The sequence below is a fragment of the Kribbella pratensis genome (assembly GCF_004366075.1).
Classification (GTDB): domain Bacteria; phylum Actinomycetota; class Actinomycetes; order Propionibacteriales; family Kribbellaceae; genus Kribbella; species Kribbella pratensis.
In genome coordinates, this window is sequence record NZ_SODU01000003.1 from 1,465,839 (window position 1) to 1,521,889 (window position 56,051).

At 68.6% G+C, this 56,051-nt stretch carries 60 protein-coding genes and 1 pseudogene (2 of these 61 cut by a window edge); 19 read left to right on the top strand and 42 right to left on the bottom strand.

What is annotated here, in order from left to right; all coding sequences use genetic code 11:
- From EV137_RS31285 to EV137_RS31300, 4 genes are all read right to left on the bottom strand, one after another.
- A protein-coding gene (locus EV137_RS31285) for an ATP-dependent Clp protease ATP-binding subunit (protein ID WP_133785754.1) crosses the window boundary here: on the bottom strand, positions 1-356 show its 5' end (the start). Its footprint begins 2,191 nt before the window's first position; only the first 356 of its 2,547 coding nucleotides appear in the window; it begins with the start codon at positions 354-356; its stop codon lies beyond the left edge, outside the window.
- Positions 357-696: 340 nt separating this feature from the next.
- A complete protein-coding gene (locus EV137_RS31290) occupies positions 697-1,026 on the bottom strand; it encodes a histone-like nucleoid-structuring protein Lsr2 (protein WP_130384932.1) in 330 nt (109 codons plus the stop codon).
- A 216-nt stretch (positions 1,027-1,242) separates the two neighbouring features.
- Positions 1,243-2,763, bottom strand: a complete 1,521-nt coding sequence (gene lysS / locus EV137_RS31295) for a lysine--tRNA ligase (RefSeq protein WP_134007817.1) — start codon at positions 2,761-2,763, stop codon at positions 1,243-1,245.
- A gap of 10 nt (positions 2,764-2,773) precedes the next feature.
- A complete protein-coding gene (locus EV137_RS31300; RefSeq protein WP_134131759.1) occupies positions 2,774-3,997 on the bottom strand; it encodes an MFS transporter in 1,224 nt (407 codons plus the stop codon).
- Between the two features lie 58 nt (positions 3,998-4,055).
- Here EV137_RS31300 and EV137_RS31305 point away from each other — a divergent pair, with 58 nt between their 5' ends.
- From EV137_RS31305 to EV137_RS31320, 4 genes are all read left to right on the top strand, one after another.
- Positions 4,056-4,622, top strand: coding sequence for an ArsR/SmtB family transcription factor (locus EV137_RS31305; protein WP_166680059.1), 567 nt, complete (start codon positions 4,056-4,058; stop codon positions 4,620-4,622).
- 74 nt (positions 4,623-4,696) lie between these two features.
- On the top strand, positions 4,697-5,143 hold the full coding sequence (locus EV137_RS31310) for an NfeD family protein (RefSeq protein WP_134007811.1): 447 nt from the start codon (positions 4,697-4,699) through the stop codon (positions 5,141-5,143).
- Positions 5,131-6,018, top strand: coding sequence for an SPFH domain-containing protein (locus EV137_RS31315; protein WP_134131760.1), 888 nt, complete (start codon positions 5,131-5,133; stop codon positions 6,016-6,018). Before EV137_RS31310 ends, EV137_RS31315 begins: the two co-directional genes overlap by 13 nt.
- 46 nt (positions 6,019-6,064) lie before the next feature.
- The gene (locus tag EV137_RS31320) at positions 6,065-6,730 is read left to right on the top strand and encodes a DedA family protein (protein ID WP_134007807.1); all 666 of its coding nucleotides are present in this window, start codon (positions 6,065-6,067) and stop codon (positions 6,728-6,730) included.
- Here EV137_RS31320 and EV137_RS31325 read toward each other — a convergent pair.
- Positions 6,716-8,014: a hypothetical protein gene (locus EV137_RS31325; RefSeq protein ID WP_238175713.1), complete on the bottom strand. Its 1,299-nt coding sequence runs from the start codon at positions 8,012-8,014 to the stop codon at positions 6,716-6,718. The two genes, EV137_RS31320 and EV137_RS31325, sit on opposite strands and share 15 nt — an antisense overlap.
- A gap of 132 nt (positions 8,015-8,146) precedes the next feature.
- Between EV137_RS31325 and EV137_RS31330 the strand changes: the two genes are divergently transcribed.
- A complete protein-coding gene (locus EV137_RS31330; protein WP_134131762.1) occupies positions 8,147-8,707 on the top strand; it encodes a carboxymuconolactone decarboxylase family protein in 561 nt (186 codons plus the stop codon).
- On the opposite strand, the gene EV137_RS31335 is transcribed toward EV137_RS31330, so the two are convergent.
- The 7 genes from EV137_RS31335 to EV137_RS31365 form a co-directional block, all read right to left on the bottom strand.
- Entirely contained in the window at positions 8,695-10,119 is a 1,425-nt protein-coding gene (locus EV137_RS31335; protein ID WP_134131763.1) for a multicopper oxidase family protein, read from the bottom strand. The two genes, EV137_RS31330 and EV137_RS31335, sit on opposite strands and share 13 nt — an antisense overlap.
- Before the next feature lie 35 nt (positions 10,120-10,154).
- Entirely contained in the window at positions 10,155-10,592 is a 438-nt protein-coding gene (locus EV137_RS31340; RefSeq protein ID WP_134007803.1) for a DUF6220 domain-containing protein, read from the bottom strand.
- A gap of 77 nt (positions 10,593-10,669) precedes the next feature.
- Positions 10,670-11,434 carry a type III pantothenate kinase gene (locus EV137_RS31345; RefSeq protein ID WP_134131764.1) on the bottom strand — a complete coding sequence of 255 codons (765 nt, stop codon included), beginning with the start codon at positions 11,432-11,434 and terminating at the stop codon, positions 10,670-10,672.
- Positions 11,435-12,289, bottom strand: coding sequence for a carboxylating nicotinate-nucleotide diphosphorylase (nadC, locus tag EV137_RS31350; protein ID WP_134131765.1), 855 nt, complete (start codon positions 12,287-12,289; stop codon positions 11,435-11,437).
- Positions 12,282-13,940 carry an L-aspartate oxidase gene (locus EV137_RS31355; protein WP_134131766.1) on the bottom strand — a complete coding sequence of 553 codons (1,659 nt, stop codon included), beginning with the start codon at positions 13,938-13,940 and terminating at the stop codon, positions 12,282-12,284. The genes nadC and EV137_RS31355 overlap by 8 nt, the downstream gene beginning before the upstream one ends.
- 22 nt (positions 13,941-13,962) lie before the next feature.
- Positions 13,963-14,790: a pantoate--beta-alanine ligase gene (panC, locus tag EV137_RS31360; RefSeq protein ID WP_133785767.1), complete on the bottom strand. Its 828-nt coding sequence runs from the start codon at positions 14,788-14,790 to the stop codon at positions 13,963-13,965.
- Positions 14,787-15,635: a Rossmann-like and DUF2520 domain-containing protein gene (locus EV137_RS31365; protein ID WP_134131767.1), complete on the bottom strand. Its 849-nt coding sequence runs from the start codon at positions 15,633-15,635 to the stop codon at positions 14,787-14,789. The genes panC and EV137_RS31365 overlap by 4 nt, the downstream gene beginning before the upstream one ends.
- 82 nt (positions 15,636-15,717) lie before the next feature.
- Between EV137_RS31365 and EV137_RS31370 the strand changes: the two genes are divergently transcribed.
- Positions 15,718-16,284, top strand: coding sequence for a 2'-5' RNA ligase family protein (locus EV137_RS31370; protein ID WP_166680060.1), 567 nt, complete (start codon positions 15,718-15,720; stop codon positions 16,282-16,284).
- On the opposite strand, the gene EV137_RS31375 is transcribed toward EV137_RS31370, so the two are convergent.
- Positions 16,274-19,051, bottom strand: a complete 2,778-nt coding sequence (locus EV137_RS31375; RefSeq protein WP_134131768.1) for an AAA family ATPase — start codon at positions 19,049-19,051, stop codon at positions 16,274-16,276. The genes EV137_RS31370 and EV137_RS31375 overlap by 11 nt on opposite strands.
- Before the next feature lie 51 nt (positions 19,052-19,102).
- Here EV137_RS31375 and EV137_RS41165 point away from each other — a divergent pair.
- Positions 19,103-19,744, top strand: a pseudogene (locus EV137_RS41165) (SAM-dependent methyltransferase); the annotation flags it as partial.
- Positions 19,745-19,848: 104 nt separating this feature from the next.
- Here EV137_RS41165 and EV137_RS31385 read toward each other — a convergent pair.
- Together EV137_RS31385 and EV137_RS31390 are read right to left on the bottom strand one after the other, a co-directional pair.
- Entirely contained in the window at positions 19,849-21,255 is a 1,407-nt protein-coding gene (locus EV137_RS31385; RefSeq protein ID WP_166680061.1) for a PH domain-containing protein, read from the bottom strand.
- 11 nt (positions 21,256-21,266) lie between these two features.
- Positions 21,267-21,755 (bottom strand): PH domain-containing protein, encoded by a 489-nt coding sequence (locus EV137_RS31390; protein WP_134131771.1) that lies wholly within the window; start codon positions 21,753-21,755, stop codon positions 21,267-21,269.
- 26 nt (positions 21,756-21,781) lie between these two features.
- Here EV137_RS31390 and EV137_RS31395 point away from each other — a divergent pair, with 26 nt between their 5' ends.
- The gene (locus EV137_RS31395; RefSeq protein ID WP_133785773.1) at positions 21,782-22,981 is read left to right on the top strand and encodes an NADH-quinone oxidoreductase subunit D; all 1,200 of its coding nucleotides are present in this window, start codon (positions 21,782-21,784) and stop codon (positions 22,979-22,981) included.
- Positions 22,982-23,035: 54 nt separating this feature from the next.
- Here the strand turns inward: EV137_RS31395 and EV137_RS31400 are convergent, their stop codons facing one another.
- From EV137_RS31400 to dacB, 16 genes are all read right to left on the bottom strand, one after another.
- Positions 23,036-23,992 (bottom strand): putative endonuclease domain-containing protein, encoded by a 957-nt coding sequence (locus tag EV137_RS31400; RefSeq protein ID WP_134131772.1) that lies wholly within the window; start codon positions 23,990-23,992, stop codon positions 23,036-23,038.
- A gap of 125 nt (positions 23,993-24,117) precedes the next feature.
- Positions 24,118-24,888 (bottom strand): inositol monophosphatase family protein, encoded by a 771-nt coding sequence (locus EV137_RS31405; protein ID WP_134007783.1) that lies wholly within the window; start codon positions 24,886-24,888, stop codon positions 24,118-24,120.
- A gap of 24 nt (positions 24,889-24,912) precedes the next feature.
- On the bottom strand, positions 24,913-25,308 hold the full coding sequence (locus EV137_RS31410; RefSeq protein ID WP_133785776.1) for a hypothetical protein: 396 nt from the start codon (positions 25,306-25,308) through the stop codon (positions 24,913-24,915).
- A gap of 21 nt (positions 25,309-25,329) precedes the next feature.
- The gene (locus EV137_RS31415) at positions 25,330-25,770 is read right to left on the bottom strand and encodes a hypothetical protein (protein ID WP_130384954.1); all 441 of its coding nucleotides are present in this window, start codon (positions 25,768-25,770) and stop codon (positions 25,330-25,332) included.
- Positions 25,771-25,780: 10 nt separating this feature from the next.
- Complete coding sequence (locus EV137_RS31420) at positions 25,781-26,233, bottom strand: DUF3180 domain-containing protein (protein ID WP_238175664.1); 453 nt, start codon at positions 26,231-26,233, stop codon at positions 25,781-25,783.
- A 71-nt stretch (positions 26,234-26,304) separates the two neighbouring features.
- Positions 26,305-26,862 (bottom strand): 2-amino-4-hydroxy-6-hydroxymethyldihydropteridine diphosphokinase, encoded by a 558-nt coding sequence (folK, locus tag EV137_RS31425; protein ID WP_134007777.1) that lies wholly within the window; start codon positions 26,860-26,862, stop codon positions 26,305-26,307.
- Entirely contained in the window at positions 26,859-27,248 is a 390-nt protein-coding gene (gene folB / locus EV137_RS31430) for a dihydroneopterin aldolase (protein ID WP_133785780.1), read from the bottom strand. Before folB ends, folK begins: the two co-directional genes overlap by 4 nt.
- Positions 27,245-27,718, bottom strand: a complete 474-nt coding sequence (locus EV137_RS31435; protein WP_238175665.1) for a nuclear transport factor 2 family protein — start codon at positions 27,716-27,718, stop codon at positions 27,245-27,247. Before EV137_RS31435 ends, folB begins: the two co-directional genes overlap by 4 nt.
- Entirely contained in the window at positions 27,715-28,530 is an 816-nt protein-coding gene (gene folP / locus EV137_RS31440) for a dihydropteroate synthase (RefSeq protein WP_238175715.1), read from the bottom strand. The genes EV137_RS31435 and folP overlap by 4 nt, the downstream gene beginning before the upstream one ends.
- A gap of 120 nt (positions 28,531-28,650) precedes the next feature.
- The gene (locus EV137_RS31445) at positions 28,651-29,802 is read right to left on the bottom strand and encodes a S1 family peptidase (protein WP_134131773.1); all 1,152 of its coding nucleotides are present in this window, start codon (positions 29,800-29,802) and stop codon (positions 28,651-28,653) included.
- Between the two features lie 136 nt (positions 29,803-29,938).
- On the bottom strand, positions 29,939-30,511 hold the full coding sequence (folE, locus tag EV137_RS31450; RefSeq protein WP_134007771.1) for a GTP cyclohydrolase I FolE: 573 nt from the start codon (positions 30,509-30,511) through the stop codon (positions 29,939-29,941).
- Positions 30,512-30,613: 102 nt separating this feature from the next.
- Positions 30,614-32,665, bottom strand: coding sequence for an ATP-dependent zinc metalloprotease FtsH (gene ftsH / locus EV137_RS31455; protein WP_134007769.1), 2,052 nt, complete (start codon positions 32,663-32,665; stop codon positions 30,614-30,616).
- A 174-nt stretch (positions 32,666-32,839) separates the two neighbouring features.
- Positions 32,840-33,391, bottom strand: coding sequence for a hypoxanthine phosphoribosyltransferase (gene hpt, locus EV137_RS31460; protein ID WP_130384962.1), 552 nt, complete (start codon positions 33,389-33,391; stop codon positions 32,840-32,842).
- Between the two features lie 5 nt (positions 33,392-33,396).
- On the bottom strand, positions 33,397-34,401 hold the full coding sequence (tilS, locus tag EV137_RS31465; RefSeq protein WP_311136390.1) for a tRNA lysidine(34) synthetase TilS: 1,005 nt from the start codon (positions 34,399-34,401) through the stop codon (positions 33,397-33,399).
- Positions 34,402-34,408: 7 nt separating this feature from the next.
- Positions 34,409-35,503, bottom strand: a complete 1,095-nt coding sequence (locus EV137_RS31470) for an Rv3626c family coenzyme F420 biosynthesis-associated protein (protein WP_238175666.1) — start codon at positions 35,501-35,503, stop codon at positions 34,409-34,411.
- A gap of 29 nt (positions 35,504-35,532) precedes the next feature.
- Entirely contained in the window at positions 35,533-36,882 is a 1,350-nt protein-coding gene (dacB, locus tag EV137_RS31475; protein WP_134131775.1) for a D-alanyl-D-alanine carboxypeptidase/D-alanyl-D-alanine endopeptidase, read from the bottom strand.
- Positions 36,883-36,932: 50 nt separating this feature from the next.
- Between dacB and EV137_RS31480 the strand changes: the two genes are divergently transcribed.
- Positions 36,933-37,421, top strand: coding sequence for an inorganic diphosphatase (locus tag EV137_RS31480; RefSeq protein WP_134007763.1), 489 nt, complete (start codon positions 36,933-36,935; stop codon positions 37,419-37,421).
- On the opposite strand, the gene EV137_RS31485 is transcribed toward EV137_RS31480, so the two are convergent.
- Positions 37,418-37,849 (bottom strand): MarR family winged helix-turn-helix transcriptional regulator, encoded by a 432-nt coding sequence (locus EV137_RS31485; RefSeq protein WP_134007761.1) that lies wholly within the window; start codon positions 37,847-37,849, stop codon positions 37,418-37,420. The genes EV137_RS31480 and EV137_RS31485 overlap by 4 nt on opposite strands.
- A gap of 88 nt (positions 37,850-37,937) precedes the next feature.
- Here EV137_RS31485 and EV137_RS31490 point away from each other — a divergent pair, with 88 nt between their 5' ends.
- Genes EV137_RS31490 through EV137_RS31500 form a run of 3 tightly spaced genes read left to right on the top strand, consistent with a single transcriptional unit; the run spans position 37,938 to position 40,559 of the window.
- Positions 37,938-38,900, top strand: coding sequence for a quinone oxidoreductase family protein (locus tag EV137_RS31490; RefSeq protein ID WP_134131776.1), 963 nt, complete (start codon positions 37,938-37,940; stop codon positions 38,898-38,900).
- A gap of 13 nt (positions 38,901-38,913) precedes the next feature.
- Positions 38,914-39,804 carry a LysR family transcriptional regulator gene (locus EV137_RS31495; protein ID WP_134131777.1) on the top strand — a complete coding sequence of 297 codons (891 nt, stop codon included), beginning with the start codon at positions 38,914-38,916 and terminating at the stop codon, positions 39,802-39,804.
- Between the two features lie 47 nt (positions 39,805-39,851).
- On the top strand, positions 39,852-40,559 hold the full coding sequence (locus EV137_RS31500) for an SDR family oxidoreductase (RefSeq protein ID WP_202871208.1): 708 nt from the start codon (positions 39,852-39,854) through the stop codon (positions 40,557-40,559).
- A 45-nt stretch (positions 40,560-40,604) separates the two neighbouring features.
- Here the strand turns inward: EV137_RS31500 and EV137_RS31505 are convergent, their stop codons facing one another.
- From EV137_RS31505 to EV137_RS31525, 5 genes are all read right to left on the bottom strand, one after another.
- A complete protein-coding gene (locus EV137_RS31505) occupies positions 40,605-42,029 on the bottom strand; it encodes a C40 family peptidase (protein WP_134131778.1) in 1,425 nt (474 codons plus the stop codon).
- 246 nt (positions 42,030-42,275) lie between these two features.
- Positions 42,276-43,088: an endonuclease/exonuclease/phosphatase family protein gene (locus tag EV137_RS31510; protein ID WP_134007753.1), complete on the bottom strand. Its 813-nt coding sequence runs from the start codon at positions 43,086-43,088 to the stop codon at positions 42,276-42,278.
- A gap of 62 nt (positions 43,089-43,150) precedes the next feature.
- Positions 43,151-44,221, bottom strand: a complete 1,071-nt coding sequence (locus tag EV137_RS31515) for a WD40/YVTN/BNR-like repeat-containing protein (RefSeq protein ID WP_134007751.1) — start codon at positions 44,219-44,221, stop codon at positions 43,151-43,153.
- 22 nt (positions 44,222-44,243) lie between these two features.
- Positions 44,244-45,509: a ThuA domain-containing protein gene (locus tag EV137_RS31520; RefSeq protein WP_202871209.1), complete on the bottom strand. Its 1,266-nt coding sequence runs from the start codon at positions 45,507-45,509 to the stop codon at positions 44,244-44,246.
- Positions 45,510-45,552: 43 nt separating this feature from the next.
- Entirely contained in the window at positions 45,553-46,419 is an 867-nt protein-coding gene (locus EV137_RS31525; protein WP_134007749.1) for a helix-turn-helix transcriptional regulator, read from the bottom strand.
- A gap of 99 nt (positions 46,420-46,518) precedes the next feature.
- Between EV137_RS31525 and EV137_RS31530 the strand changes: the two genes are divergently transcribed.
- On the top strand, positions 46,519-47,259 hold the full coding sequence (locus EV137_RS31530; RefSeq protein ID WP_134131779.1) for an SDR family oxidoreductase: 741 nt from the start codon (positions 46,519-46,521) through the stop codon (positions 47,257-47,259).
- On the opposite strand, the gene EV137_RS31535 is transcribed toward EV137_RS31530, so the two are convergent.
- The 4 genes from EV137_RS31535 to EV137_RS31550 form a co-directional block, all read right to left on the bottom strand.
- Positions 47,248-47,547 (bottom strand): thiamine-binding protein, encoded by a 300-nt coding sequence (locus EV137_RS31535; protein ID WP_133785798.1) that lies wholly within the window; start codon positions 47,545-47,547, stop codon positions 47,248-47,250. The two genes, EV137_RS31530 and EV137_RS31535, sit on opposite strands and share 12 nt — an antisense overlap.
- A complete protein-coding gene (locus EV137_RS31540) occupies positions 47,544-49,124 on the bottom strand; it encodes an MDR family MFS transporter (RefSeq protein WP_134131780.1) in 1,581 nt (526 codons plus the stop codon). The genes EV137_RS31535 and EV137_RS31540 overlap by 4 nt, the downstream gene beginning before the upstream one ends.
- Positions 49,121-49,747 (bottom strand): TetR family transcriptional regulator, encoded by a 627-nt coding sequence (locus tag EV137_RS31545; protein WP_238175667.1) that lies wholly within the window; start codon positions 49,745-49,747, stop codon positions 49,121-49,123. The genes EV137_RS31540 and EV137_RS31545 overlap by 4 nt, the downstream gene beginning before the upstream one ends.
- An 84-nt stretch (positions 49,748-49,831) precedes the next feature.
- On the bottom strand, positions 49,832-50,302 hold the full coding sequence (locus EV137_RS31550) for a methyltransferase family protein (RefSeq protein ID WP_134007743.1): 471 nt from the start codon (positions 50,300-50,302) through the stop codon (positions 49,832-49,834).
- Positions 50,303-50,366: 64 nt separating this feature from the next.
- Between EV137_RS31550 and EV137_RS31555 the strand changes: the two genes are divergently transcribed.
- From EV137_RS31555 to EV137_RS31580, 6 genes are all read left to right on the top strand, one after another.
- On the top strand, positions 50,367-50,909 hold the full coding sequence (locus EV137_RS31555; RefSeq protein ID WP_134131781.1) for a hypothetical protein: 543 nt from the start codon (positions 50,367-50,369) through the stop codon (positions 50,907-50,909).
- A gap of 105 nt (positions 50,910-51,014) precedes the next feature.
- Positions 51,015-51,515: a hypothetical protein gene (locus EV137_RS31560; RefSeq protein WP_134007739.1), complete on the top strand. Its 501-nt coding sequence runs from the start codon at positions 51,015-51,017 to the stop codon at positions 51,513-51,515.
- Positions 51,516-51,626: 111 nt separating this feature from the next.
- Positions 51,627-52,073, top strand: a complete 447-nt coding sequence (locus tag EV137_RS31565) for a MarR family winged helix-turn-helix transcriptional regulator (RefSeq protein WP_134131782.1) — start codon at positions 51,627-51,629, stop codon at positions 52,071-52,073.
- On the top strand, positions 52,070-53,284 hold the full coding sequence (locus EV137_RS31570; RefSeq protein WP_238175668.1) for an MFS transporter: 1,215 nt from the start codon (positions 52,070-52,072) through the stop codon (positions 53,282-53,284). Before EV137_RS31565 ends, EV137_RS31570 begins: the two co-directional genes overlap by 4 nt.
- 100 nt (positions 53,285-53,384) lie before the next feature.
- Positions 53,385-53,912: a TetR/AcrR family transcriptional regulator gene (locus tag EV137_RS31575; protein WP_134007735.1), complete on the top strand. Its 528-nt coding sequence runs from the start codon at positions 53,385-53,387 to the stop codon at positions 53,910-53,912.
- A 24-nt stretch (positions 53,913-53,936) separates the two neighbouring features.
- On the top strand, positions 53,937-54,434 hold the full coding sequence (locus EV137_RS31580; RefSeq protein WP_134007733.1) for a DUF2867 domain-containing protein: 498 nt from the start codon (positions 53,937-53,939) through the stop codon (positions 54,432-54,434).
- On the opposite strand, the gene EV137_RS31585 is transcribed toward EV137_RS31580, so the two are convergent.
- Positions 54,382-56,051 carry the 3' portion of an ABC transporter permease gene (locus tag EV137_RS31585; RefSeq protein WP_134131783.1) on the bottom strand. It continues 166 nt past the right edge of the window, so the window shows 1,670 of its 1,836 coding nt (coding positions 167-1,836); the start codon falls outside the window, past its right edge; the stop codon is at positions 54,382-54,384. The genes EV137_RS31580 and EV137_RS31585 overlap by 53 nt on opposite strands.

Genomic DNA, 56,051 nt, shown 5'->3' on the forward strand with positions numbered 1-56,051 from the left:
ACACCCTCACCCTCACGGATGAGGCCGAGCAGGATGTGCTCGGTGCCGATGTAGTTGTGGCCCAGTTGCAGGGCCTCGCGCAGGGAGAGCTCCAGCACCTTCTTGGCGCGGGGGGTGAACGGGATGTGCCCGCTCGGTGCCTGCTGCCCCTGGCCGATGATCTCCTCGACCTGGGAGCGGACGGCTTCGAGCGAGATACCCAGGCTCTCGAGAGCCTTGGCGGCGACCCCTTCACCCTCGTGGATCAGGCCGAGCAGGATGTGCTCGGTCCCGATGTAGTTGTGGCTGAGCATCCTGGCTTCTTCCTGTGCCAGGACGACTACCCGACGGGCGCGGTCCGTAAATCGTTCAAACATCGCCAAAGCGCTCCTTGCCTCAGAGGAGTCGGACGTGCCGTGTTGGCCGACCCCCGTACATGCATGCTAGTCCCCGGTACCGACAGGCTCGCTCTCGGCGAACATCTGATCACGCGTCCATCGGCAGTCCGGGTGGCATCACAAGGGAACAACCGCACTGGTAACCAGCGTGTTCCCGGTTCACCGCGATCCGACAGCGTGTTCGCCACCAGCGAATTCCCAGAACTGCCTGCCCGGTCAGCCATCAGGCCCGACACGCCGTGTCCCACTCTGTGAAACAACCGGAATGCGGACGGCCCCGGCACCCGCATTGGGGTGCCGGGACCGGCGACAGCTGGAATTACTTCGCGTCGTTGTACGCCGCGCGTACCTCGGCGGAGATCCGGCCGCGCTCGCTGACCTCGTAGCCGTTCTCCTTGGCCCAGGCCCGGATGTCCGCGGAGTCCGAGGCCGACCGGCCGCGGCCGCGCGCCCGGCCCGCCGCACCCCGGCGGCCGGCCACCCGGCGGCCCGAGCCGACGTACGCGGCGAGGGCGTCGCGCAGTTTCGCGGCGTTCTTCTTGGACAGGTCGATCTCATAGGTCGTTCCGTCCAGCCCGAAAGTGACGGTCTCGTCGGCCTTACCGCCGTCGAGATCGTCCTCGAGAACCACCTGCACCCTTTGCGCCATCGATGACAACCTTTCCGCGCCCGCCATCGGGCACAATCCCCTGCTGAATTGTTAGCACCTGATTTGTACCGCACAAACCAGGTGCTTGTCATTCATCGACGCTGCGCAGTCACGGTGACCTTGAGTATTCATCCGGTACGAACCGGCCGGGCCGGAATGAATTCGGCCCCGGGATTTGCCAAGGCCGACCGTTGTGCTATGCAACGAACTGGAAAATCACTCCGGACGCAGCAACGGGAACAGAATCGTCTCCCGGATACCGGTCCCGGTGAGCAACATCACCAAGCGGTCCAGGCCCATCCCCATCCCGCCGGCCGGCGGCATCCCGAATTCCATCGCGCGCAGGAAGTCCTCGTCGAGATCCATCGCCTCCGGGTCGCCCGCGGCGGCCTGCAACGACTGCTCCACCAGGCGATCGCGCTGGATCACCGGGTCGTTCAGCTCTGAGTACGCGACCCCGAGTTCGACACCGTTGAAGAACAGGTCCCAGGCCTCGACCAGCCCCGGAATTTCCCGGTGCGGCTTCGCCAGCGGTCGCGCCGACTCCGGATAGTCGCGGACAAAGGTGGGCTGGATCAGGGTGTGCTCGCAGAGCTTCTCGAACAAGTCGACGGCGATCTCGCCGGCATTCCGGCCCGGCTGCAACTCGACGTCGTGCTGCTCGGCCAACTTGGTCAGACCAGCCAGGTCGGTGGTCGCGTCGACACTCTCCCCGACCGCTTCCGAGAGCAGCCCGAAAAGCGTCGCATGCCGGAACGGCTGCTCGATGTCGATGGTGGAACCGTCGCGCCCGGTGACCGTCGTACGACCGATCGCACGGCCCGCGTTCCGGATCAGCTCCTGGATCAGCTCGGCCATCGTGTCGTAATCGCCGTACGCCTGATACGCCTCGATCATCGAGAATTCCGCGGAGTGGGTGGAGTCCAGGCCCTCGTTACGGAACGTCCGGCCGATCTCGTACACCCGGTCGACGCCGCCGATCATCGCCCGCTTGAGGTCGAGCTCGAGCGCGATCCGGAGCTTCATCTCCTGGTCGAACGCGTTCAGGTGGGTCGAGAACGGCCGGGCCGCGGCGCCGCCGTTGGTCAGCTGCAGCACCGGCGTCTCGACCTCGACGAAGCCGTGACCGTCGTACGTCGCGCGCAGCGCCTTCAGGACGGCTGCCTTCGCGCGGACCATCTCGCGCGCCTCGGGGCGGACGATCAGGTCGACGTACCGCATCCGGACGCGGGCCTCTTCGCTGAGCGGCTTGTGCTCGTTCGGCAGCGGGCGGAGGGTCTTCGCGGCCATCTGCCACGCGGTCGCCTGCACGGACAGCTCACCGCGCCGGCTGGTGATCACCTCGCCCTGGACGGCCAGCAGGTCGCCGATGTCGACGAGTTGCTTGAACCGGGCCAGCTCCTCCTCGCCGAGGTCGGCGAGCGAGAACATCACCTGCAGCTCGGTCCCGTCCCCCTCGCGGAGCCGGACGAAGCAGAGCTTGCCGGTGTTGCGCAGGAAGATCACCCGGCCGGCCACCGAGACCTGCTCGCCGGTCCGGGTGTCGGGCTCCAGGTCCTGCGCGTCGTACTTCGCCCGCAGGTCCTTGAGCAGGTGCGTCCGGGCCACCGAGATCGGGTACGGCGGCACTCCTTCCGCCAGCAGGCGGTCACGCTTCTCCCGGCGAACCCGCATCTGCTCGGGCAGGTCGTCCTGCCCGCTGTCGGGGTTCACCGGGTCCACGTGTGCGTCAGTCATGCCCCAAAGGCTAGTGACTGACTGCCTCCAGCTCCGAATCCTTTGATTCGTCCTTGCTCCGGGCGACCAGGGCGCCGACGATCGCGGCGGCCACCACGCACGCCACTCCGCACGTCACGAACGTCCCGCGCGGACCGAGCAGAGCACCGGCCAGCCCGCCCAGCAGCATCGCGAGAATGCTGAACGAGCGGACCGTGCCGTTCAGGGCCGCGATCACTCGGCCACGGACGGCTTCGGCGGACCTGGTCACCACCAGTGCGCTGGTCGCCGCGTTCAGCAACCCGCTGCCGACGCCGATCGTGGTGGCCCCGATCAGCAGCGTCACGAGGTTGCCCGCCAGACCCATCAGTACGCTCGCCCCGCCGATCGCCGCCGTTCCCACGACGACTCCCACCGCCCGGGCCCGGTCGCCGTTCAGCCGGCCGCTGTACCAGGCTCCCACGATCGCCCCGGCTCCGGTCGCCGCGCCCGCCACGCCGTACAGAGCGGGCCCGAGGCCGAGCTCCCCGGTGATCAAGAACACTTCCACGACGTTGACCGCCTCGCCCACGACCACGAACATCCAGAGCGCCGGCACCAGGATCTTCAGGATGTCGTCACCGAAGATGGCGCGCAGTCCCGCCGACACCCCGCCGCGCTCGCGAGCGGCCCCGGGCTCCGGTCGGCGGCGGGTGCGGACCAGCTGCGCGATGACCACCAGGGCGAGGAAGGTCGCGGCGTCGACGAGCAGTGCGCCGCGGCTGCCGACCCAACCGACCAGCACACCACCGGCCGCCGAGCCGGCCAGCGTCGCGACCCCGATCAGCGCCTGGCTGGTGCCGGTGGTGCGACCGACGAGCTCCTCGCCGACGATCCGCGGGATCAGCGCACCCCATGCCGGTCCGGCGACGGCCTGGCCGATCTGAAGCACGCACACCAGCGCCAGCGTGTCGACCAGGTCGTGCACGAACGCCAGCCCGACGCCGGCGCCCACCTGCAGCAGCCCTGACCAGACCAGGACCGTCCGCGAGTCGAACCCGTCCACGATCCGCCCCGCGAACGGGATCATCACCACGGTCGGTACGGCGAACGCGAGCAGCAGTGCCGTGACGGCCGCCGGCCCGTGACCGTCGGAGACCCGCAGCATCAACGCGATCATCGCGATCGAGTCGCCCGCGTACGACAGCGCGCGAGCGGGCAGCACCAGCCGGATGTCCCGGAACGACCAGATCGAGGTCTGAAGTGTTTGCTTCATAGTTGTGAAGTAAACACTTCGGATTTTGCGGCGTCAAGGGGTTCGCTACGCTGACCTCGTGGCGAAGAAGAAGCGGCTGGTGATCACGGACCCGAAGGCGATCCGCGCCCTCGCGCACCCGGCCCGGCAGCGGGTCATCGACGAGCTGTTCAACGGCAAGGTGCTGACCGCCACCGAGTGCGCGGAGCTGGCCGGGCTGACGCCGTCCGCGATGAGCTACCACCTCCGCGCCCTGGAGAAGTGGGGCATCATCCAGCGCGCCGACGAGTCCGCCGACGGCCGCGAGCGGCCCTGGCAGGCGCCGGCCGCCAGCCTGGTGATCTCGTCGCAGTCCACCAGCGCCGGGCGGCTGGCCAGCCAGGCGATGATCAAGACCGCCATGGACGGCGTCCTCGACCAGTTCGTGGACATGGACGCGGACGACCCCTGGGACGATGTCAGTTCGATGAGCAGGTCCCGGCTGTGGCTGACCCATGACGAGGCGAAGAGGTTCAACGAAGAGCTGATCGAGGTCGTCGACCGCTACAAGAAGGGCCGGACGATCACCAGCCATCCGGCCGGCGCACGCGAGGTCACTTCGCTGATCGCCGTCGTACCGACCGGGGATCCGCCGGACAACAGCTGAACCGTTAGCTGCCTGACCGCGTATCCAGGAGTACCGTCGAATGTAGAGGTACTTTCCGCCGTCGGGTGGTCGCTATGCAGTCCTGGATCTTGTGGTTGATCGTCGCCGCCGTCCTCGGCACGGCCGAGTTGATGACAGCGACCTTCGACCTGCTCCTGCTCGCCGTCGCCGCGCTCTCGGCGGCCGCGGTCGGCGGGCTGGGACTCGGTATCGCCTTCCAGGTGCTGGCCTTCGCGGTCACCGCGGCGACCATGGTCACGCTGGTGCGCCCGGTCGCGCGCCGGCATCTGATGGGGCATCCGAAGCTGCGTACCGGTGTCGCCGCGCTGATCGGGCGCGAGGCCGTCGTACTCGCGCCGTGTGACCGGGACGCCGGCCGGGTCCGGATCGGCGGCGAGGAGTGGAGCGCCCGCTCCTACGACCCGCACCTGCAGATCCCCGCGGGCACCCGGGTCGACGTGTTCGCCATCGAGGGCGCTACCGCTCTCGTCCATCCTCAGGAGGAACCATGGCCGAACTGATCATCGGAATCGTCGTCGCGCTGCTCGCCGTCGTACTGGTCCTGCGGACCGTGCGGATCGTGCCGCAGGCGCGGGCCAGCAACGTCGAGCGCCTCGGCCGGTACCTGCGCACGCTCGAGCCCGGCCTGAACGTGGTGATCCCGTTCGTCGACCGGCCGCGGCAGCTGATCGACCTGCGCGAGCAGGTGGTGTCGTTCGAGCCGAACTCGGTGATCACCGAGGACAACCTGGTCGTCCACATCGACACGGTGCTGTACTTCCAGGTCACCGATCCGCGCGCCGCGGCGTACGAGATCCAGAACTACATCCAGGCGATCGAGCAGCTGACCGTGACCACGCTGCGGAACGTGATCGGCGCGCTGGACCTGGAGAAGACGCTGACGTCGCGCGAGCACATCAACTCGATCCTGCGTGGTGTCCTCGACGAGGCGTCCGGCAAGTGGGGGATCCGGGTGAACCGGGTCGAGCTGAAGGCCATCGAGCCGCCGGGATCGATCAAGGAGTCGATGGAGAAGCAGATGCGGGCCGAGCGGGAGAAGCGGGCCGCGATCCTGAACGCCGAGGGCGTGCGGCAGTCCCGGATCCTGACCGCGGAAGGCGACCGGCAGGCGGCGATCCTGCGCGCCGAGGGGCAGGCGAAGGCGATCGACACCGTGTTCGAGGCCATCCACCGCAACGACCCGGACCCCAAACTGCTCGCCTACCAGTACCTGCAGATGCTCCCCGAACTCGCCAAGGGCCCGGGCAACACCTTCTGGGTGATCCCCTCCGAGGTCACCACCGCGTTGCAGAACGTCACCAAGGCGTTCTCCGGCGAGACAGCCCCACAAATCCCCTCGGACAACGGCCACGCCCCTGAGATTCCCCGGAGTTAGTTGCCCTGACACCAAATAGGTTGTCTGGCGATGTCACTATGGGTGCATGGGGGAACCTCTACTCGCCCAGGCGATCGCCATTCCTACCGGGGTGGCCGTGCTGGCGTATCTGGTGGTCGGACTTGTCATCGGCCTGGAGAGCATGGGTGTGCCGCTGCCCGGTGAGACCACGCTCATCGCGGCCTCGCTGCTCGCGTCGCAGCAGCATCATCTGAAGATCGAGTTCGTGATCCTGGCCGCCGCCGCGGGTGCGATCATCGGCGACTCGATCGGGTACTTCATCGGCCGCAAGGCCGGCCGGCGGCTCTTCGAGCGGCTGGGCAAGCGGTTCCATCACTTCTCCGAGGACCGGATCGTCCGGGCCGAGAAGTACTTCCACAAGTACGGCGTCTGGACGGTGTTCTTCGGCCGCTTCGTCGCACTGCTGCGGATCTTCGCGGGCCCGATGGCCGGCATGCTGCGGATGCACTACCCGCGGTTCCTGGCCGCGAACGCGGCCGGCGGCATCGCCTGGGCGACCACGATCGGTGTCGTCGCGTACAAGATCGGCGACAACGCCGACAGGATCTTCGGCCGGGTGTCGGTCTTCGCGCTGATCGCCGTCGCGGTCGTGGCGGTCGCGCTGTACGTCGTACGCAAGGTCCGCAAGCGCCGTCGCGACGAGGCGGAGTCGGTTCCCGAGGCGGCGGCGACCGAGTCAGCGGACGTGTAGCTGCAACTGCGGCGTCGTGGTCCCGTCCATCGGCCGGCCGAACATCATCGCGCCGGGGATGACGAACCGGTAGACGAAGTCGCCCGGCTGCGCGGCCTTGAACGCGAGCGCGGCCTGGCCGTTGCGCATCGGCAGCGCCTTGGAGTCCACCCACCGGCGGGTCTGCCGGTTCCAGGCCTGCAGCATCACGGTCGTGTTCAGGGCCGGCTTCACGGCGACGGACACGGTCACGGTCGAGCCCTTCGCCGTCGCGGTGTTCCCGTTGGCGAATCCGGCCGACGCGACCCGGACGATGCTCTTCGTGTACGCCGGCTTGCTGGTCGAGGTACCTGTGTGTGTCCCGCCCTTGGTGTTCTCCGGCACGGTGATCTTGTACGGGCGGCTGCCGCCGGTCGGCACCGCGATGTCGTAGTACCCGCCGGCCGTCGTCGACCCGCGTGCCGCCGGTGTCCACCGCGAGCCCGGGGTGACCTGGGTCAGCACCACGACCGGTACGCCGGCCGGGGTCGCGCGCTGGCTCGTGCACGGCGAGTCGAGGTCGCAGCCGACCTGGTACAGGATGACCCGCCCGCGGACCCGGATCGGCACGCTGAACTGGGCCAGACTCGGCACAGCGGCGTTGATCGAGCTGGTCAGCCCGAGAACCTGCCCGCCGATGCTGGTGCTCCACTCGTTCTGGGTGCGCAGCTGGAAGGTGTACGGCGGTTTGACGCTCTTGATCACCTGCCGGTTCGAGGTCGTCGCCGGGCCGATCACCTTCAGCATCTGGCCGGGACGGCCGATCATCGGCACGTACCGCTGGGTCTTCTTGCCCTTCACGTCCAGCGGGTCGTTCGGCGTGAAGTCCTGCGGAGCGACCGGCACCGACCATCTGATCAGCACCCCGCGCCCCTGCTTCGCCACCGTCGCCGCGGTCGGCCGCACCGGACCGTCGGTGTCGAACACCGGCGACTTGGTGAGCTTGCTGGTCACGCCGCCTTGTGAAGTCCCGGTCGCGACGGCGACCTTGTAGTTCCCGTCCGCCGGGAACGCCGAGGTCGGGATCTCCCACCGGTTCGGTTCACCGGCCGGGACGTACTTCACGTACGACGGGCTCTCGCTGAGCACACCCTCGATCGTGATCCGGTTCGGTTGCCCGTTGTCCTTCCAGGTCACCAGCACCGCGGCCCGCCCGTTGGGCGCCCATGCGACGGCGACATCGGTCGGCGGCGGATCGGAGGCACAAGCAGTCAGCGAGGCAGCGCCCGCGACCACCGCCAGCGCTACGGCGAGCACGCGCCGCATTCCGACCACCCCTCGTCTCCTCACGACCAACCGGGTGAACCATACCCAGTCGCAGGTGCCCTCCCCCTACACCCGTTGCCGGATCGGTATCGCGCACTTACCTTGAAGTAAGCCAGTGAGGGGGGAACCACGATGGCATTCATCAGTACGCCGAACGTTCCGGAGATGTTCGCGGCGAATCGGGCGCCGGCTGGGCACGTGCCCAACTTCGTCCACACGTTCGCCGCGCGACCGGCCGTCTACGAGGCGTGGAAGCAGCTGAACGGCGCGATCAAGGAGTCGATGGACCTGCGCCGCTACGAGCTCGCCACGCTGGCCGCGGCGACCGCGCTGAAGTCGAGCTACTGCAGCCTCGCGCACGGCCAGGTCCTGGCCGACAAGTTCTACACCGCCGAGGAAGTCGCGGCGCTCGTCGACGAGCCGGCGCACGACCCGGTCGACCGCGCTGTGATGGCCTTCGCCCGCCAGGTCGCGCTCGCCGCGGACACTGTCACCCAGGCGGACGTCGACGTACTGAAAGCACTCGGCCTGACGGACGCCGACGTACTCGACGTGGCCCTGGCAGCAGCGGCCCGAGCGTTCTTCTCCAAGACCCTCGACGCCACCGGCACCCAACCCGACGAGGCCTTCAACGGCCTCCCCGAAACCCTCCGCACATCCCTCACGGTCGGGCGCCCGATCTACTCGGGCTGATTGTTCGGGGTGCCGCCGAGATGGTGGTCGGTGGTGACGCCGGCGTACATCAGGTGGGTCACGAGGCCTTGGGCGGCGTGCGGGAGGTTGTGGCAGTGGTCCATCCAGATGCCCGGGTTGTCGGCGACGAAGGCGACCTCGTAGGTCTCCTTGTCCTCGACGTTGAGGGAGTCCGTGCGCCACGGGCTCCCGGTCGCGCGCACCCCGTCGCGGCTCAGGACGACGACGTGGTGGCCGTGCAGGTGCATCGGATGGACCTGGCCTGACGTGTTCTTGATCGTCATCCGCACGATGTCGCCCTCGCGCACCACGAACATCGGCACGTCCGGGTACTGATGCCCGTTGATCGTCCACCACAGCCCGGGCTTCCCGTCGAAGAACCCGATCCGGCGGCCGATGTCGTACCGGAACACCCGGGTCGCCTTCGCGGGATCGAACCCGATCGGTTTCGGCGCTCCGTAGTTCAGCAGGTCGACCCGGTCCCGCGGCTCGGTCCCGGTCGGCGCGTCGCCGTCCCCGATCACCAGCGTCGTCGGTCCGCCGCCGAGCCCGATCCGCACCGCCTTCGCCGTGGGAACCTCGAGGTCCACCCGGCCGCCCGCGGTGACGAGCACCGCCTTCCCGCTCACCTCGGTGGGCGCGTTCACCTCGCTCCCGTCGACCGCGACCACCTTGTACGACGCCCCGTCGACCCAGACCGCCATCGGTCCGTTGTCGGTGTTGATCAACCGCACCCGTGCGATCGGACCGGGCGCCTTCACGCGGCGTTCGCCGTACTCGCCGTTGACCGTGCGGACCTTGGCGTACGTGTGCACCGCCGCAATCACGTCCGCGGCGGTCGGCTGGACGATCAGTACGCCGTACAGCCCCTTCTGCACCTGCTCGTGCGAGACCTGGTGCGAGTGGTACCAGTACGTGCCGGCGTCCTTCGCGACGAAGCGGTACACGAAGGACTTGCCGGGCGGGATCGCGTCCTGCGTGACGCCCGCGACACCGTCCTCGGCATTCGGTACGTCGACCCCGTGCCAGTGCAATGTGATGCCCTCGGCAACGTTTTCGTTGTGCAGGGTGACCTGGACGAGATCGCCTTGTTTCGCGACGATCCGCGGCCCCGGCGACGTGTGGTTCAACGTGTACCCGTCCATCGGCCCGCGGCCGGGAAGGTGGAAACGCTCCTTGCGCGCGACGAGATCCACCGCGACATCCGGCTTCTGATCGGCAGGACCTGTCAGCCGGTTGAGGTCGGTCCCGTGATGCGCCGACGCCGGCCCGCCGCCGTAATCGGCGTACCCCATCGCCATCGGCGACAGGTCGTTCGGGATCAGGCTCCGCTGCCAGAAGAACCCGATCGGCGCCAGCACGACCAGTGTCGCGACCACCGCGATCAGCGCACGCCGAGACGGCGATCGCATCCTCACGACCGCCGTCCGTCAGTTGCCAACAGCATCTAGATCGTCGAGGCCGGGGACGCTGCGGCCGTCGTCACCGGCTGAGACCCTGCTCGCCGGGCCGCCATGCCCGCGACCGCCAGCAGCGCGAACGCGTTCAGCCCGTGCAGTGCGCCGACCGCGGATACGCCGAACGACAGGGCAGCCAGCCCGAACTGCAGGGCGACCAGACCGAAGACGTACAGCGCCCACTTGACGCCGCCGTCGACCTTCGCGAAGAACGAGACGATCAGCAACAGGATCGCCAGCAGTGGGATGACCCCGCTGCCCACGATGGTGTGGATCATGTGTCCGACGTTGGCATCGGAGTTCTTGTCGAACACCAGGCCGCCGTCGACGTCCTTGATGACCGTGAACCACGCGAGTGCGATCGCCATCGCCTGGACGACCACCAAGATCGCAATGAGCCCGGCCAGTGCCCGGTAAACAGACCTCATATTTCCCCCAACCCCTGAAGTCACCCCTAGGCTCATAGTGAGGCAGGTCACCTCAAGCGCACAAGAGGTTGCCGATCTCAGCCGTGGTTGCGGGCGAAGGCCTGATACAGACCGCGCAGGGTCAGCAACGGTTCGTCGCGGACCGCGGTGGTCAACTGGCCGGCCAGGAGTGGCGCGAGGGCGCCGGTGAGCACGACTGCGACGTCGTCGTTCAGAGACTGTTCGGTCCGGATCCGCGCGACCAGACCGTCGACCAGCGCGGCGAAGCCGTGGATCGCACCGGACTGCAGCGCCTCGACGGTGTTCTTCGCCACCACCGACCGCGGCCGCACCAGCTCGACCCGGCGCAGTTGCGCGGCCGCCTGCCCGAGCGCGTCGGACGCGGTTTCGATGCCCGGGGCAATCACTCCGCCGATGAAGGCGCCGGCCGGGTTCACCGCGTCGATCGTGATCGCCGTACCGACGTCGACGACCAGGCAGGGCGCGCCGTACAAGGTGGCGGCCGCCAGCGCGTTCGCGATCCGGTCCGTGCCGACCTCCCGCGGGTTGTCCACCAGCACCGGCAGCCCGGTCTTCACACCGGGCTCGACGACGACACTCGGCACACCCTGGTAGTAGCGCGACACGACGTCCCGCAACTCGTGCAGCACATGCGGTACGGCGGAGCACACGGCGATCCCGGACACCGGCGATTCACCCGTGAGCAGGCCCTGCAGCAGCACCGCCCACTCGTCCGCCGTACGACGCGGATCGGTCCCGACCCACCAGTGCCGCTTGACCGTGCCTTCGAACACCAGGCCGACCAGCGTCCTGGTGTTCTCGACGGCAACGGCCAGCAACACTCAGGCCTCCTTGAGGTCCAACCCGATGTCGAGCACCGGCGCGGAGTGTGTCAGCGCACCGACCGCGAGGAAGTCGACACCGGTCTCGGCGACCTCTCGCGCCCTGTCCAGGGTCAGCCCGCCAGAGGCCTCCAGCCGGGCGCGGCCGGCGACCTTCTCGACGGCTTCACGCAGCAACGGGACGTCCATGTTGTCCAGCAGGACCAGCTCGGCGCCGGACTCGACCGCGATCACCGCGTCCTCGACCGAGTCCACCTCGACCTCGATCCCGATCTCCGGATACGCCTTGCGCACCAGGCGGAACGCCTCCGCGACACCACCGGCCGCGATCACGTGGTTGTCCTTGATCAGCGCGGCGTCGGACAGGCCCATCCGGTGGTTCTTCCCGCCCCCGCAACGGACGGCGTACTTCTCGAGGGACCTGAGCAACGGCATGGTCTTGCGGGTGTCGCGGATGACCGCGCCGGTGCCCTCGACCGCATCGACCCAGTGCCGGGTCAGCGTGGCCACTCCACTCAGATGGCAGAGCAGGTTCAGCGTGGTGCGCTCGGCCGTCAGGAGCTGCCGCGTCTTGCCGCGGACCGTCATCAGGATGCCGCCGCGCTGCACCGAGTCGCCGTCGCGGACGGTGTGCTCGATCTCGATCTCGTCCGGCGCCGCGACCTGGCGCAACACCAGCTCCGCGATCTCCAGGCCCGCCACCACGCCGTCGGCGCGGGCGACCAACTCGGCGACCGACACCTGGTCCGGGTCGACCGTGGCGGTGGTCGTCACGTCGACGCCTCCGGCCAGGTCCTCCTCGATGGTTGCCCGCACGAGGTCACCGACCCACTGCCGGTCGACTGTCTCATCCATGCCGGTCATTCTCCTCGGATTCGCGCGAAACAAACGTGGCCTGTGGCACAGCCTGTTGATCAAGTGTCACGTCCAGGCTTCCGAACCAGTGCAGATCATCGCGGTCCGGGTGGTCCTCGCGCCAGTGCGCGCCACGGCTTTCTTCGCGGGCGGTCGCCGCGGCGATCAGCGCGGAGGCGACGGTCACCAGGTTCGTCGCCTCCCAGCCCGGCGTTCCCGGCTCGTCGTACGGCTGCTCGATCAGCTTGCCGATCGCCGCACCCGCCTCCGACAGACCGGTCGCGCTCCGGATCACGCCGGCGCCCACAGTCATCGCCCGCTGCAGCTCGGGTACGACGTCCGCGTCGACGAGTCCCGGCGTACGGCGGTCCACGACCGGCTCCCGCTGTTCGGGCAGCCCGTTCGCGAGGTGCGCGGCGATCCGGCGGGCGAACACGAGTCCTTCGAGCAACGAGTTCGAGGCGAGCCGGTTCGCGCCGTGTACGCCGGTGCACGCAACCTCACCGCAGGCGTACAGGCCGGGCACCGACGTCTGGCCGTTCAGGTCCGTCCACACGCCGCCCGATGAGTAGTGGCAGGCGGGGGCGACCGGGATCAGCTCGCGGACCGGGTCGATACCGTGCGAGCGGCAGGACGCGAGGATGGTCGGGAACCGTACCCGCCACTTCTCGTCGCCGAAGTGCCGGGCGTCCAGGTAGACGTGGTCCTTGCCGGTGGCAAGCATCTGGCGCATGATCGCCTTCGCCACGATGTCCCGCGGCGCCAGGTCGGCGAGCTCGTGCTGGCCTTGCATGAATCGCTTGCCGGTGTGGTCGACGAGGAACGCGCCCTCGCCGCGAACCGCCTCGGACACCAACGGCTGCTGGCCTTTCGCGCTCTTGCCCAGCCAGAGCACCGTCGGGTGGAACTGCACGAATTCCAGGTCCCGCACCTTCGCGCCGGCCCGGAGCGCGAGCGCCATGCCGTCACCGGTCGAGACGCTCGGGTTGGTTGTTGCCGCGTACAACTGTCCGAGACCGCCGGACGCCAGGATCACCGCCCGGGCACGGATCGCGCCGACGCCGTCGAGTTGTCCCTCGCCCATCACGTGCAACGTCACGCCGGCGATGGAGCCGTCGGCTGCGGCGAGCAGGTCGAGGACCAGGGCGTGCTCGACCAGCCGGATGCCCTTGGCCTGTTTGACCGCGGCAACCAGCGCCCGCTCGATCTCGGCGCCGGTCGCGTCGCCACCCGCGTGCGCGATCCGGTTGCGGTGATGCCCGCCCTCACGGCCGAGCGAGATCTCCCCGTCGGCCATGGTGTCAAAGCGTGCGCCGAGGTCGATGAGGTCGCGGACGGCGTCCGGGCCTTCGGTGACGAGCACCCGGACTGCCTCCGGGTCGCTCAGTCCGGCGCCGGCGACGAGCGTGTCCTGCAGGTGCTCCTCGGGAGAGTCCTCCGGGTGGAGGGCAGCGGCGATGCCGCCCTGCGCCCACTGCGTGGAGCCGGAAGCGACGACGTCCTTCGTCACCACCAGAACAGTGCCCAGCTCGCGGGCCTTGAGCGCGGCGCTCAGCCCGGCGACGCCGGAGCCGATCACCACCACGTCAACTGAGTCGGTCCAACCGGCCTCCGGCGCGGCCAACCGTTGCGGGACTGCAGGTGCGGTCATTCGGTGACCGTATCAACCGGATTCATCGAAGGGTGATGGAAATGTTGTCAATGAGACGGGTCAGGCCGACGCGGGCGGCGATCAGCATCCGGGCCTCGCCGGGGCCGATCACCGGGCCGAGATCGGGTGCGCGCAGGGCGAGATAGTCGATCTTGACCGACGGCACCGCCTCGAGCTCGGCCTGCGCCGCGGCCAGCACCGCATCCGGTCCGTTCATCCCCGCCTTCGCGCCGGCGCTCAGCGCCCGGTACAGCACCAGCGCCTCGTCACGCTCGGTCTCGCTCAGGTACCGGTTGCGTGAGGACAGCGCGAGACCGTCCGCCTCCCGCACGGTCGGCACCGGCACGATGTCGACGTCCATGTCGAGGTCGCAGACCATCTCGCGGATCAGCGTCAGCTGCTGGTAGTCCTTCTCGCCGAACAACGCCAGGTCGGGCGCGGTCAGGTGCAGCAGCTTCGACACCACGGTCAGTACGCCGGAGAAGTGGCCCGGCCGGAACACGCCTTCGAGCTCGTCCGCCAACGGGCCCGGATGCACCGTGATCGACGGCTCGTTCGGGTACAGCTCGTCCCGGGACGGGTTGAAGACCAGGTCGACACCCTCGTTCTTCGCGATCGCCAGGTCGCTGGCCAGCGTCCGCGGGTACCGGTCGAAGTCCTCGGTCGGCCCGAACTGCAACGGGTTCACGAAGATCGTCAGGACCACACTGCCGTCCGGCCCGACCCGTTCGCGGGCCTCGGCCAGCAGCGCGGCATGGCCGTCGTGCAGGGCGCCCATCGTCATCACGACCGCCCGTGGCCTGATCGCGGCCGCCGCTCGCAGTTCGGCCTTGGTCTGGGTGAGTCTCATCGCGGTGCCTCCCCTGTCCGGTCTGCCCGGTGCCCGTCCAGTACCTCGGTCAAGCGGCGGACCGTCTCCGCGTCCAGCCGCCCGTCCGTCGCCAGTTCCACAGTCGCCCGGGCCAGTTCGGCGTACGTGCGCCTCGTACTGTCCCGAAGTACTGCCAGGTGTGCTGCCACCGTGTCGGCATCGCCCCGGGCGATCGGCCCGGTGAGCGCATGATGACCGGATCGCAGCGTGTTGTCGAGGGTTGCGACGAGCAACGGCCGCAGTGTCGCCACCGGATCCGCCACTCCCGCCTCCCGCAGTACGGCGACTGCTTGCGAGACCAGTGTGGTGAGGTGGTTCGCGCCGTGGACCAGACCGGCGTGATAGCGCGCTCGCTGGTCGTCGGCGATCCACTGCACCTGTGCGCCCAGCGCCTTCACCAACCGCTCGACAATCGATCGTGCCGCATCAGGAGCGGTCGCAGTGAACATAACCCCGTCCAGGCTGACCAGACCGCCTGGAAACGTCATGGACGGGTGCAGCGCGACCGGCGTCGCAGCAAGCCCGCTTAGCGGGGCCAAGCCGTGCGCTCCGGACAGGTGCACGACGTACTGCGCACTGGTCAACGCCAGTGTGTGCGCAACGTCGTGAATCAGGTCGTCCGGTACGGCGACCAGTACGACGTCGGCGCACCTCGTGACCTCGTCAGCGGTCAGCACGGGCACAGCAGGCAGAAGGCGGGCGGCGCGGTCCAGGGACGCGTCCGAGCGCGCGGTGACTCCGACCAGGGGATGTCCGGCTGCCGCCAAGGCTGCTCCCAAGGCGGTTCCGGCCCGGCCGGCTCCGATCAAGCCGATCCGTTCCATCGCTCACTCTCTTCTCGTTCCAGTCCCGCTGCCGGGTACCAGACGATCTACCTATGAGCGTAGGTGATGAGAGCATGTGGCGGTGAGTGATGCGTGGGCAGCAGGTGCCGAATTGACCGCGATCCTGATCACAGTTCCCGAGCTGGCGGAGTACACGGAGCGTTGGCGTTCGGTGTCACGGTCGACCGCGAGACCACAGGTCCCGTTGACCGAGCTCATCCCGCCGCACGTGACTGTGCTGGTCCCCTGGGTTGCCGAGCCCACCGACACCGACCTGGCCCGGCTGAAGGCAGCTGTCACGTCCATCGAGCCGTTCGAGCTCAGCTTCCCGACCGCGGGCCAGTTCCCGAACGGTACGGCGTGGCTGAAGCCGGAGCCGTTCGACAAGGTGCGCTCGATACTCCTGTCCGTCTTCGACGCCTTCCCCGAGTGCCCGCCGTACGGCGGTGAGTTCCCGGACCCGCATCCGCACCTGACGATCTCGTCGTCCGCCCAAGGTGGTCCAGCCGTGGTAGCCGAGGCGAACGCCGCGCTGACAGCTGCACCGGCCCCGACCGTCCAGCTGACCGAGCTGGAGCTGTGGCGCGAGGACGCGGAGGGCATGTGGCACCAGCTCGCGGCCGTACCGCTGGGGTCCGCTACTTCCTGACCTGGAACCCCACCGCGCCGGCTGCCTTCTTGGCTTGCCAGTCCGCTGGCACGTCGGCCGGCGTCAGCTCACGCAACTGGTCGACGCTCGGGTCGGTGAGCGCACCGATCCGGACGGCCTGCTCGGACACCGTGGCCTCGAACAGGTTTCGCACGTCCCGACCGTTCCCGAACTCGGCCATGTGCCGGATCCGGTCGAGCAACGAGCCGACCCGCTCCACGACCCCGTCGGCCAGCAGGTACCCGGCCTTGCCACTCAGGTACTGGAAGATCTCCTGCAGCTCCGGCAACGAGTAGTCCGGGAACTCCAACGTCGTGGGCACCCGCGAACGCAGCCCGGGGTTCTGCAGGAACAGCCCCTCCATCGGCTCGGTGTACCCGGCCAGCACCACGACCAGGTCCTCGCGGTGCTCCTCCATCAGCTTGATCAGCGTGGCGAGCGCATCGGCCCCGTAGCCGCGCGCGTCTGCCAGCGTGTACGCCTCGTCGATGAACAGCACGCCGCCCAGGGCCTGCTCCACCAGGCGCTTCACCTTCGGCGCGGTCTGGCCGACGTACTGCCCCATCAGCTCGTTACCGCTCGTCTCCACCAGGTGGCCGACGCCGAGTAGACCGAGGTCGCGGTAGATCTCCGCGAGCAGCCGGGCCACGGTGGTCTTGCCGGTGCCCGGGTTGCCGGTGAACACCATGTGCCGGGACCGCTCGGTCGGCGGCATTCCGGCCTTGGACCGCAGTACGTCGGCCTGCGCCTCCGCGGCGAGCCGCTCCACGGTCGCCTTGACCTCGGTGAGCCCGGTCATCGCCGTCAGCTCGGACCGCGGATCTTCGTGGCGTGGCAGGTCGCCCAGGTTCTCGTCGGTCAGATCGGCGACGTCGGACCGCTCTATCGTCCGGACCTGCTCCATGGTCGGGGATTCCAGCGCGGACAGCCGGACCGCCTGCAGCGTCGCGATCCGCTCCAGCAGCGTCCGGACCGTCCGCGCATTGCCGAACCCCGGTGCCCGCGGCGCCTTGCGCAGCGCGGCCAGCGCCTGCTCGGACACCCCGTCGCCGAGCACGAAACCGGCCTGCTCGGCCGCCTGCAGGAAGATCTGGTGCAGCTCGGCGTCGGTGTAGTCCGGGAAGTTCACGAACGTCCGGATCCGCGACTTGAGGCCCGGGTTGCTCTCCACCAGCGAGTACATCTCGTTCGGGTAGCCGGCCATCACCACGACCAGGTTGTCGCGGTGCGTCTCCATCAGCTGGATCAGTGTGGCGACAGCCTCCCGGCCGAAGTCCCGCCCGGAGGTGTTGAACAGCGCGTACGCCTCGTCGATGAACAGCACGCCGCCCAGCGCACGCTCGACCACCTCGGTCACCCGGGGCGCCGTCTGGCCGACGTACGACGCGATCAGGTCGGCCCGCCCCACTTCGACCAGGTGGCCCGACGAGAGCATGCCCAGGTCCCGATAGACCTCGGCGAGGATCCGGGCGACCGTGGTCTTGCCGGTGCCCGGGTTGCCGCTGAAGACCAGGTGCCCCATCGGTTTCGGCAGCCGCAGCCCGGCTTCGGCGCGCAGCTTGGCGACCTTCGCCTCCGCGACCAGCTCGTGCACGCGGGCCTTCACCACGCCCAGACCGGTCATCTCGTTCAGGTCGGCGACAGGGTCGCCTGCCGTCGGCACATCCGCCCGCAGCTTGTCCGGTGCCTCGGCCTCGACCACGGCCTTCGGCGGCCGGAACGAGTGCAGGTCGCGCAGTCCCCGGAAGAAACCGGCGACCATGTACAGCTCTTTCGACGCCTTCGCCTTGTCCGGAAGGCCGTTGAGGCCGGCGCCGACCTGGTACATCGCAGCCAGGTACTCGCGGGCGTCGTACGGCGCTCCGGCCTCGACCGCCCGGATCATCCACGCCTGCCGCCGGCGCCGCCACTCGGCCGGATCCGTCCGGCTGGTCGCCTTGTCGAGCGCCTTCTGGACGTCGGCCGTCCCGGACGGGCCCAGCACCGAGAACGAGAGCCCGGCGGGCAGGTCGGTCCGTCCGATCTGCTGGAGCAGGCTCGCGATCTCCTCCGCGAACGGCTTCTCCGCCTCGGGCGTCACCGCCGCGATCCGTGCGTACGCCGCCTGCAGCCGGTTCATACCGTGCACCATCAGGTCGAGCGGGTTGCCGGACAGGTTCGGGTAGAGCTGGCGGACGTCGTCGCCGAACTCCTCGATCCAGCGCTTCAGCACCGCCGGCCGGGACTGGGTGAGGTGCAGGTCGAGCAGCTCCGGACTGGCGAGAACGTGGTCCAGCATGGACGCCATCGCCTTCCGGCGGGCCTCCAGTCCCGGGATGCCGGTCAGCAGGTCCAGCATCTCCCGGCAGGCCCGGATGACCTCCTCCTGCGAGTCCCGGTCCCGCCGGAGCGGGTACGGAATGTCGAAGGACGCGCCGGTCTCGCGCCAGTTGGCGATGTCCGTGTCGATCTCCTGCTGCTCCTCGCGCCACTGGTTGAGCAGCAGAAAGTGCAGATTCCGCGCGCCGCCGACGAGGATGCCGAGCGCCGGCCACAGGCTCTTGAACACGAAGTAGAACGTGTCCACCAGCAGCGGTGAGCCCTCGATGAAGTACTTGTTGCTGGCCGATACCCTGCCCAGCGTTGGCCGGTCCACCAGATCCGCGATCTTGTCCTTCGTCGCGGCGAGCCACTCCGGAGTGACGACGTACGGCGGTTCGGCGCCGACCACATCGAATGCCGGGTCACCCTCGAACAGGACCGCGAGCTCCTCCGGAAGTTTCGCCACGATGCCTGATCCTAGGATCGTGGCGGTCCATACCTCTCCGAAGGGCGCGTGATGACCGAGACCTTCCGAGACGCCTGGCAACAGGCGCTGTACGGCCCTGGCGGTTTCTACCGCCGGGAGCGTCCGTCTGCGCATTTCCGTACGTCGGTCCACGCGTCCGCCCTGTTCGGGCAGGCCATCGCGCGCCTGGCCGGTCAGCTCGGCCTGGACGCGGTCGTGGACATCGCCGCCGGTTCTGGTGAGCTGGGCAAGGTCCTGCGCGCAGAGGGCCTGACGGTCGTCGACATCGAGCTGGACGATCAACTGCCCGAGCGCCTGACCGGACTGGTCATCGCCAACGAGTGGCTCGACAACGTTCCGTGTGAGGTGGTCGAGTGGGACGAGGACGGCGTACCGCGCTATCTGGCCGCTGACCTGACACCGGGGGACGTTGTGGACGGCAACGACCTGGACTGGTTGCGTGAATGGTGGCCTGGCGACCCCGGTGACCGGGCCGAGGTCGGCAGGGCACGTGACGAGGCCTGGCAGGACGTGATGCGGCGGCTCGCGGACGGCGCAGTCGCGATCGCCATCGACTACGGGCACCTGAAGTCGACCAGGCCGCCGTACGGGACCCTGACCGGTTTCCGCTCGGGTCGTGAGTGCTCACCGGATCCCGACGGCAGCTGCGACATCACGGCCCATGTGGCGCTTGACTCGCTCGGCGGCACCATCGTGAGCCAGCGGGACGCCCTGCGAGCCTTGGGCGTCAGCGGGTCCCGGCCGAGCCTCGAGCTGGCTCAGACCGAGCCGCTGCGCTACCTGTCCGAGCTGTCGTCAGCCGGCGAGGCTGCAGAGTTACTGGACCCGTCCGGACTCGGTGGGTTCGGCTGGGTCTGGACGGCGACCGACGCAGCCACCGTACGGCGGGCCTCGCGCGCCCTCTCCGCCTGAGCCGCCACCAGCGCCGCAGCCTCGACCTGGTCGCGGTGCAGCGCGGTGGCGTCGGTCGGACCCAGTGGGGTGTCCACATGCACGCTGGCCAACCCCAGGCGCCGCTGGATCGGCCCCTGCTCCAGCCGGACCGACTGCGTCTTGTGGTGCAACACGATCGACGTACGGCGGCTCACCCAGCCGCGCGTGGTGACCATGACCTGGTCGTCGACGCCGTACATCAAGTAGCGCCAGCCGATCGGACGCAGCCACTTGGCACGCTCCGGTGCCGGGTGCAGCTGGATGCGGCTCAGGTCGAACCCGGGCAACACCCGCGCGAGGACGTAGGCCACCTCGGCACGCTCGCCGACCGGTAGCAACTGTGCGCCCTCCAGCGCGTCGTCGCCGTCCTCCTTCTGACCGGCCACGCCCGCGATGTCCAGCTCGACCCGGGACCAGCCGAGCAGCCGCCAGATCAGCGGTTCGGTGATCAGCAGGCCCTGCACGCGGCCGGGAGGCACTGTCTGGCGTTGAACGTCGAACAGGCCACGTTTCGTCCGCAGCCCATGACTGGACTCGGACAGCGTGAACCCGTGGTTCCCCACGACCTGCTTCCAGATCGGCTGCACCACACCGAGCAGCAAGGGCAGACCGGCGAACAGACCGATGTGGAAGTCCAGCACCATGGTCGCGACGATCAGCCAGACCAGTGCGCCGGCACTACCGACGACGGTCGACGACAGCAGCGTCGCACCGAGCAGGCGGTTGGTGGGGACCGTCAGCAGCGGCGGAGCCAGCGCCTCGGCCTGCTGATCGTGCTCCTGCTGCTCAGCAGCCCTCTCGCCCTTGGCGCGGACCAGCAGCGTGGTGCGGAGCTGCTGCGCCTCGTCGTACCGGAAGTAGCTCAGCTTGCCGTCGCTCTTGCCGCCACCGGCCACGTCCATGCGCAGCTCGGCCATACCGAACAGCCGCGCGACGAACGGCTGCGCCACGTCGATCGCCTGGATCCGGTCGAACCGGATGATCCGGGTCCGGCGGAACAGGAATCCGCTGTCCACCCGGATCGCGTCGGCGGTCAGCTGCCACTTGGTGAACCACCAGGACAGGGCGCCGAGCAGGATGCCGCCCACGAGCACACCGGCCAGGCCGATACCGGCGACCGTCAGGTTGCTCCGCAGACCCTCGTTGTTGACCAGGGCGACGGCCGCGACGACGAAGTACCCCCATCCCTTGACGAATGGGGTGAGTGGGTGAAGCCGCTGTCCGACGACCTCGACGGTCTGCTGTGTCACCGGTTCTTGACTCACAGGCCCCACGCCTGTGACTGACCGAGAGCGGACAACCTGTCACGGAGCCGGCCGGCCTCGTCCGGGTGCAGCCCCGGGATCTTCGCGTCGGTGGCCGGCGTCGCGGTGTGCAGCTCCACCGTGGCCATCCCGTACGCCCGCTCCAGTGGCCCGGCGGTCACATCCACGAACTGCATCCGGCCGTACGGTACGACGACCAGCTCACGGAACATGACCCCGTGGCTGACCAGCAGCTCGTCCTCACGCTCGGCGTACTTCCAGGAGCGCTGGTTACGGCCGATCAGCACCCACGCCCAGCCGAGAAGCAGTGCGATCAGCACGACCGCAAGTACGCCGTACAGCCAGCTCAGCGTCAGCCCGAGCACGACCAGCGCCGCGATCGCGACCAGCCCGGCGACGATCGCCGCGTTCAGCCGGCGCAGCGTGGCGAGCTTGGGCGAGACCGGCGTCCAACTGACATCCGAGGGTGCGAAGAGGTCGTCCACGGGTAAAGCCTGTCACGATAGTGGTCATGAGCACGGAAAGAGTCGTGGGAGTCGGCGCGGGAGCCGCAGGATTCGACCCGGCGTACGAACGGGGTGGGACCGGCGCCGGCTCGGAGCTGGCGACCTCCGACATGGTGCTCAACATCGGGCCCCAGCACCCGGCGACCCATGGCGTACTGCGGCTGCGGCTGACCCTCGACGGCGAGCGGATCGTCGGCTGCGAGCCGATCATCGGCTACATGCACCGCGGCGCGGAGAAGCTGTTCGAGGTCCGCGACTACCGGCAGATCATCGTCCTCGCGAACCGGCACGACTGGCTGTCCGCGTTCGCCAACGAGCTCGGTGTCGTGCACGCGGTCGAGCGGATGATGGGCCTCGAGGTCCCCGTCCGCGCGGTCTGGCTGCGGACCCTGCTGGCCGAGCTGAACCGGGTCCTGAACCACCTGATGTTCCTCGGCTCGTACCCGCTCGAGCTCGGCGCGATCACGCCGGTGTTCTACGCGTTCCGCGAGCGCGAGACGATCCAGGCCGTGATGGAGGAGCTGTCCGGCGGCCGGATGCACTACATGTTCAACCGGGTCGGCGGCCTGAAGGAGGACCTGCCGTACGGCTGGCTCGGCCGCGCGGCCGCCGCCTCCGCCGCGGTCCGGACCCGGCTGCCCGACATCGAGGAGATCATCCTCGGCAACGAGATCTTCCGCGCCCGCACGGTCGGCGTCGGCAAGCTCTCCCCCGAACTCGTCGCGCAGTACGGCGTCTCCGGGCCGATCGCCCGCGCCTCCGGGGTCGACGCCGACCTCCGCCGCGACGAGCCGTACCTGGCATACGGCGAACTGCAGGACGTGCTCCGCGTAGTCACCCGTCCCGAAGGCGACTGCTTCGCCCGGTTCGCCGTACTGCTCGAACAGGTCAAGGTCTCGCTCGACCTGGTCGACGCCTGCCTCGACAAGCTGTCCACGCTGCCGGCCGGCCCGGTCAACGTCCGGCTCCCGAAGATCCTCAAGGTCCCCGAGGGCCAGACCTACGCCTGGACCGAAAGCCCCCTCGGCATCAACGGCTACTACCTGGTGTCCCGCGGCGACAAGACCCCCTGGCGCCTCAAGCTCCGCTCAGCCAGCTTCAACAACATCTCCGCCCTCCCCGCCCTACTCCCCGGCACCATGATCCCCGACATGATCGCCATCCTCGGCAGCATGTTCTTCGTAGTCGGCGACATCGACAAGTAGAGGGTGTCTGGGAAACAAATGTGCGTCTGGTGACGAATACTTTCCCAGCCACGATCAGCGGACGGGGCAGGACGGGCGGCTGCAGGGGCGCGCGGAGAGGGTGGGGGCCTTGCGACGCATCACTTGCAGGACCTGCACGGCTGCCGCACACGGACGGCTCGTGACGTCGAGCCAGCCGTAACGCAAGGTCGTCTCCGACCTCAGGGCTGCACGGTTGTCGCGATCGAGATCTCGCCACCGCTGGTCGGGTGCGAAATGGAAGCGGCCGTCCAACTCGACCACCAACTCGTACAGGACGTACGCGACATCCGTGAACTCGTCGTCAACAGCCCGCTGGCGCTGCCCCGACGGTAGGCCGTGAGCTCGCTCGACGTCTCGCAGGTACCGAAGTTCGAGCAACGAGTGCGTGCCCTGCGCGACGTCCGCGAGGATCGGACGCAGCGCAGCGCCGTAGCGGAGCCGGCGGCCCGCGAGTGCGGCCAGGATCTGGTCGGGCCTCACCCTGCCGCTCTGGCAAGCCTCCGCGACGACTGCCGCGGCGGCATCCAAGGATCGGGAGATGCCGACGATCTCCAGAACCGCCTCGGCGGGCCGGCTTCGTGGCGGTCTGACCGCGGCCAGACGTTCCTCCCAGTGCGCGTCCCGGGTGATCACAACATTCGGGCGAGCGCGAACCCGTCGGCGCCATGGAATCGTCACGTACACCGGACGCCGGTCGTCAGGCCTGATCAGGCCGAACTGTTCCGCGGCCGTGTAGTGACTCCAAGCGGCCTCCGGCCCCGCGTAGAGCAGCGCCGCCACGAGTTGCTCGTCGTACCCGACGGGACCAGTGTGTGTCACATACACACCAGGATGAATGGTTTGCCAGCGGCGGCTGCGAAGCCGGCGCCGTACTTCGACGTCGGACACCCCGGCGGCCGACAGTTGCGCACGCGCCACGACGCGATGTTGCTCGTGTATCAGGACCGCGAGGCCCTCGTCCTCGAGTTGTTGCCGCCACCACCAATCCACGGCATCAGCGTGACGGATTTCGCCGACCGCCGCAGACCCCCTGTGGACAACTCCGCGCCGGCACAGCGGACGGACACCGCTGGGAAACAAATGGGCAGGTGGTGACGAATAGTTTCCCAGCTGCCTCAGCCGAGAAGTTCCTGGAGGGGTTCGCGGAGGGCGTTCGCGACGGCGAAGACGCCTTGGGAGTCGGGGGTGTGGTTGGTGCCGTCCAGGTCCAGGACGGTGACGCCGGCCTCGCGGCAGATTGCTACGCCGGCCATTGTGTCCCAGGGCTTGTTGGAGAACATGATCAGCGCGTCGAAGTAGCCGTTCGCCGTCCAGGTCAGCGCGGTGGCCGCCGTACCGATCATCCGGACGCGCTGCACGCGTGGGACCAGCCGCTGGGTCAGCGCCGCTCGATCGACGTTCACCGCCTCGGCGTTCGGCCCGACCGCATAGTCGCCCACGGCAACCAACGCGTTCTCGAGGTCGGTGCACTGGCTTCCCCGGATCGCCTTCCCGTTGCAGGTCGCGCCCAGTCCCTCGGCGGCGGCGTACGTCGTCCCCAGCGCCGGGTGGTCGATCACACCCGCGACGGCGCGGCCCTCGTGGATCAGCCCGAGCGAGATCGCCCACAGCGGCACGCCGTGGATGAAGTTCACCGTCCCGTCGACCGGGTCCAGCACCCAGCGCGTCCCGTCGGTGGCGCCGCCCTCCTCCTCGCCGAGTACGCCGATCTCCGGCGTCTCCCGCTCGAGGAAGGCCCGCACCTCCCGCTCCACGGCGAAGTCCACCTCGGAGGCCATGTCCCGGTCGCCCTTGAACGTCAACTCCCCGACCGCACGGCTCTGTGTCACCGCCCGCCCACGCTCGACGGCAGCTCCGGCAACTTTCAGCAGCTTCGCGAGATCCACACCTCAGAACCTACGCGACAGCAGCTAGGCCGTACCGAGTGATCTCGCCCTTCGACGCCAGGCCGCGGCCGCAGCGGCGCCTCCGATCACCAGGAGTCCGGCGCCGGCCGCCTGGGCGATCTTGATCGGGCAGCCGCTTGCGCAGTCCGGGATCGGGTACGGCTGGCCGGGGTTCAGTTCGTGGGTCTCGTCGGCGCCGACGTACGCCTCGTCCGCGGGGAACGGGAAGCCCTCGGGGTTCAGCAGGCGGTACCAGTACAGGTCGTCCCACGCCTTGCGCCGGCACGTCACATTCACCGACGGAGACTCGTACGGCGACGGCCCCAGCTGCCCGATCGGCAGATGGTCCTCGTTGTAGACCGTGACGTGGCCGTTCGGATCGTTCATCGTCACAGCCGGGTACCTCGCATCCAGCCCCATGACCGCAGTATGGGGCTGGGATCAGGACGCGGCCAGGCCTCGGAGCTTGAGGTCGACGACGGTCGGGGCGTCGGCCTGCGAATGCTTGTCGCCGGCGGCCACCACGGTCGCGACCTCCTGGTCGATCTTGTCGAGGCGCTGGTCGATCTTGTCCAGCCGGCGCTGCATCAGGTCGACGAACTCCGCGTTCTCGACGACCCGGGCGCTGGTGATCCGCGAGTACTCCTGCGCGACCTGCGCGCGCTCGTCGGAGTGCGCCAGCCGCTCGACCAGCAACTGGTGGCGGAACAGGAAGGCAGCAGCGATCGCGACCAGAACAGCCCCGCCGGCGGCGGCCCGGAGAATCCAGGCATTCTGCGAGAAGAGCGCGATACTCACGCCCAGGCAGACAACGATCAGCAGACCGTTGGCGACGGTGAGAACTGTGGTCCTGGTTCGACGGCGGCTACCCCTGGAACCCATGGACCGCATGTTAGGGGGTCTTGTCGGGGTCCTCGGGCACACGACACGCACGTTCGAGCAACAATCCGGCCGTGACGACCAGCACTGAGACCACGGCCGCGGCACCGGCCATGATCACACGGTTACGAGGCCCGGAGGAGCCCACCGCTTGGAGGAAGCTTAACGCGAACCCTGCGTAAACACCGGCGCACAACGCGCCGACAAAGGCGCTCGCCTTCCCGATCATCAACAGGAAGACCGCGCGCGACGGTTCGATCCGTTCCCGCCGTACCTGGACCCGCTGGTGGGTGTTGCGGGCCGCGGCGAACAGCAGCGCCGCCAGGAACGCCCAGGCGATCAACGTCAGCCAGGACACGGCCGGCGCGACACCGCCGCGGGCCTCGACCGCCTTGACCATCGTCAGACCGACGGCGACCCCGAGGACGGCGATCGCGACCAGCAGCCGCCGTGAGGTCGGCCGCACCGAGCCCGGTGGCGGCTCCGGTTTATCGCCGTTTCGAGGCGCCCGATCGGGCTCGGTACCGCCGGACACCACTACTGCAGCTCGATGTCGAGCTTGGTCACACCTTCGGTCCCGACCTTGGCGAGCAGCTCCGCGACCGGACCGTGGCCCGGCAGTACGGCGTCCCGCTCGATGTCGAGCCACGGCGCCAGCACGAACGCACGCTCGTGCGCCCGCGGATGCGGAATCGTCAGTTCGTCGGTCTCGATCGTCTTCTGCCCGTAGGTGATCAGGTCGACGTCGAGGGTCCGCGGCGCGCCCGGCACGCTGCGCTCCCGGCCGAACGCCTGCTCGACCGCGTGCGCCCGCTCGAGCAACAGGTCGACGCCCAGTGTGGAGTCGGCGAGCAGGACGACGTTCAGGTACGGACCGGACTCGTCGGGGCCGCCGATCGGTTCGGTCTCGTAGACCGGCGAGACATCGACCACCACGACGTCCGGGGTGTCCCGCAGTGCGTCGATCGCGCCCTGCAGGTTGGCCTCACGGTCGCCGAGATTGCTGCCGAGCGACAGGATCACCTGGCGGATCGGCTTCAGGCCGCCGCTCAGGGTGTCCGCATCGATGACGTGGGGACTAGGGGTCTCAGTCACGAGGATTCTCCGGCTCTGCGCTGCACGGTCAGGACAACGTCGTCGAACGGCACCGAGATCGGCGCCGAGGGTTTGTGGATGGTCACGGCCGTCGCTGTCACCCGCTCGTCGGCGAGACAGAGATCGGCGATGCGCTGGGCGAGGGTCTCGATCAGGTCCACCGGGTCGGTCTCGATCGCCTGGTGCACCTGCTCGGCCACCACCCCGTAGTTCACGGTGTCGGCCAGGTCGTCGGAAGCCGCAGCGGCCCGGGTGTCCAGCTCCAGCCGGACGTCCACGACGAACTCCTGTCCGTCGGCCCGCTCGTGATCGAACACCCCGTGGCGCCCGAAACCGCGGATGCCCCGGATCTCGATCACGTCAGGCGGAAGCAAGGGACCACTCATTCCGCCTCCTCCTGTTGGCCCCCAGACGACAGTACCGGTGAGGCATGGTGGATCCACAACCGCCAGCCGCCAGAAGTTCGGCGGAAAACGTTCGTGGCGAGCGCCTTTCCGCCCGCGAACCCTTCCTCCGGGGCGCCCTCACCCGACGACAGGACATTCTCCGTACACGTGACGTATGCCACGTCTTCATCCACCCGCACCTGCACGTCGGTGAGGAAGAACTGGATGTACGGCGTGTTCGCGAAGATCATCGCCCAGGCCCGCATCATCTCGGCGTACCCGTAGATCGCCGCGTTCCCCGGATGGATGCAGACCGGATCCGGCTCCGGCAGCCAGACCGCCGCCATCAGATCCAGGTCACCGGCCTCGAACGCGTTGTAGAAGGCAGTGTTGGCATTCAGTACGACGTCCTGCACCGGGGCGCTGGGCGGCCGCTTGGGAGTACCGTCCTGCCGCGGTCCGTCCGTCATACAGTTCCCCATCTCTTAGCCACTCGGACCGCGTCCGCGTTCGGTGCCACCGCGTGCGCCCGGACACACCAGGCACCCGCGGCGGCGGCCAGGGCGGATACGGCCACGCTCGCGTCGTCTCGTCGTACGGCCGGTCTGGGTTCACCGGTCTGCTCGTCGGCGAGCAGCCTACCGAGGAACGTCTTCCGGGACGCACCGATCAGTAACGGTCTTTCCAGTACGGCGAATTCCCGCAACCGGCGCAGAATCTCCCAGTTGTGGTCCGCCGTCTTCGCGAAACCGAGGCCGGGATCGAGGGCGACCCGGTTCAGCTCGATCCCCGCCTGGCCGATCGCCTCGAGTCGTTCGCGCAGCTCGGCGATGACCTCGGCCACCACGTCGCCGTACTCCGCCTTGTTCTGCATGTCGACCGAGTGCCCGCGCCAGTGCATGCACAGGTACGGCGATCCGCGCTCGGCGATCAGCGGGAGCATGTCCGGATCGGCCAGCCCACCGGACACGTCGTTGATCATCGTGGCGCCGGCATCGAGCACGAGCTCGGCGACCCGGGACCGCATGGTGTCGACGGAGATGATCGCGCCTTCCGCGGCGAGGGCCTCGACGACCGGGAGCACCCGGCGGATCTCCTCCTCCTGCGACGGCCGCACGGCCCGCGGACGGGTCGACTCACCACCCACGTCCAGCAGATCGGCGCCCTCGGCCAGCAGCTCGCGGCCGTGCTTGATCGCGGCGCTCGGCTCGAACCACTCGCCGCCGTCCGAGAACGAGTCCGGCGTCACGTTCACGACACCCATGACGAGACACCGGTCCATCACCGGCAACCCGTCCACGTGACCCCACGGCTCAGTTCTCACCCACACACCGTAGTAGCCCCCGCCCCCACCCCAACAACCCGCCGCCGATTTCCCGTGGGCGGGGAAACGGGTGAGTGATCAGTTCGCGAGGATCAGGCGGGACTTGGTCGACTGGAGTGCCGGGGCGATGGGCTGGGCGTACGACTCGTTGGTCTGGCCGTACTTCTCCAGGCACTGCCCGTCGATCAGCGCCGCCCCGCTGGTGATGCCCTGGGCGTAGTTCCCGGTCATGCTGGCGCCGCCGGAGTCACCCGACTCGACGCACGCGGTGTGCTGGAACAGCCCGCGGACCACGCGGTTGTTCCCGTAGTTGACCGTCACGTTCCGGGCGACGATCCGCCCACAGGTCCACCCGGTGCTCTTGCCTGACTTGCAGAGCGTGGAGCCGACGGTGGCGTCCGCGATCCCCTTGACCGCGACGTTCCCGTTGCCCCAGCCCTCGACGTACCCCTGCTGGTCCCAGCCCTCGATCACGCCGACCGACCCGAAGTCGTGCCCGGGGAAGCTCGAGGTGGACGTGTTGCCGAGGACGTACCCGTTGCGGGAGAACGACGGCTTGCCGGCCGTGCAGTGTCCCGCGGTCAGGAAGATCCGGTTGCCCTTGCGGGTCCGGGCGTTGAAGCCGAGCGAGCACACGTACCCGGTGTTCTTGGTGACCTGTACGCCGCCGCGCAGGCTGAAATCGTCCGCAGTCGTCCGGACCGTCCCCGACACCTGGCGCAGGGTGACCCGCTCGCCGTGCGCGAGCGCGCGGGACAGGAACCGCTCGGTGATCGAGTCGTGCACCCCTCGCGGCACCGAGACCACGACGGTCCCCGACACCGGGTCGACGTACCAGGACCGCACCTTGCCGGCGCTCGACGAGACGGCCAGCCGGTTCAGCTCGCCCTGTACGGCGTTCAGCTGCTCGGCGGTGAACTTGACCAGCCGCGGGACCGCGCCGATCCGGCGGACGACAGCGGCCGTCGACAGGTCGGACACCGCGACGATCAGCTCGCCGGAATCGTCGTAGTAGCTGCCCACGACACCCGAGTCGGAGCCGAGCTCCGACTCCAGGGTCTCGACGACCAGTGGATCCACGGCCGTCTTCGCGGCCTGCTTCTGGTGCGCGGTCTGAGGTCCGGTCTTGTTCCGCGTGTCCGCGGTGGCCCAGTTAGCCGCGGCCAGCCCGCCGGCCGTCAGGACGACGACCCCGGCAAGTGCGGCGCCGACCCGGAAACGCCCCGACATCCTGTCCTCCTCACACCGGCACCTGGTCCCCGTTGGCCAAGCGCCACTACGGAAAGTAAACGCTCAGCGACAGAATGTCCATAGTGCCGGACTCTCAAACTTCAACGAGAACAGCCCTCCCCGAGCTACGGGTGGGTCAACCGACGATCAGGCTCATCGCCTCGGCGCGGGTGACCGGGTTGCGGAGCTGGCCGCGGACGGCGGAGGTGATCGTCTTGGCGCCCGGTTTCCGGACGCCGCGCATGGTCATGCACAGGTGCTCGCACTCGACCACCACGATCACGCCGCGCGGCTGCAGGATCTCCACCAGGGACTCGGCGATCTGCGTGGTCAGCCGTTCCTGGACCTGCAGCCGTCTCGCGTACACGTCGACCAGCCGGGCGAGCTTCGACAACCCGGTCACCCGGCCGTCCCGGCTCGGGATGTAGCCGACGTGCGCGACGCCCGTGAACGGCACCAGGTGGTGCTCGCACAGGCTCCAGACCTCGATGTCCTTCACCAGGATCATCTCGTCGTGCTCGAGCGCGAACGTGGTCGTCAGCACGTCCTCGGCCTGCTGACCGAGCCCGGCCGTGATCTCGGCGTACGAGCGGGCCACCCGGGCCGGGGTGTCCTGCAGCCCCTCGCGCTCAGGGTCCTCCCCGATCGCGTACAGCAGCTCGCGCACCGCCCGCTCGGCGCGCTCGTGGTCGAAATTCGGTGACGCCATCCCGGCTCTCCTCCTGCCAACGGAACTTCGCACGCTACCCCGCGCGCAAACGAAAACGCCGCCACCCCGGTCCGGGTGGCGGCGTTCGTTGCAGCTGTCAGCTCACTGGTGGCTCGGCGGGGTCGGGCCGCCGCCGTAGTCCGGCGGACGGATCGCCTCGTCCGGGCCGACCGAACCGCCCGGCAGGACGTCGGACAGCGAACCGTTCTGCCCGTTCTGCCCGTTCTGCTCAGCGCGGCTGCCGACCGGCATCACCGGCGGCTGGTCGGACGGGACCCGGGTCGACGACCCGGTCCAGGCCGGCCGGCGCTCCTTCATGATCACCGGCTCGAAGATCCGGGCGATCTGGTGCTTGTCCAGGGTCTCCTTCTCCAGCAGCTCCTCGACCAGGTGGTCCAGGACCGCCCGGTTCTCCACCAGGATGTCGAAGGCCTCCTGGTGCGCGTTCAGGATCAGCTTGCCGACCTCCTCGTCGACCGCGGCCGCGATCTCCTCGGAGTAGTTCCGCTGGCTGCCCAGGTCACGGCCCAGGAACGGCTCGCCGTTGTCCTGGCCGAACTTGATCGCCCCGAGCCGCTCGGTCATGCCGTACTGCGTGACCATCGCGCGGGCCAGCGCCGTCGCCTTCTCGATGTCGTTGCTGGCGCCCGTGGTCGGGTCGTGGAAGACCATCTCCTCGGCCGCGCGGCCGCCGAGCATGTAGGCGAGCTTGTCGAGCATCTCGGACCGGGTGGTCGAGTACTTGTCCTCGTCCGGCATCACCATCGTGTAGCCGAGCGCACGGCCACGCGGGAGGATCGTCACCTTCTGCACCGGGTCGGAGTGCGGCAGCGCCGCGGCGACCAGAGCGTGACCACCCTCGTGGTACGCGGTGAGCACCTTCTCCTTGTCCGACATCAGCCGGGTGCGGCGCTGCGGACCGGCGATGACGCGGTCGATGGCCTCGTCCAGCATGTTGTTGTCGATCATCTGCAGGTTCGACCGGGCGGTCAGCAGGGCCGCCTCGTTCAGCACGTTGGCCAGGTCGGCGCCGGTCATGCCCGGCGTCCGGCGGGCGACCGCGGTGAGGTCCACGTCCTGCGCCATCGGCTTGCCGCGCGCGTGCACCTTGAGGATCTTCTGCCGGCCGGGCATGTCCGGCGCGTCGACGGCGATCTGCCGGTCGAACCGGCCGGGCCGCAGCAGGGCCGGGTCGAGCACGTCGGGCCGGTTGGTGGCCGCGATCAGGATCACGCCGCCGCGGACGTCGAAGCCGTCCATCTCGACCAGCAGCTGGTTCAGCGTCTGCTCGCGCTCGTCGTGACCGCCGCCGAGGCCCGCGCCGCGGTGCCGGCCGACGGCGTCGATCTCGTCGATGAACACGATCGCCGGCGCGTTCGTCTTGGCCTGCTCGAACAGGTCCCGGACCCGGGAGGCGCCGACACCGACGAACATCTCGACGAAGTCCGAACCGGAGATCGAGTAGAACGGCACCCCGGCCTCACCCGCGACCGCACGGGCCAGCAGGGTCTTGCCGGTACCGGGCTGGCCGTAGAGCAGCACGCCCTTCGGGATCTTGGCGCCGACCGCCTGGAACTTGCCCGGCTCCTGCAGGAACTCCTTGATCTCCTGCAGCTCCTCGATCGCCTCGTCGACCCCGGCGACGTCGGCGAACGTGGTCTTCGGGGTGTCCTTGGTGACCAGCTTGGCCTTCGACTTGGCGAAGCTCATCACCCGGGAGCCGCCGCCCTGCATCGAGTTCATCAGGAAGATGAACACCACGGCGATCAGCAGGAACGGGATCAGCGTGGAGAACACCTGGCCGATGAAGCTCGGCTTCGGGTTCTCGACGTCGTACCGCTCGATCTTGCCGTCGGTGAACAGCGACTGCAGGTCGTTGCCGAGGTTCTCGGCCTGACCGTCCACCCAGTGCGCCCGGAGCTTGGTGCCGTCGGTCTTCTCGACCCGGATCTCTTGATCCGGATCGATCAGCGTCACCGTCTTGATCGTCTTGTCGCTCGACGACTTGGCCTGCTGGATCAGCTGGACTACCTGGCCGGTCGGCTCGGTCTTGTACCCGGTCGAGCCGGTCAGGAGCTGCCCGATCACCAGGACGCCCAAAAAGGCGACGACGATCCAGAACAGGGGTCCGCGGAAGATGCGCTTCACGTCCATGATCGAGGCCTAGGCCCCGTCCCTCCTAGCTCGGCAGGCCCGGGTGTGGCGGGCTTGTGACGGTAATACCAGTCCAAGTGTCTCGTGTCGCACAAGACAACACAGCACGAGGGTCACCAATGGACAGTACGACCCGTTGTACAGGCCGTCACCAAGTCTGCCCTGAAGCGCGGATCAGGAATAGACGTGCGGGGCCAGTGTGGCGACGCAGCGCAGGTTCCGGTACTTCTCGGCGTAGTCCAGCCCGTACCCGACGACGAACTCGTCCGGCAGCTCCAGGCCGACGTACTTCACCGGCACCTGCATCTTGGCGGCGTCCGGTTTCACGAAGGCCGTGCACAGCTCCAGCGAGGCGGGCTTGCGTGACTCCAGGTTGCTGACCAGCCAGCTCAGCGTGAGTCCGGTGTCGATGATGTCCTCGACGATCAGCACGTGCCGGTTGGTGATGTCGGTGTCCAGGTCCTTCTGGATCCGCACCACGCCCGACGACTTGGTCCCGGAGCCGTACGACGAGATGGCCATCCAGTCCATCTCCACGTGCCGGCTGAACGACCTGGCCAGGTCGGCCATCACCATCACCGCGCCGCGCAGGACGCCCACCAGCAGCAGGTCCTTGCCCTCGTAGTCGGCCTCGATCCGCGCTGCCAGCTCCCGCAGCTTCGCGAGGATCTCGTCCTCGGTGTAATGGATCTTGCTCAGGTCCTTCTCGATGTCCGCCGCATCCACGCGACTCAGCCTGTCACATCAGGGCCGAGGATGATGAATCCGCCGGTGCGGACCGCTCGGACGCCCTGCGGGAGATCGATCCAGCGCTGCCCGCGCCAGTCGGTCACCAGCGCGTCGACCGACGCGACGTGACCGGCAGTGAGGTCGGTGGCCCGGCAACCGGCTTCCAGCGCTGCCTGTCGCAGTACCCGCGTTCGGATCGCTGCAGGCTGCTCGACCAGTACGCCGATGTCGCCACGGACCTGCCCCTCAGCGCGGCTCAGTGTGGTCTCCCCAACGTCCGCAGCGAGCTGATCGAGCGCGTCCGCATCCGCTCGGAGAAGCCCCGCCGTACGAGCCAGCGCCTCGACCACACCAGGCCCCAGGGCCTCCTCCAGCACCGGCAGTACCTCGTGCCGTACGCGGACCCGCGTGTACTGCGGATCGTCGTTGTGCGGGTCGTGCCACGGCCGCAACCCGGACGCGATGCACGCAGCAGCCGTAGTGGCCCGCGGCACCTCCAGGAACGGTCTGCGCAGCCGTCCGACGGCCGGAGCCATCCCAGCCAGCGAACGCGCACCAGAGCCACGCCCCAGCCCCAGCAGGACAGTCTCGGCCTGATCATCACGGGTATGAGCGAGCAGTACGACGTCTGCGCCCAGCTCATCGGCCGCGTCGCGAAGTGCGTCGTACCGCGCTGTGCGCGCAGCGCCCTCCGGACCGCCGTCTGTACCGACCTCGACCACTCGGACCTGGACAGGATCCAGGCCCAGCGTCCGGCACTGCTCCGCGGCGGTCTCCGCGACATGTGCCGAGTCCGCCTGCAGACCGTGGTCCACGATGACCGCACCGGCCCGGAGACCGAGCTTCGGCGCCTCGAACGCGGTAGCGGCCGCCAGCGCGAGCGAGTCGGTTCCGCCGGAGCAGGCGACCAGGACGGCCGTGCCCTGCGGTAACTCGGCCAATGTCGCGCGTACCGCCTCGCGGGCGCGAGCGACGGCGGGGTGCAGCTTTCCCCGCCGCTGCCCCACCAGGCGCTCAGCCGTGGAGTCGGGCGACCCAGGCATCGGGGTTCGCGATCTCGTTCTTGGTCGGCAACGTGTTCGGACCGGTCCAGACCCGGTTGAAGCCCTCCATACCGACCTGGTCGACCACCCTGCGGACGAACGCGGCACCGTCCTTGTACTGCCGCAGCTTGGCGTCCAGCCCGAGCAGCCGCTTCAGCAGCTGGTCCACCGGGTTGCCGCTCGCCCGCCGCGACGAGAACTTGGAGCGGATGGTGTCCACCGTCGGAATGACCGACGGCCCGACGCCGTCCATCACGAAGTCGGCATGGCCCTCCAGCAACGACATGACCGCGGTCAGGCGGTCCAGCACCGCACGCTGCTCGGGCGACTGCATCAGGTCCATCAGGCTCAGCTCGGACTCACCGCGCAGTGAACGTCCCAGCCGCTGCACGGCCTCCCGGAACATCGCGGCGTACGCCGAAGCATCCAGCTCGGCCTGGTCCAGGAAGAGGGCGATCTCCGACCGCAGGTGGTCCCGCAGCCACGGGACCGCGGTGAACTGCACCCGGTGCGTCTCCTCGTGCAGACACACCCACAGCCGGAAGTCTCGCGGTACGACGCCCAGCTCGGACTCCACCTGCACGACATTGGGCGCCACCAGCAGCAGGCGGCCCGTCAGACCGGGACGGTCCGGGTCAGGCTGCGCCGGGAAGAACGGGTCGAACTGACCGAGCACCCGTGACGACAGGAAGGCCAGCAGCGCACCAGCCTCGATCCCAGTCACCCGGGACCCGACCGCAGAGGACAGGCCGGCGCTCCGCTCCGCCTTCTCGCGCAGCTTCTCCGCCAGCGGCTGCAGCACGGTCCGGAAGCCGTCCGCGTTCGCCTGGACCCAGCCGGGCCGGTCCACGATCATCACCGGCGCGGTGGCCGACGTGGCCTTCAGCCCGGTGAACTCGCGCACGTGACCCTCGGACTCCGCCGCGAACTGACGCAGCTCGGCGACCACCTGGTCCGCCTCCGCGCGACTGACCGCCGGGCCCGGGCGCAGCAGCTTCCGCGCCACACCGGTCGCCAGCTGCCAGTCGACCATCTCGGTCGTGGTCCCACCTTCAGCCGTGCTCATACAACGACCCTAGTGCCATGTCCCAACATTCAGCAGCCGCAGTTGGCGAGGGCGGCGGTCGCGCGGTCCAGCGCAGCGCGGGCGTCAAGCGTCTTCGGGACCGGCACACTGTCACTGGCGATGGCGAACACGAGCAGCGTGCCGGAGCGGTCCCGCGCATAGCCGGCCAGGCTGTGGACCCCTGTGAGCGTCCCGGTCTTCGCACGGACCAGCCCGGTCCCCGTGCCGGTGCCGGCCGAGGTGAACCGCTGCCTGAGGCTCCCGTTGAAGCCCGCCACCGGCAGACCGCTCAGCAGGTGCCGCAGCTCCGGGTGGTCCTTCGACACGGCCACGCGGACCGCGCCGGCGAGCAGGTCGAGAGGGACCTTGTTGGCGCGGGTCAGACCGCTGCCGTCGTAGATGCGGGCCTTGCTGACGTCCAGGCCGAGCTTGGTCAGTGTGGCCCGGAGTCCCTGGACGCCACCGGCGTACGAGCCGCCGTTGCCGGTCGCGATGCCGACATGCCGCAGGAGCACCTCGGCGCCGTCGTTGTCGCTGTGCAGGTTCACGTACTCGACGATCTGGCCGAGCGTCGGCGACTTGACCTGCGCCAGCGGCGTGGCGCCCGCAGGTGCCGCAGCGGCCTTGGCAGCGCCCACTTTGATGCCGTACTGCGTCAGCAGCCTCTGGAACGACGTAGCAGCGGCGAGCGCCGGAGAGGTCGCGCGCTTGGCCATGCCCGGCGATACACGACCCTCGTTGACCCAGAGCGAGGAAGTGGGGGCGGCGATGCCTTCCGGGATGTAGTTCGCTTCCCAGTTCGCGTTGACAGCCGGGCCGCTGAACAGCGAGGCGTCGTACCCGAGGGTCACGGAGGCGACGCCCTGTGCCTTGAGCGCCTTGGCCGTACTCGCGGCCAGAGCCTGGAGCGTGGCACGGGCCGGGAAGCCGTCGCTCGCGGACGCTTTCGCGGTCAACAGGGGGTCGCCGCCGCCGACCAGGACGATCGACCCTTTGCCGGTGCTCACGACCTTGGTGGCGAACGTGTGGTCCGGCCCGAGCGTGGCGAGGGCGGAGACGGTGGTGAGCAGCTTCAAGGTGGAGGCAGGCGTGTACGGCGTGGTGGCGCCGACCGAGAACACCGGCTTGCCGCGTGAGGCGTCGTACACATAGATGCCGTGGTGCGGGCCGAGCGACGGGTCCTTGAGGATCGCCGCGAGCGCCGTACCGACGCCGGCCGCGGTCGGGGCGGCTCCCTCGGTGGTCGCCGGCGTCAGAACGGGCGGCGCCTGCTGTGTGGTCTGCACTGATCCGGGTACGGCGCGTGCGCTGCTCACCAGACCGGCACAGAGCGCCGTGGCGAGGAGCGTGACGAATGCCGCACGGGCAGGTCGGGCCACCGGGCTGCTCCTGTCAATCGGTCGGTCGGAACCGTGACAGTATCTGCCGTATGGAGTTCGACGTCTTCATCGAGATCCCCAAGGGCACCCGCAACAAGTACGAGCTGGACCACAAGACGAACCGTCTGCGGCTGGACCGGACGCTGTTCACGGCGACCCAGTATCCGTCCGACTACGGGTTCATCGAGGACACCCTGGGCCAGGACGGCGACCCGCTGGACGCGCTCGTGCTGCTGCCGGAGCCGACGTTCCCCGGCTGCCTGATCCGCGCTCGCGCGATCGGCATGTTCCGGATGACCGACGAGAAGGGGCCGGACGACAAGGTCCTGTGCGTCCCGGCCGGTGACCCGCGGCAGGAGCACCTCCGCGACATCCACCACGTGCCGGAGTTCGACCGGCTGGAGATCCAGCACTTCTTCGAGGTCTACAAGGACCTCGAGCCCGGCAAGTCGGTCGAGGGCGCCACCTGGGTCGGCCGCGCCGAGGCCGAGACCGAGATCACCGCCTCCTTCGCCCGCCTGAAGACCGAAGGGCACTAGTCCCCTGATACGCGGCGGAGCAGCGCGAGCAAGGTCTTGCGCTCCGCCGCGGTCAGCGGCTCCAGCAGCTCCGCCTCCGCGGCGCGGATCAGCTCGTCCATCGCGTCGAGCTGCCGCTCACCCGCCGGGGTGATCGCGACGATCTTCCGTCGCCGGTCGGCGGGATCGACCCGCCGCGCCAGGAACTCCAGCTCCTCGAGCTCGTCCAGCAGCGTGACCAGATCGCTGCGGTCGAACCCGATCCGGTCCGCGACCGTCGCCTGCGCGGCCTCGCCGTCGTCCGCGAGGCTCGCGAGCACGTGATAGTGCTGCGTCCGGACGCCGCCGTCGATCATGTGCTGCCGGACCAGCCGCTGGGCGTGCTGACTCGACCGCCCCAGCGCGAACAGCACGTGGTCGGACAGCCGGTGGTGCGGCGACTTCTTCACCGCACCAACTCTATTGGCAACGCCGACGCGTAGAGTTATCGTGGGAATCTCCCATTATTTATACTCCCCACGATATGGAGCACCCATCATGCGTGCAGTGCGCTTCCACCGCCACGGCGGTCCCGACGTACTCCAGCTCGACGAGGTCGCCGTCCCCGAACCCGCTGCCGGCCAGGTCCTGATCCAGGCCGAGGCGATCGGCGCGAACGCGATCGACACCGTTCTCCGCCGCGGCGGCTCCCCCTGGGACCGCGAGCTGCCCGGCACCCTGACCGGCGACGTCGTCGGCCGGATCGTCGAACTCGGTCCCGGCACCCCACCCGGCGTCGCCGTCGGCCAGCGCGTCTCCGCCCTCACCGTGGACGCCTTCGCCCAGTACGCCGTGGCGGACACGGGCTTCCTCGCATCGATCCCGGACGACGCGGACGCGGGCGAGGCCACGATGATGTCGCTGGCCGCCCCGCTCGCCCTCCGCCTGCTCGAGTCCGGCCGGGTCCCAGCCGGCGGCACGATCCTGATCCAGTCCGCCGCCGGCACCATCGGCCACCTCGCCGTCCAGCTGGCCCGCTCCTACGCCCCGAAGACGATCATCGGTACGGCGTCCTCCGCGCACCGGCTCGACTTCATCCGCGAGCTCGGCGCCGAACCCGTCGACCTCACCGCCGCCGACTGGCCGGACCAGGTCCGCGCGATCGCCCCGGACGGTGTCGACACGGTCCTGGACGCGGTCGGCGGCACCGTCTTCACGCAGGGCCTCGACCTGGTCAAGCCACTCGGCACGATGGTCTCGTACGGCGCCATCACAACCGAGGTCCCAACGATCCCGGCCCTCGGCCTGCAGCTGCGAAACGTCACCGGTGTCTCCTTGTACGGCTGGCAGCAGGCCCGTCCCGACGAGGCCCGCGCCGACATCACCGAGGCCACCCGTCGTTGGCAGTCCGGCGAGCTCCGCCCGATCGTCCACGCCACCTACCCGCTCGCGGACGTCGCCCGCATCCACGAGACCCTCGACGCCCGCACCAACCTCGGCCGCCTCGTCGCGACTGTCTGAATAGAATTGCCGAGTGGAGCTTCGGCAGCTGCGGTACTTCGTGGGCGTCGCCGAGGAGCTGCATTTCGGTAAGGCCGCCGAGCGCCTGTACATCTCCACCCCGACGCTCAGCCAGCAGATCAAGCAGCTCGAACGCGAGATCGGCACCGCCCTGCTGATCCGGCACAGCCGCGGCGTCGAGCTCACCCCGGCCGGGCAGGTCCTGCTCGCCCGCGCCCGGGAAACTCTCCAGGCGGCCGGCCTGGCGCTGAAGGACACGCGCCGGGCCGCCGGCCTGGACGAACCGGTGCTCCGCCTCGGTCTGCTGAACGGGATCCCCGGCCACCTCCCGGCCGCCCTCGAACAGCTCGCCACCGAACGCTTCCCGAACAGCACGGTCACCCTCGTGGCAGGCACCACCACCGACCAGCTCCGGATGCTCGACGCCGGCGAGATCGACCTCGGCCTGGTCCGCACCCCGCTGACGTTGCCTACGGCAATCACCTCCGAACAGCTCGACGACGAAGAGCTCGGCGTACTCCTGACCGCGACTCACCCGCTCGCAGCCCAGCCGGAGCTCACGCTCGACGACCTGACCGGACTCGAGCTCATCTGGATCCCCCGCGCCGCGGCGCCCGAGTTCTACGACGACACGATCCGCCGGATCGGCACCGGAGTACGGCTGAGTGACATCAGTATGAGCCACTCACAACTCCGGTCGGCACTCCTCGTACGACGCTCCGCGTTCAGCCTCGGGTCCCGCCGCGCGGCCACACCGGACATCGTCTGGCGACCCCTCACGGGCCGCCCGCTGGTCGCACGGTACGCCGCCGTATGGCGCACCGACTCGCACAACCCGGTGCTCCAGGCGATGATCGTTAGCCCCGGCCTAACGGTCGTTAGGCAACAAGTCGTGGTGGACTGACGCACCCGGTGGTTGGCTCGAAACGTCAACCACCGAAGGAGAAACTCTTGCAGGAACACGTCGTGATCGTCGGCGGCAGCTCGGGGATGGGTCGCGCCCTCGCCGCCGAACTCGTCGCCCAAGGCAGCGAGGTCACTGTCGCCGGCCGGGCGCCCGCCAAGCTCGACGCAGTACGCCGGGAACTCGGCGTACGCACCGTTGCCATGGACCTCGGAAGTGAGCAGGACATCGAACGTCTCTTCGCGACCACCGGCAAGGTCAGCCACATCGTCACCACGGCCGCCGACGTCGGCGGCGCCTACCAGCCGATCGCCAAGTACGACGTGGCGGCGGCGCGCTCCGCGGTCGACTCCAAGCTGATCGGCCCGTTGCTGCTCGCCAAGCACGGCGCTCCGATGCTCGAACCGGGCGGCTCGATCGTGTTCACCTCGGGTATCGCGGCGTACCGGCCGGGACCGCGGGCATCGTTGCTCGCGGCACTCAACGGCGCACTCGCCTCGCTGGCCGCGGCGCTCGCGGTCGAACTGGCGCCGTTGCGGGTCAACGTGGTCTCACCCGGCTGGGTCGACACCCCGATCTGGAAGGACGTCGCCGGCGACGCGGCGCCCGAGACGCTGTCCGCGATGGCGGCCCGCCTCCCGGTCGGCCGGATCGGCCGTCCCCAGGACATCGCCGCGGCGATCATCGCCCTGCTCCGCAACGGTTTCATCACCGGCACCGTTCTGCACGCCGACGGCGGACACCGGCTGGCCTAGAAGCGAAACGTCCCCGGCAACAGACCGTTGCCGGGGACAACCGCATCAGGGACGCCCGAAGAAGTCCGGGGGTTCCCAGTAGTAGACGCTGTCGATCTGCACCGGCTTGCCGGTCCGCGGCGCGTGGATCATCCGGCCGTTGCCGAGATACATCGCGACGTGGTGGATGGTGCCCGGGTCGCTCGGGTCCAGCGACCAGAAGATCAGGTCACCGGGCCGCAGCTCGTCCTCGTCGATGTGCTGGATCTGCTCGTACTGCGCGACGCTGTAGTGCGGCAGCTGCACACCGGCCTGCTCCCAGGCGCCCTGGGTCAGCCCGGAGCAGTCCCACCGGCTCGGGCCGGTCGCGCCCCACAGGTACATGTCGCCGAGCTGTCGCATCGCGAACTCGATCGCCGCCGACGCGCCCTTCCGCGAGCTGTGGTTGCCGTTGTCGTTGTCGTGCTTGTCACGGCTCGGCGTGGACGGCTTGTGCCGCTTCGGCGGGTTCTTCTTGCCGTTGTTGTGCTCGCGCTCTTCCTTCTCCTCGCGAGCCTTCTCCGCTGCCTCGCGAGCCCGCTCGGCCGCCTCCGCGCGGCGCTCCGCGGCCTCCCGGGCGGCGATCCGGCGCTTCAGCTCGGCGGCCTTCTTCGCGGCGATCGCAGCGGCCCGCTGCCGCGCAAGCTCCTCGAGCCCCTGCTGCCGCTGGGCGGCCACCCGCACCGAGATGTTCTGCAAGGTGGCGAGCTGCGCGATCGACTGCTTGCGCTGGACGCCGATCGCGGTCACGGCCGCCGACTGCGCGGCCTCCGCATCCTCGGCCGCCTTCTTCGCCTTGGCCGCCTCGTCGGCCGCCTTCTTCACCTTCACGACCGCCTGGTCGGCCTGCACCTTGAACAGGTTCGTCATCACCTGCGTCGCCGTGAACCGCAGGTACGAACCCTGCATTGCGGCCGACACCGAGTGCGCCGCACCGGCCGAGTCGAGCAGCTGCTGCGGACCCTCGGCGGTGAACAGCGGCGCGATCTTCGCCACGTCGCCACCACCTTGGTACGACGCGGCGGCGAAGCGACCGATCTGCTGCCGCTGGGCGGTGAGCGTCTTCTGTGCCTCGGCGGCCCGGGCCGCGGCGGCTGCCGCCTCGGCCTTGGCCTGCTGCAGGCGGTAGACGGCGCCGTTGTAGGCCTCGTCGGCGATGCCGGACTGGATGCCGAGCTGCTCGAGCCGTGCGCCGGCGGCGGCGAGCTGACGCTCGATCGCGGCGACCTGAGCGGCCTTCGAGGCGGCGGCCTGCTTGGCACGCTCGACCGCGGCCTTGGACGGAATCACCGGCGGCTTCGGCTTCGCGGCCTCGGCCTGAAGGGTGGGCACGGCCATCGTGCCGGCCAAGCAGATCGCGAGCACCCCGGAGAGCAGGGCCTTGCCTGCTCTGCCGGTCTTCCCAGCACTCGTGATCCGCCCGCCGGACGTGGCCCTGGTGGGCGTCCGCATCGGGATCGTTCCTTCCGCCGGTCACGAACCCCTTCCCCAGGGTTCGTGAACTTTTGGTCCTCCTGGACCACATACGTGACACTAGTTGCCCACAGCCCCAATGGGAACACCTTTCACACGAGTATCTTTGTTTCACCCGTGTGTCGGCTTGACAAACTACAAGCTTGTGATTCGGCGAACCCGCAGGTGGGCGCACGAAAACGCCCCTCCGGCCGGAGCCGGAGGGGCGTTGCCGAGCTCGGTGATTCAGCTGAGGACGAACGAGGCGACCACCGGCAGGTGGTCCGAGGCCGGCGTCACCGGTACGGCGGCCTTCGTCGGGCGCAGTCCCGCGCTGTGCAGCTGGAAATCGATGCGCTTGGTCGGGTTGTCCGCCTCGATCGTGTAGCCCGGACCCACACCGACCTCGGTCCAGGTGTCGTCGTACACCGCGGTCAGCGTCTTGATCTCCGGCTTCTCCGGCGTCGCGTTCAGGTCGCCGACGAGCAGTGTCGGCGTCCGCGATCCGCTGAGCAGCTCGACCACCTTCTGCGCCTGCTCCAACCGCTCGGCGTTGTTGTTGCTGGTCAGATGCGTGTTCGCGAACCGCAGTTCGGCGCCGCGGACCATGAGGTCCGCCACCGCCAGGCCGCGCTGTTCACCGGTCGGGTACTTCGGCAGCAGCGTGTTGCTGAAGTCCTGGATCGGATACCTGGACAGGATGGCGGTCCCGTACTGCCGGCGCGGCTCTCCCGGGTTGACCGGGGGAAGGTCGAGGTTCGCGGCGTACGCGTAGTGCATCTTCAGCCGCTGGGCGAACCAGGCCGGCTGATCCACCCAGTTGCTGCGCACGTCCCAGTGCCGGTCGACCTCCTGCAGGCCGATCACGTCGGCCCCGGACTGCTCGATCAGGACGGCGATCCGCTCGAGATCGAGTACGCCGTCGATCCCCGCGCCGTGGTGGATGTTGTACGACATGACGGTCAGCGGCCGGCCCGGACGACCCGCGTCGGGACGGGCCGCGGCGACGGTGGGAACCACGATCAGGAACCCCACGAGGATGGTCAGTAATTTACGCATGCACTCATCTTCCGGAAAACCGGCGACACCCGCACAACGAGCGAGTGTCGCCGGTTCGAACGTCAGTGCACGAGACGTCCGACGGCGCCCTTGGCGCCGGAGGCCCAGCAGCCTGCTTGGATGCCGTGGCCGGCGCATTCGACGCTGTCGAAGCTGCCGTCGTAGAACTGCTTCCAGCTGCGTCCGCCGTCGAAGCTGACATCACTCCCGGACGGACCGACCGCGACGACGGTCGTGGGCGACCACGGAACGAAGTGCGACCCGCTCCGGTAGCCCTTCGGCGCCCTGTCGGCCGGCACCAGCTTCCAGGTGCGACCACCGTCGTACGTCACCGACGCGGCGTTCACGGCCTCGGTCGGTTTGAGGAAGTCACCGCCGACCGCGACGCCGAACAACGTGTTCCGGAACGCGAGGCTGAAGATCCCGGCCGCTTCACCACTGGCCATCGGAGAGTCCGAGACCGTCCAGCGCCGTCCGCCGTCGACGGTCCGGAACACCCGCGGCCGATCGCCGCCACCGCTCGCGAACCACGCCGTACGACCGTGGCCGGCGACCAGGCAGGTGCCGCTCGCCGCGAACGCGAACTCCCCGGCAAGGGCGGCCGGCATTCCGTCGGTCGGCTGCACATTCCAGGACTTTCCGCCGTCGGAGGTCGCCGCGATCCGGAACTTTCCGTCCACCGGATCGCTGAGCGCCAGGCCGTGCTTGTCGTCGTTGAAGGCCATGCAGTCGTAGAACGCGTTCGCGTCCGTGTTCCGGAACGTTTCCGACCAGGTTTTTCCGCCGTCGGCGGTTCGGTAGACCCGGGAGTCCTCGCCGTTCCCGATCGTGAGCGCGACCGCACGCCGGGCGTCGAACGCCTCGACATCGCGGAACTGCAGCGCCTCCGCACCGGCCGGACTGACGTTCTCCCAGTGCTTCCCGCCATCGACGGTCCGCAGCACGGTCCCTCCGGTCCCGCCAACCCAGGCGACGTCCTTGCTGACCGCCGCGAGCCCACGGAACTGCGCCGTCGTACCGGTCGGCGTCAGCTCCCACCGGTACGACGATCCGCCGTGAGCCTGGGCGGGCACGACCTGACCCATCAACAACAGACCTCCTGCCGCCAAGGCGGCCACACGCAGGATTCTCATGCGCCGCAATCTAACCCGGCCATCACGTCAGCTTGAAGGACTGCGCTGTGCTGGAGTTGCAGGTGAGTTGGACGAGTTGAGTGCTGTCGGCCGTCGAGCCACCCGGAACCGTCAGGCATTTGTTGCTGAGGCGGCTGACGAAGTGGAAGTAGCCGCTGCCTTCGGAAACGGCCTGCCACTGCTGGTTGTTGCCGTTGCTGTACGTCCACAGCTGAAGGCCGGCGTTGTCCGCGACGGACACACCGGTCACGTCGATGACCTTGGTTACGTCGTTCCGGTTGTTGACCCGGGTGAACCCGCTGGATGTCGGCTGGAACTGGAACTGCTGCGCCTGTGTGCCGTTGCAGCTGTACTGCTGGATGGCGGTCCCGTTGGCAGTCCCGGCCGCGCGGGCGTCGACGCACTTCCCGTTGGCCTTGTTCGCGATCGAGTACCACGCGGCCGGCGACGGCTGGTCGGCCGGCGGCGTCGTCCCGGCACCGCCGAGCCACTTCAGCGCGTCCATCATGAACTGGTTCTGCGCCGGGCTGTCGAAGGTCGACGAGAGCCGCGTGTTGGTCTCGTAGTTCATCGCGTTGTGGCCGAAGTTCGCGTAGATCATCTTGTAGTTCTTGTTGGTCCAGATGATCGGGTAGTAGCCGCCGTACCAGGTCTGGTTCGGGTCGGTGCCGACCGGGAAGCTGGAGTTGTCGATCGACGCCAGAATCTGGATGTCGGGGTTGTTCCGCAGGTCGTTCTGCCAGCTGTACCACTCGCTGACCGACGACCGGAACGTCGCACCGGTGTTCACCAAAGCCGGGTGCGAACGGTTCTCGGTCCGCAGGGTCACCGCGGTCGGACCCCAGGTGTTCGACTGGAACCGCCCCGTGCCGAGCAGCGTGTTGTTGAACCACGGCCAGCCACCACTGGCGTCGTTGTACGCCGTGACGTGGAAGCCGAAGAATGCGCCGCCGTTGTCCATGTAGTTCTTGAACCCGTTGCGCTGCGCGTCGGTGTGTGGCGAGTCGTCAAGGAACATCACGACCTGGTACTGCGAGGCGCTCAGGTTGTTGAGCTGGTCCCAGTTGTTCGTGGCCGTGTAGGTGAACCCGTTCTGCGCACCGAACTCGGGAAAGCGCTGGTTCGCCTCTTTCTCGAAGTCGATGTGGGCGGCGTCCCAGGTTCCGCTGTAGAACGCGAGGACCTTGAAGGTGGCTTGGACCTGTGCCGTCGCCGTGCTGGTCAGGCCGGCGACCACAAGCACGAGGGCGAGCATGAATGCGGGCAGGCGGAATCGATCGGAAAGCATGGGGGCGGACCTTTCCGTAAGAACGCTCTGTAAATTTCAGAGCTTAAATTAACTCCCGATCAAAGCCCTGTCCAGGGTTCATCGCCTGGCTGCCCAGAACGCTCAGCAACCGCAACTTCTCCGCACTCTCACTGCCCGGCTCCGCGGTGAAGACGATCAGGGTCTGCTGCTGGTCGCGGTTGTCGATCAGCTCGCAGTACAGCTCCAGCTCGCCGACCACCGGATGCCGGTACCTCTTGGTCCGGCTGTGCGCGACCACCACCTCGTGCGCGTTCCAGACCTCGGCGAACTCAGGGCTCAGCTTCTGCAGTGCCCGCACGATCGAGGCGGCGTACGACTTCGGGCCGTCGATGGTCGCGGCCGTGCGCAGCATCGAGACGAGCAGCCGGCTGTGCGTCGACAGCTCCGGCTCCTGGTAGAGCGCCCGCTCCTCCGGATGCGCGAACCAGCGGTAGACCTCGCTGCGTTCCATCCCCTCGAAGTTGGTCAGCTCGCCGGCGAACGCGACGTGCGCCGGCGTCTGCGCGAGCACCTCGCCGCAACGGTTGAGCAGCATCGCGGGAGTGTCTTGCAGCCGGTCCAGGATGCGCAGCATGCCGGGGTCGACGTGGCACGCCCGCGTCGTGCGCGGCGGCGTACCGTGACCGGCCAGCAGGAACAGGTGGTCGCGCTCCTCGAGCGTCAGCCGGAGCGCCCGGGCGATCGCGCCCAGCATCTCGACCGACGGCTGCGGGCCGCGTCCGCCCTCGAGCCGGCTGTAGTAGTCGGCCGACATCGACGCGAGCGCCGCCACCTCCTCACGGCGCAGTCCCGGCGTACGGCGTCGGCGGCCGCGGGGCATCCCGACGTCCTCGGGTTGCAGGGCCTCGCGGCGTTTGCGCAGGAAGTCGGACAGGTCGGCGTACTCCATGACTCCAGTGTCCACGCGTCGCGCCGGTTAACCACTGCTTGGCGAGCAGTGGTTAAGTGCAGCCTGGTTGCCCGGAGCATCCGGTTCCACTCTGGAGCCATGAAAACAACAGGCAACACGATCTTCATGACCGGCGGTACGTCGGGTATCGGCCTCGAGCTCGCCCGGCGGTTCCGCGACCTCGGCAACACCGTGATCATCAGCGGCCGCCGCAAGGACCTGCTCGACACGATCGCCGCCGAGGACGGTATCGAAGGCATCCTCCTCGACGTCGCCGACCCGGCCTCGATCACTGCGGCGTTCGAGCAGGTGACCAGCAGCCACGACGTCAACGTGCTGATCACGATGGCCGGCATCATGCAGGTCGAGGACCTCCGCTACCCCGCTCACCTGGACACCGCCGAGCAGACCATCGACATCAACCTGCTCGGCACGATCCGCACCATCGCCACCTTCACGCCGTACCTGCTGAAGCAGACCGACCCGGTGATCCTGACGGTCTCGTCCGGCCTCGCCTCGGTGCCGCTGACGATCACGCCGACGTACAGCGCGACGAAGGCCGCGATCCACAGCTACACGCAGAGCCTGCGGATCCAGCTCGCGGACACCGGGATCCAGGTGATCGAGGTGGTCCCGCCCAAGGTCCGGACCGGCCTGCTGGACGAGGACGACGGCGAGGGAGCGATGCCGCTGGACGAGTACGCCGACGAGACCATCAGCCTGCTGCAGCAACAGCCGGACGCCGACGAGATCCTCGTCGACCGGGTCCACTTCCTCCGCCACGCCGAACGTGAGAACCGCTACGACCAGGTCATCAGCGCCCTGAACTCACTCGCCTAACGCCTGTTCGATGCGCTCGACCTTCGCGGTCAGCTGGCCGGTGTACCCCGGCCGGATGTCCGCCTTGAGCACGAGGCTGACCCGCGGCGACGCCGCGGCAACCGCATCCACGGCCTGCTTCACCACCGCCATCACCTCGTCCCATTCGCCCTCGATGTTGGTGAACATCGCGTTGGTCTCATTGGGAAGACCGGAGGCGCGGACGACGCGGACGGCCTCGGCCACCGCTTCGCTCACGCCCCCGGTCTCGTCACCGGCCGACGGGCTGATGCTGAATGCGACGATCATGCATCCAGTTTGTCAGGTCCCTCTTCTTCGGCGCGGCGTTCGGCGCCGGAGGTGGTGAGGAGGGCCTTCTCCTTGATGAAGAGGACGGCGATGAGGGCGAGGACCGCGAACGGGACCGACATCATGAACAGGTCCGCGGTCGCCGCGCCGTACGCGTTCTCGACGATGGTCCGTACCTCCGGAGGCAGCTCCGCGATGTTCGGCACCGCGTTGCCGCCGCCGGACGACGCGCCGCCCGGGTTCAGCGTCTCGGCGACGTTGTTCGCCAGGATCGCGCCCAGCACGCTGACGCCGATCGTGCCGCCCATGCTCCGGAAGAAGCTGACCGCGGACGTCGCCGCCCCCAGCTCCCGGGCCGGTACGTCGTTCTGCGCGGCGAGGACCAGGTTCTGCATGACCAGGCCGATGCCGACGCCGAGGACGATCATGAAGCTCCACAGCATGTACTTCGAGGTGTGCGCGTCGATCGTGCCGAACAGCGCCAGCGCGATCGGCAGCAGGACGCTGCCGACGACGAGGTAGATCTTCCAGCGGCCGTACTTCGTGATCAGCCCACCGGCGATCGTGGAGGCGACCATCATGCCGAGGATCAGCGGCAGGCTCATCAGGCCGGCCTTGGTCGGCGTGTAGCCCTGGGCGATCTGGAAGTACTGCGCCAGGAACACCGAGCCGCCGAACATCGCGACGCCGACCAGCGCGCTGGCGATGATGGACAGCGTCACCGTCCGGTTGCGGAACAGGTCCATCGGGATGATCGGCTCGGGGTGGCGGCGCTCGACCAGCACCGCCGCGACCAGCGCGACCACGGCGACCGCGACCAGCCCGAAGCTCCAGCCGGAGACCCACTCGAACTTGTTGCCTGCGAACGAGGACCAGACCAGCAGGGTGCTCACGCCGCCCATGATCAGGACCGCGCCCCACCAGTCGATCTTCACCTCGCGACGGACGGTCGGCAGCTTCAGCGTGCGCTGCAACAGGACGATCGCCGCCAGCACGAACGGCACGCCGACCAGGAAGCAGGCGCGCCAGCCGAGCGGCGAGTCGACGAGGAAGCCGCCGAGCAGCGGTCCGCCGACGGTCGCCGACGCGAAGATCGCACCGAAGATGCCGGAGTACCGGCCGAGCTCGCGCGGCGGGATGATGGCCGCCATCACGATCTGCACGAGCGCGGTCAGACCGCCGGCGCCGAGGCCCTGGAGGACGCGGCTGCCCAGCAGCACCTCGATGTTCGGCGCGAAACCGGCGACCAGCGAGCCGATCACGAAGAAACCCAGCGACAGCTGGACCAGCAGTTTGTTGTTGTAGAGGTCGGCGAGCTTGCCCCACAACGGCACGGTGGCCGTCATCGTCAGCAGCTCGAGGGTGACGACCCAGGTGTACGACGACTGACTCGCCCCCAGGTCGTGAATGATCCGCGGCAGCGCGGTGCTCACCACGGTGCCGGCGAGGATCGCCACGAACATGCCCATCATCAGGCCGGAGATGGCCTGGATGGTCTGCCGCGGCGTGAGTGTCGCCGTCTCGGTGGTGGTGACCTCACCCACGGGTTCCGGAGTGGGTGACGAGGTCGTCGTCATGAGGTGCCTTTCTTCTGGTGGTCCGGCCCGAAGGCGGCATCGATGCCTTGGGCAAGTAAATGGAACGCTTCGTCCAGCAGATCGCGGATCGGCCGGTCGGGAGCGGACTTGTGCAGCTCCATCACGACGCGGCAGGCGGCGCCGGCCGTGCTGACGATCAGTGCCGGCCGGACCGATCCGGCCGGTTCGCCCATTCGCTCGGCGAGGGCCGCGGTCAGCTGCCGCTCGTCGTCCAGGCTCGACAGCATCAGCTGGTACAGCAGGCTCGGCGAACTCATGATCAGCTCACCGCGGCGCGACAGTTGACCGTCGCTCTCCAGGTCCCGCAGTACGTCGTTGACGATGAACCACATCGTGGTCAGCGGCGACTCCTCGGCCGGCGCCGTCCGCATCCGCTCCAGGGCCCGCTCGAGGTGCTCGGGGTTCCGCGCGAGGATCGCGTACTCCTTGTGCGGGAAGTAGTTGAAGAAGGTCCGCACCGAGACGTCGGCCGCCTCGGCGATCTCCTCGACCGTGACCTGGTCGGGCCCCTTCTCCAGCGCCAGCCGCAACGCCGCATCGGCCAACGCCGCCCGCGTCTGCAGTTTCTTGCGCTCCCGCAACCCACCCTCTCCGTGCCTCACGCACACCAGCCTACGGACAAACTTGCACCCACTGCAAACAATTAAACACTGCAACTTTGCAGCCGTGCAGGATCGCGTCGGCTCCTACCCGCCCAAAGCCTTGAACCGTGGAATCCACGCCGGCACGGCTCGGCAGTAGTCCTCGTACTGCCGGCCGTACCGCTCCCGCAACACCGGCTCCTCGTACCAACGCACGAACGACGCCATCACGGCCCACGCGATCACGCCGTACCCGAGCACCCGCCAATCAAGGAAAACGAGTGCCTGCCCGAAGATCGCCGCGACCACCCCGACGTACATCGGGTTCCGCACGAATCGGTAGTCACCGCCGACCACAAGCTCCTCGGTCGGCGCGACAGGAGCCGGCGTACCGCGGCCTTCTCGGACGAATCGGACGAAGGCACGCAGTACGACGAACGCACCGGCCGCCACGATCACGAAGCCGGGCCAGAACCGTGCCGCCGCCCAGCCGCTGACCCACCACGGGAGCACGCCGGCGACCACGCACGGCGCAGCGAAGAAGAACAGTGCGCTTCCGAGGATGGCTTTGACCATGCGGATCCCGGTAAAATGTAGACGCAGCCTCCGGCACGGTTCTCGTGCTCGGAGGCTTTTGTGTATGACGACTCTTCTCTACAAGGCCGCAGGTGACATCCGCGGTGACGCCATCCTGCCGCTCAACCAGCTGCGTGTGCACTACCCGGACATCTACACGCGTGAGCTCGCGAAGTACGCCGCTCGCCCGGAAACCCTGCGCACCCCGGTCTACCCACTCGACTGCTGCTGGGCCGACGTCGTGTTCCTCTCCCCCGTCCACCCGGCCCCGATCTTCGAGGCCATGCAAGAGTCAGGCCGGATCGGCCCGGTCGTCATCGACTTCTGGACCCTCGACGCCGACCTTCTCGACCCGGCCCGCACCTGCATCCTCCTGAAGCGCCACGATCCCGAACTCCGCCCGCAACCGGCCGAGGACTTCATCCCCTACACCCCCGAGGCGGCCGCCGCCCTGTCCACTCCCTCCGAGCGTGCACTCCAACGGCTCCGCAACCTCAATGCCACGGAGCCCCTCTACCCCTGGGCCGACATCCCGCACATCCTGCACCGCGGTCCGATCCCGTTGACCGCCTTCCGCACGGCGGCCGGCGCCCCGGTGATCGGTTGATCAACCTCGCCGTACGCGCCCCGCTCGACTCGACCCAAGCGAGTGAAAGTGTTCTGAAAGCGGCTCCGACCAGGCTGGGTCACCCAACCGCACGAAGGGGGATACATGAGCCTGGTACGACGAACACTTGTCGCAGCCGCCGGACTGCTGCTGACTCTCGGCACCGCGACAACCGTGCTGACCACCGCGAACGCAGCGCCGGTCGAGACACCCAGAACCCCGGACAAAGTCGCCTACTACGTCCGGGTTCCGAGTGGCCCGTCGGTGACGCCGGCGATCGCGCTGCCGGAGCCCACCACCAGCCCTGCCGCCGCGTCCCGCAAGTGGTACCCGGGTGGGTCGCTCGTGCCCTGCGAACCCGGCTACGCCTGCGCCGGCGTTCCCTGGGGCAGCGGCGGCTTCGTGTTCAAGTTCTACAGCTATGGCACGTACCGACTGAGCTACTGGCATGGCAGCGGCGACCTGACCAACGCACAGACCGGGACGGCGGCCGTCAGGACCCTCGACCAGAACGGCGTTCAGATCGGCTGCCGTGACCCCCACGAGCGTGCCTTTCCCAGCTGGGACCCCGTCTGGTACATCCGACTGACCTCTTACGGTTGCTGACTTCCTACAGCCGCCGACCTCACGATCACGGCCCCCACCGCTGCCCGGTGGGGGCCGTGATTCTGTTCACTTCCGGGCAGATGCATAGCTTTCCTATGTATATTTGTGGGTGTGAGCACCAGGGATCTGACGCAGCTCGGTGAGGACATGGTGGTGGCGTCGACGCGCTTGTCGCGGCTGGCCACCCGGAACGTGAACACGCTGCCGCACGCCGCGATGCGGGTGCTGGGGCGATTGGACGAACTCGGACAGGCCCGGATCAGCGAGCTGGCCAAGGCCGACCGGTGTTCGCAGCCGACCATGTCCAACCTCGTGCAGCGCCTCGAGGAGCAGGGTTGGGTGCGCCGCGCCCAGGACCCCGCCGACTCGCGCGCCAGTCTGATCAGCCTCACCGACGCAGGCCTCGCCGAGCTGCGCAGCGCCCGCCACCAGGCCGGCGCCGCCTTGGCCGCGCAACTGAGTCAGCTCCCGGCGACCGACCTCACCACCCTGGAGGCCGCCGTCGCCATCGTCCACAAACTTCTCACCCTCGAACCCGTGGAGGACACAGCCCGGTGAGCACGTCGTCGTTCCTGAAGCAGCCCAAGTCCGTCTGGGCGGTCGCGTTCGCCTGCGTGATCGCATTCATGGGCATCGGCCTGGTGGATCCGATCCTCAAGCCGATCGCCGAACAACTGCATGCGAGCCCGTCCCAGGTCTCGCTGCTGTTCACCAGCTACATGGCGGTCATCGGTGTCGCGATGCTGATCACCGGCGCGGTCTCCAGCCGGATCGGCGCCAAGCGCACCCTGCTCATCGGCCTGGCCGTCATCGTCGTCTTCAGCGCGCTGGCCGGCCTGTCCAGCAGCATCGGCATGATCGTCGCCTTCCGGGCCGGTTGGGGCCTGGGGAACGCGCTGTTCATCGCGACCGCGCTCGCCACGATCGTGAACTCGGCCGCCGGTTCGGTCGCAGAGGCGATCATCCTCTACGAGGCCGCCCTCGGCGTCGGGATCGCGGCCGGCCCGCTGGTCGGCGGCGAACTCGGCACGATCTCCTGGCGCGGCCCGTTCTTCGGCGTCGCCGTCCTGATGACGATCGCCCTCGCCGCCACCGCTTTCCTGCTGCCCGCATCACCGCCGGAAGGACGTCGTACGTCGATCCTCGAGCCGTTGAAGGCACTGCGGCACCGGTCGCTCGCGACCGTGGCGGTCACCGCGTTGCTGTACAACTTCGGGTTCTTCACGCTGCTCGCGTTCACCCCGTTCCCGCTGGCGATGTCGGCGCGGCAGATCGGGCTGATCTTCTTCGGCTGGGGCATCTGTCTCGCGTTCACCTCGGTGTTCGTCGCGCCGCGGCTGCAGCGCCGGTTCGGCACCCTCCCGGTGGCGATGACCGTGCTGCTGCTGTTCGGCGCGGACCTCGCGGTGATGGGTGTCTACGCGCACCACAAGCCGGTGCTCGCGGCCGGCGTCATCGTGGCCGGCCTGTTCCTGGGCATCAACAATACGCTGATCACCGAGGCCGTGATGGCAGCCGCTCCGGTCGAACGCGGTACGGCGTCCGCGGCATACTCCTTCGTCCGCTTCTCCGGCGGCGCGGTCGCACCGTGGCTGGCCGGCAAGCTCGGCGAGGAGTTCAACATCCAGCTCCCGTTCTACGTCGGTGCCTTCGCCGTACTCCTCGCGGTCGGCGTCCTCGCCAGCGGCTGGAAGCCCCTCTCCCACCTCCGGGTCCCCACCACCCACTCCGAGTCGGAAGCCGAAGCCCTCACCGCCGCCGACGCCTGACCCTCGTCCCACCCGATCCCGACCCGCCGGACCCCTCTCCGGCGGGTCGTCCGCGTCTACAGCCCGCCGACCATACCAAACGGTATGGTATGGTCCGGCTGTGGTCAGTCGGACGGAGTGGTTGGACGCAGGGCTCGAGTTGCTCGCGGCGGAGGGTGCGCCGGCGGTGACGATCGAGCGGTTGACCGGTGCCCTGGGGGTGACGAAGGGGTCGTACTACCACCACTTCAACGGGGCTTCCGGGTACAAGGCGGCTTTGCTGGAGTACTTCGAGGCGCGGAACACGACCCGGCTGATCGACGCCGTTGAGGACGGTCGTGACGCGAACGCGAAGCTCCAGCATCTGTTGCGGTTGGTGCTGGCCGACCCGGACAGCGCGGCCTTGGAGATCGCCGTACGCGCCTGGGCCTTGCAGGACAGCGAGGTGCGGGCCGCGCAGGAGCGGGTGGACAAGGCGCGAACGGCGTACCTGAAGAAGCTGTGCCGCGGCCTGGGTGCGGACGTGGACCCGGATCGGTTCGCGCAGTTGCTGTACCTGATTCTGATCGGCGCCGAGCAGGTGGTGCCGCCGATCGGCAAGCGGGACGTGCGGGAGATCTACGACCTGGTTCTCCGGCTGATCGACTAGACGCTGATCGACAGAGGAGCACACATGCCGACCACATTGCACGAGCTCGACGATCTGGTGCCGGTTGTGGACGAGATCGATGTGAAGACGGGCCGGGGCGACGTCACGCTACGGGAGTTCGTGGCGGGGGCGCTGGGGCACAGTCCGTTGTGGGTCAAGGGATTGTTCGCGGTGCGGATGGCGGTGGCCGCGGTCCTTCGCCTCGAGACCACCGGCGTACCGGACTCGCGTCGCCTGCGGCCCGAGACGGTGAGCTTCACGCCGGGCGAGAAGAACGCGTTCTTCACCGTCGTGCGCGGCGAGGAGGACCATTACCTGCTGCTGAAGGTCTCCGACAACCACCTCGACGCGTGGCTCGCGTTCATCACCGACAACGAGCGGCCGGCGACGTTCAAGGTCGTGACGCTGGTGCAGTTCCTGCGGCCGGCCGGGAGGTTCTACTACAACCTGATCCGGCCGTTCCACCACGTCATTCTGCTCGGTATGTGCCGAGCCGGTGAGACGTGGCGCGACCGGCAGTGAGCGCCGCGGCGACCCCGACGACCACCAGCGCCGACGCGAAGATCAGTCCGAGCAGCCGCCACGGGATCGCCAACGCAGCAAGGCCGTAAGGCCCCGCCGCGATGCCGGCGAGGGCGGCCGCGGCGACCAACGATCCGAGCAGTACGCCGACCACCACAACGGTCACGGACTCCACGAGCGCGACCATCACGACCTGTGCCCGCGTCAGACCGGCCAACCGTGACAGGTGAAACTCCTGCCGCCGGTCAGCTGTCGACATCACGACCGCGTTGACGACCGCGACCGCGGTGAAGATTCCGGCCAATCCAAGGAGCGCGGCGAACAGTCCCGAATTGCTGCGCTGCTGCGCCTCGCCACGCGCCTCCGCCCATTGCTCGACCGACCGGCCGTCCAGCGTCGCACCAGGCGCCAGCTTCACCAGCGTCTCGGTCCGCCCACCGGCCGGCAGCAGACTCCTCGGAACGAAGAAGTTCTCGCTCACATCGAGCGTCTCCGGCATGACCGCGACCACCTTCACGGCGATCGATCTGTTGCCCAGCGCAACCTTGAAGGTCGATCCGAGCCGGTAACCCTCGGCGGCCATCCCCGGCCCGATCGCGATCGTCCGCCCGGTCAGCCGATCCAGCGAGCCTTTCCGGGGCCGCAGCTTGTGGGTCTGCTGGTACGCGGCCGGATCGATGCCGATCGCCTCGGAGTACAGCGTTTTCCGTCCGCGTGTCACAGCGATCGGTACGGCGGTCTGCGCCGAGGCCGCCGCGATCCCCGGTCCCGGACGAACGACGTGATCGACCACGACATCCGCCGTGATCAACTGTTTCTGCTCGACCCCGACCGCCTTCGCCAGCGACCCGACCGTGCCCCACAGCCCGATGACCAGCCCGACGAGCACGATCAACGGCGCCGCGGTCGCCGCGCTCCGGCGTACCGCGTGCAGCACACCGGCCCGCGCCAGATCCGCGATCAAGTTGCCACGGACAACGATCGCGGGCAGCCGGCCGACCAGCGGTACGACGACTGGGCTCAGCTGGCTCAACGCCACGGACCCACTGATCATCACGACCAGCCCGATCATCAACCCGGCCACGAGGTCCCGCGCCGCCTGCGCCACGATCACCAGCAGCACCGTGCCGCACGCAGCCGACAGCCCCCAGAACCACCGCCATCCCGTCATCACCCGCCGCGCGGCCTGTCCCTCGACGATCGCCTCGAGCGCATTGACCCGCGACGCCCGCCAGGCCGCAGCGAGTACGCCGCCCAACGCCGTACTCACGCCGACGATCATGGCCGCCCACACCGCACCCTGATCCCACGGCGCGTCGAACCACTCCGGCAGCATCCCCAATCGAACGAGCAACCACGACTGTGCCCAGGTCGCCAGCACCCCCAACGGCAGCCCGACCACACTGCCGACCACTCCGAGCAGACCCGCCTCCGTCACGACCATCAAGCACAGGTAACCCCGCTGCGCTCCGACCAGCCGAAGCAGCCCGAACTCACGCCGCCGTTGCACAGTCATGAAGCCGAACGTCGTGCTGACGATGAACACGCTCAGGAAAACAGCCAGCATGACCGACATTCCGAGCAGCGTCGCGGCCCCGACGTACCCCTCCCGGACCT

Coding starts and splice junctions, on each gene's coding strand:
- EV137_RS31290 (WP_130384932.1), bottom strand. CDS start 1,026: ATGGCGCAAAGGGTGCAGGTGGTTCTCGAGGACGATCTCGACGGCGGT.
- lysS (WP_134007817.1), bottom strand. CDS start 2,763: ATGACTGACGCACACGTGGACCCGGTGAACCCCGACAGCGGGCAGGAC.
- EV137_RS31300 (WP_134131759.1), bottom strand. CDS start 3,997: ATGAAGCAAACACTTCAGACCTCGATCTGGTCGTTCCGGGACATCCGG.
- EV137_RS31310 (WP_134007811.1), top strand. CDS start 4,697: ATGCAGTCCTGGATCTTGTGGTTGATCGTCGCCGCCGTCCTCGGCACG.
- EV137_RS31315 (WP_134131760.1), top strand. CDS start 5,131: ATGGCCGAACTGATCATCGGAATCGTCGTCGCGCTGCTCGCCGTCGTA.
- EV137_RS31320 (WP_134007807.1), top strand. CDS start 6,065: ATGGGGGAACCTCTACTCGCCCAGGCGATCGCCATTCCTACCGGGGTG.
- EV137_RS31325 (WP_238175713.1), bottom strand. CDS start 8,014: ATGCGGCGCGTGCTCGCCGTAGCGCTGGCGGTGGTCGCGGGCGCTGCC.
- EV137_RS31330 (WP_134131762.1), top strand. CDS start 8,147: ATGGCATTCATCAGTACGCCGAACGTTCCGGAGATGTTCGCGGCGAAT.
- EV137_RS31335 (WP_134131763.1), bottom strand. CDS start 10,119: ATGCGATCGCCGTCTCGGCGTGCGCTGATCGCGGTGGTCGCGACACTG.
- EV137_RS31340 (WP_134007803.1), bottom strand. CDS start 10,592: ATGAGGTCTGTTTACCGGGCACTGGCCGGGCTCATTGCGATCTTGGTG.
- nadC (WP_134131765.1), bottom strand. CDS start 12,289: ATGGATGAGACAGTCGACCGGCAGTGGGTCGGTGACCTCGTGCGGGCA.
- EV137_RS31355 (WP_134131766.1), bottom strand. CDS start 13,940: ATGACCGCACCTGCAGTCCCGCAACGGTTGGCCGCGCCGGAGGCCGGT.
- panC (WP_133785767.1), bottom strand. CDS start 14,790: ATGAGACTCACCCAGACCAAGGCCGAACTGCGAGCGGCGGCCGCGATC.
- EV137_RS31365 (WP_134131767.1), bottom strand. CDS start 15,635: ATGGAACGGATCGGCTTGATCGGAGCCGGCCGGGCCGGAACCGCCTTG.
- EV137_RS31395 (WP_133785773.1), top strand. CDS start 21,782: ATGAGCACGGAAAGAGTCGTGGGAGTCGGCGCGGGAGCCGCAGGATTC.
- EV137_RS31410 (WP_133785776.1), bottom strand. CDS start 25,308: ATGGGGCTGGATGCGAGGTACCCGGCTGTGACGATGAACGATCCGAAC.
- EV137_RS31415 (WP_130384954.1), bottom strand. CDS start 25,770: ATGGGTTCCAGGGGTAGCCGCCGTCGAACCAGGACCACAGTTCTCACC.
- folB (WP_133785780.1), bottom strand. CDS start 27,248: ATGAGTGGTCCCTTGCTTCCGCCTGACGTGATCGAGATCCGGGGCATC.
- EV137_RS31435 (WP_238175665.1), bottom strand. CDS start 27,718: ATGACGGACGGACCGCGGCAGGACGGTACTCCCAAGCGGCCGCCCAGC.
- folP (WP_238175715.1), bottom strand. CDS start 28,530: ATGGACCGGTGTCTCGTCATGGGTGTCGTGAACGTGACGCCGGACTCG.
- EV137_RS31445 (WP_134131773.1), bottom strand. CDS start 29,802: ATGTCGGGGCGTTTCCGGGTCGGCGCCGCACTTGCCGGGGTCGTCGTC.
- folE (WP_134007771.1), bottom strand. CDS start 30,511: ATGGCGTCACCGAATTTCGACCACGAGCGCGCCGAGCGGGCGGTGCGC.
- ftsH (WP_134007769.1), bottom strand. CDS start 32,665: ATGGACGTGAAGCGCATCTTCCGCGGACCCCTGTTCTGGATCGTCGTC.
- EV137_RS31470 (WP_238175666.1), bottom strand. CDS start 35,503: ATGAGCACGGCTGAAGGTGGGACCACGACCGAGATGGTCGACTGGCAG.
- EV137_RS31480 (WP_134007763.1), top strand. CDS start 36,933: ATGGAGTTCGACGTCTTCATCGAGATCCCCAAGGGCACCCGCAACAAG.
- EV137_RS31490 (WP_134131776.1), top strand. CDS start 37,938: ATGCGTGCAGTGCGCTTCCACCGCCACGGCGGTCCCGACGTACTCCAG.
- EV137_RS31505 (WP_134131778.1), bottom strand. CDS start 42,029: ATGCGGACGCCCACCAGGGCCACGTCCGGCGGGCGGATCACGAGTGCT.
- EV137_RS31510 (WP_134007753.1), bottom strand. CDS start 43,088: ATGCGTAAATTACTGACCATCCTCGTGGGGTTCCTGATCGTGGTTCCC.
- EV137_RS31515 (WP_134007751.1), bottom strand. CDS start 44,221: ATGAGAATCCTGCGTGTGGCCGCCTTGGCGGCAGGAGGTCTGTTGTTG.
- EV137_RS31520 (WP_202871209.1), bottom strand. CDS start 45,509: ATGCTTTCCGATCGATTCCGCCTGCCCGCATTCATGCTCGCCCTCGTG.
- EV137_RS31525 (WP_134007749.1), bottom strand. CDS start 46,419: ATGGAGTACGCCGACCTGTCCGACTTCCTGCGCAAACGCCGCGAGGCC.
- EV137_RS31530 (WP_134131779.1), top strand. CDS start 46,519: ATGAAAACAACAGGCAACACGATCTTCATGACCGGCGGTACGTCGGGT.
- EV137_RS31535 (WP_133785798.1), bottom strand. CDS start 47,547: ATGATCGTCGCATTCAGCATCAGCCCGTCGGCCGGTGACGAGACCGGG.
- EV137_RS31540 (WP_134131780.1), bottom strand. CDS start 49,124: ATGACGACGACCTCGTCACCCACTCCGGAACCCGTGGGTGAGGTCACC.
- EV137_RS31550 (WP_134007743.1), bottom strand. CDS start 50,302: ATGGTCAAAGCCATCCTCGGAAGCGCACTGTTCTTCTTCGCTGCGCCG.
- EV137_RS31555 (WP_134131781.1), top strand. CDS start 50,367: ATGACGACTCTTCTCTACAAGGCCGCAGGTGACATCCGCGGTGACGCC.
- EV137_RS31560 (WP_134007739.1), top strand. CDS start 51,015: ATGAGCCTGGTACGACGAACACTTGTCGCAGCCGCCGGACTGCTGCTG.
- EV137_RS31580 (WP_134007733.1), top strand. CDS start 53,937: ATGCCGACCACATTGCACGAGCTCGACGATCTGGTGCCGGTTGTGGAC.